The following is a 56,267-nucleotide window of genomic DNA, read 5'->3' on the forward strand; positions in this document are numbered from 1 at the left end:
CCGCAGAACGGCTTCGGTGACGGGTACGGGATTGGCGTAGGGTGCGGCCAGCGTCCGGTCGATGACCGCGTCGATGCCGTTTTCGGGCAGGCCGAGGGCTTTCAGCGACATCTCGGCGCCGAGGCCCTGCGCCAGGCGGAATACGTGCCCGGCCGGGTCCGGGGTGTTCCACGCCGACTCCAGCGCGGCCCTGGCCGTGGGGGCGGCGGGCAGGTTGACCGCGAGGACGTGCGGGAGCACCGCGGTGTGGACCGGCGCGTGCGGCAGGTCGAAGGCGCCGCCGAGGATGTGGCAGAGCTTGTGGTGCAGCGACATTGTGGTGGCGCCCAGCGCCGTTCCGGCGAGCCAGGAGCCGTAGAGCAGGTCCGCGCGCGCGTCGAGGTTCAGCGGGTCCGCGGACACCCGCGGCAGGGCGGCGGCCGTGACGCGCGCCGACTCCTTCGCGACGAGCGCGGTGACCGGCGAACAGTCCGGCGCGTAGAGCGCCTCCGCGACGTGGGCGAGGGCGTTCATCCCGCTGGTCACCGAGAACTCCGGCGGGAGCGAAAGGGTCAGCTCGGGGTCGTAGACGACGAGGACGGGCCGGACCTTCGGGTCGCGGCCGGTGGTTTTCCCGGTCTCGTCGGTGATGCCCCAGATGGGAGTCATTTCCGAGCCCGAGTAGGTCGTCGGCACGGCGGCGACCGGCACCCCGGTCTCCTTGGCGACCGCCTTGGCCAGGCCGACCGCGGAACCCCCGCCGACGGCCACGCAGCTGTCGGCCCCGGCCGCGGCCGCCACGGCTTCGGCGGCGACCGCGGCGGGGACGTGCATCGCCGCGCGGGGATGCAGTTCGGCGCCCGGGGGTGCCAGCTCGGCCGCGAGGTCCGCCTCACCGGGGGCGCACACGACGAGCGGCCGGCGCAGCCCGGCCCGCTCGAGTTCCCCGGGCAGCCGATGCCGGGCCCCGGCGCCGAAGACCACGCGGCCTGGAAGGTTTTCGTGGACGAAGGCGCGGGTCATCGCGGCACCTCCGCGAGGACGACGTCGAACTCGAGGAGCCGGAAGGGGTTCTCCACGCCGAACCGCGCCGCCCGCGCGGGGTCGTCGACGGTCGTGACCGGCCGGACGAGCGTCTCCTTCACCCCGAACACCGTGTCGGAGTCCAGGTACGGGCTGCCCTCGACGAAGACGTGGGTGGTGACCGGGACGTGGCCTTCCGCACCGGCGATGACGTGGATGTGCGCGGGGCGGTTCGGGTGCCGTCCGGTGGCGGCGAGCAGCCTGCCGACCGGGCCGTCGTCCGGGATCGGGTAGTACCGCGGCACGACGGTCCGCAGCCAGAAGCGGCCGGACTCGTCGGTGGTGAACAGCCCGCGCAGGTTGCGTTCGGGCTGCACGCCGGGCTGCTGGACGTCGTAGAAGCCGGCTCCGTTGGCCTGCCACACGTCGACCAGCGCGCCGGGCAGCGGCGTGCCGTCCGAAGAGGACACCCGGCCGGTGAACACGCACGGCTCGCCGTTGTGGTCCAGCGAGATGTCGGCGCCCAGCTCCCGTGGCGGGGAGTCGACCAGGTGGAACGGGCCGAGCACGGTGGTCTCGGTGGCGCCGGCGGGCTTGCGGTGGTTGATCGCGTCGACCAGCATCGACACCCCGAGCACATCGGACAGCAGGACGAACTCCTGCCGGGTCTCGTCGCACATCCGCCCGGTGGCGGTGAGGAAATCGACGGCCCGCTGCCATTCCGCTTCGGTCGGTTCGATGTCCTTGACGAACGCGTGCAGGTGCTCGACCAGGCTGGTGACGATCCGCTTGAGCCGCGGATCGGGGGTGCCGGCGAAACTCGCGGTGACGACCTCGGCCGAGGTCTCTTCGGAGAAGCCGGTCATCGGGCCGCCTCCAGGTTCGTGCGCCAGGCCGGCGCGGCGAGCCCCGCGGAATCGAGGACGGCGGCACCGGCGTCGAACGCCAGCCGGGCCGCTTCGGCGGCCGGGCGCGCGTCGAGGTCGTCGGAGAAGACCTCGACGGAGACCGGCGCGGTGACGCCGTGCTCACGCAATGCCCGCAGGACGCCCGCGGTGTCCCCGGCGCCTCGGCCGGGGAGCAGGCGGCGGTGCCGGGCTTCGTCGGTGAGGTCCGGGCCGGGCTCGGGCCGCACGTCGTTCAGCTGGACCGTCGTGATCACCGATGCCGGTACGTCCGCGAGGTCGGCGGGCCGGGCGCCGGAGCGGAACCAGTGCCACAGGTCGAGCGTGATGCCGCCGTTCGGGCGGTCCGCGGCGGCCACGACCTCGGCCACCTCCGCGATGGTCCGGACGTGGCTGTAGGGCAGGAACTCGAACCCGACCAGGACACCGTGGCGGGCGGCGCGGTCGCAGAAGGCGCCGAAGGGCTCGATCAGGTCCCGCACCGGGTGCGGGAAGAACATCGGGATGTTGAGGTGCCGGAACCCGACGTGGTCGGCCAGCCGCCACATCGCCTCCTCTGCCGGATCCTTCCCGGCGGCCCAGTCCCAGGTGTGCTCCAGCTCGAGGATGCGGACGCCGTGGCGGTCGAGCAGGTCGCGGATGTCCCCGTCGGACAGTCCGGCGTCGAGGTAGTCGGCCAGGCGCAGGCCGATCCCGGTGAAGCCCGCCGCGGCCGCCGAAGCGACGCGGGTGGGCAGGTCGGCGAAACGCAGCGTATTGGCGCTGCAGGTCAAGAACATGTTGTAGCCCTTCAGTGCGGGTCGCCGGCGGTGGCCGAACCGGCCAGCCACCGGTCACCCTCGTCGTACAGCCGCTCGACCGCCGTTCCGGTCAGGCCGGGCAGCCCGTCCTTGACCGTGAACCCGGCTTTGGTCTGCAGGTAGCCGAGGTGGCGGTACCCGGCCGGGAAGCGGCCGAGCAGTTCGGGGTCGAGCACCGGCCGGGCGGCCGGGTCGACCGGGTCGAGCCGGTCCTTCTCGTAGATCGGCTGCCGGCGCACGATCTTCCACTCCCCCTCGTGCCGGGTGCAGAAGTCGTAGAACCGGCCGGTGCAGACGACGTCGACCTCGACACCGTCCACAGTGGCCCGCTGATCGATCCTCATCTTCGTCTGCGCGATCGCCCGGTCGCCGCGGATCTCGGCGGTGTGCCCGCCGAGGAAATGCAGGATGCTGACCCCGCGGTCGAACCCGGCCTTGCTGGCGGCGATGAACTCCTTCGCCGGGCCCTGGAACCAGGTCGCCGTCATCCAGCCGTCGACCGGGTGCCAGACGGTGGCGAAGCGGTCCCAGTCGCCGGAATCGCGCCACAGGGCCCAGTTCTCGACGAGCTCCCGCACCGCGAGACGGTCTTCCATCACGTTCTCCTTGCTGGTCAGGGGATGAACGGCGCGAGCTGTGTCCCGGCCGTGACGTGCAGGACTTCGCCGGTGATGGCGCGGGCGCGGTCGGAGAGCAGGAACGCGACGGCCCCGGCGATGTCGGCGGGCTCGACGAGCCGGCCCAGTGGCGACGCGGCGGCGAACCGGCGGGCGTAGGCTTCGACGAACCCGGCGTCGCCCTTCTCGGCGTTCAACGGGGTCCGCACGAAACTCGGTGCCACCACGTTCACCGTGACCCCGAGCGGGCCGAGTTCCCGGCACGCTTCCCGGGTCAGGCCGACGAGTCCCGCCTTCGACGCGGAGTACGAGCCGGTCGCGCCGCCGCCGAGCCACACCCGCGAGCCGATGGACACCACCCGGCCCCCGCCCTGGCGGCGCCACCGGGGGACGCAGTGCTTGATCAGCAGCGCGGGCCCGGTCAGGTTGACTTCCAGCGTGGCGCGCCAGGTCGCCGGGTCCAGCTCCTCGAGCGAGTGCTGCGGTTCGATTCCGGCGTTGTTGACCAGCGCGTCGATCCGGCCCCAGGTCGCCTCGACCTCGTCGAGCGCGGCGCGGACCGCGGTTTCGTCGGTGACGTCCGCGGTGATGCCGGTGGCGGATTCGCCGAGCCGTCCGGCGGCTTCCCGCGCGCCACGCCGGTCGAGCAGCGCGACGCGGAAGCCGTCGGCCAGCAGGGTCGAGGCGATGGCCTGGCCCAGGCCGCCGGCGCCGCCGGTGACGATCGCGACGGGAGCGCTCACGCCGTCGCCTCCTTCGCGAAGCCGGTGATCGCGCCGGCCAGCGCGGCCGGCATGGACAGCATCGGCGAGTGGCTCGCCGCGAGCTCGCTCCACGAGCCGGTCCGGCTCGCCAGCTTGCGCTGCACGTCCGGGGTGCACGCCCGGTCCGCCGTGCAGACGACGAAGTGCGACGGGACGGCCCGCCAGGCCGCCCGGGACACCACGGTGGTGCGTGTGCTGACGTGTTCGGGGGTCAGCCGCTCGGCCGCGCGGGCCGCGTCGGCGGGGTCGCAGTCGTGGTAGAACGCCGCTCGTGCGGTGTCCGGGTCGATGACGAGGTGGTCGCCGACCTCTCTTATGTCGTCGACGCCCGCCTCGGAACCGGCTTGGGCGTCGTTGACCGATGCGACCGACTCCCCCGGCTCGAGGCAGAACGCGCTGACGAACACCATGGCCCGGACGCCTGGGGCGTCGCCGGCCTCGGTCAGCACCGCCCCGCCGTAGGAGTGGCCGACGAGCACGACGTCGCCCGGCACGTCGGCGAGCACCCGGGTGAGGTGGGCGCAGTGCCCGGCGAAGGTCTCGTCCCCCGGGGCCCGGCCCCGGCCCGGGAACGTGACTGGCACGCACGGGTGGCCGTCCGCTTCGAGGAGGGCTGCGACGCGGTCCCAAGCCCAGCCGCCGTGCCACATCCCCGGCACGAGCACGATCGTCGGTTTCACGCGGCTGTCCTTTCCGGAGTGTGGGTCGTGGTGACCACCCGGGTGCGGTCCCGGAGGCAGTAGGTCAGGCCGATGCCGAGCACGTAGGTACCGGAGATGGCCCAGACCGTGCCGCCGACACCGAGCGGGCCCACGAGCCCGGCCACCGCCGGGCCGAGGAACTGGCTGATGCCCGCGCCGAGGTTGAGGATCGCGACGGCGCCGCCGACGTGCTGGGGCGCCAGCGAAGGCAGGATCGCCGAGAGCGGGACGAACCCGGCGAGCGCGGCACCGTAGACCACGGCGACGCCGAGGATCGCCCAGAAGTTCGGGCCGACGAGGTGCGGCACGTAGTACAGGGCGGGCACGCTGACCGCGCAGGCCAGCCCGCCGCACCACGCCACGGTCCGCACCCGGCCGATCCGGTCGGCGACGTAGCCGAACAGCGCGTTGGCCAGGACGTTGACGAGCAGCATCGTGCCCCACACCGTCTGCCATTCCGCTGTGGACAGTCCGACGTCGCGGACCATGTAGGTGGTCAGGAAGACCACGAAGGCGTAGAAGCCGAGCGTGTTGATCACCCGGACGATCCCGCCGATGCCGACCTTCGGGCGTTCGAAGACGATGGTCACCGCACCGAAGACCGCGCGGAGCCCACCACCGCGCTCGGCCCGGCCGCGGGCCTTGACCAGCAGCGCGACGATGAGCCCGCCCGCGCCGATGAACGCCAGCGACGACGCCAGCGTGGCGAACTCGCCGATCAGCGGGATGACGAGCCCCGCGTAGTAGGAGCCGAGCACGCCCAGCCCCAGCATGGCGAAGAACCAGTACCAGCCGACAGCCTTGCCCAGCACCGCTTGCGGCGTCTCCATCGCCACCCAGACCAGGAAGCCGTAGGAGAACAGCGGATAGCCGAGGCCGCGCACCCCGAAGGTGACCGCCATGAGCCCGAAGTCCCCGCGCGCCAGCGCGAGCAGGAACGCCACCTCGAACAGCACCCAGACCGCGAACCCCGTCAGCATCACGCGCTTGGGGCCGAAGGTCTCCGCCAGCGCGCCCGCCAGCCAGGCCGCCACCGCGACGACGAGCCCGTAGACGCCCCACAGCACGGACACCTGCCCGGAGCCGAAGCCGCGCTCGTCGAGGTAGGGCGAGAGGAAGCCGGACTCGATGCCGTCGCCGACCATGAACAGGGTCAGCGCGGCGAACCCCCAGCGGAGGTGGGGGACGATGCCCTGTCGGGCCCAGAACCCGCTCATCGCGGCAGCCACTCAGTGGCAGTTTGACAGGGGGCACACGATCGTTCTTCGGCACCGGTCAGCACGGCGAGAACCTCCTTGTTCGGGTCGTCCGTGCCACTGATCCTCAGCTCTGAGACCTTAAGAAGCCAGCGCGCGTTGCCACTCAGTGGCAGTCCCGGCTACCCTGGCCTGGTGGCCGGACGGACGAACAACCCCGGGCAATCCGTTTCGCGGCGGTTGCTCTCGGTCTTGGACTGTTTCGACGTCGCCCACCCGGCGCTGTCGCTCACCGAAGTGGCCACGCGCAGCGGCTTGTCCGTGTCCACCGCCCGCCGGCTGATCGGCGAACTCCGGGCGTGGGGTGGTCTGGAACGGCTGGAGGACGGTCGCTACCGGATCGGCATCCGGCTGTGGACGATCGGCTCGCTCGCCCCGCGGCAGCGCGACCTGAGAGAGGCCGCGCTGCCCTACATGCACGACCTCTTCCAGGCGACCCAGGAGAACATCCAGCTGACCGTCCTGGACGGCACGGAAGCGCTCTGCATCGAGAAGATCTCCAGCACCAAGGCGGTCCCCACCTTGACGCACGTGGGTGGGCGGCTGCCGTTGCACGCCACCGGGGTCGGCAAGGCGATCCTGGCCTTCTCCGGCCGGGAGCTGCTCGCCGCCGTCGCGGCGGCCGGCCTGCCCCGGATGACCCCGAACACCATCACCCAGCCCGGCCGGCTCGCCGGGGCGCTGAAGGAGGTGCGGCGGACGGGCGCCGCCTACTCCTACGAGGAAATGACGCTGGGCGCGGCGTCGGTGGCCGCCCCGATCCTGCGGCTGGACGGTGGGGTCCGGGCCGCGCTCGGCATCGTGGCCCATTCGCGCGCCGCAGTCGACCGGCTCGCTCCCGCCGTGCGCACCGCCGCGCTCGGCATCGCGCGCGCGACGAACTGAGGACCCGGCCTCACCACCGGTCCCAGTGCAGCACTTCGTCGACCGGAACCCGGCGTGCGGGCCGGAATTCCGTGCCGATGGTGTGCGCGACCGGGATGAGCGCGCCCTGCATCACCGACTCGTACGGAATGCCCAGCAGCGCGGCCACTTCCCGCTCCACGGCCATGTTCCCGGTGGTCCACACCGTGCCGAGCCCGTGCAGCCGCGCGGCGAGCAGGAAGCTCCACACCGCGGGCAGGAGGGAGCCCCACTTGCCCGCCTGGCGGTCGGCGCCGAGGCCGTCGGTGCGTCCCTCGATGCAGGGCACCACCAATGCGGGCGCCCGGTGCAGATTGTCCCCGAGGTACCGCAGTCCGCTCCAGACCTTCTCCATCGAGCCCGGTTTCGCGTAAGCGCGACGCCGGTCGTCCGCGGACATCGGGTGATCGCCCTGGCCGAGACCGCGGCGCCAGAGCCGGGCCAGTTCGGCGCGGCGCTCCGGATCGGTGACCACGACGAAACTCCAGCCCTGGCTGTTGCGCCCGCTCGGCGCCTGCAAGGCCAGTTCCACGCATCGGCGCAGGACCGCGGGGTCCACCGGCCGGTCGAAGTCCAGCCGGTGCCGGACCGCGCGGGTGGTGGTCAGCAGTTCTTCGGCGGTGAGATCGAGTCGGTCCACGGCACACCTCCCAGGGGTTCAGCGGTCCTCCGGCGCAGACGCGCCGCAGCGACGGCGGCGAGCAGGAAAACGAATGCCTCGTAGCCCATCGCCGCGTCCATCGCTCCTTCGGCGTAGACGACACCGGCCAGGGCCACCCCCACCGTGCCGCCCAGTTGCTGCGCGGTCGGCAGCAGGCCCGACACCGAACTGGCGGCTGGGGGCGGAACCCGGCTCAGCACCAGGGAAAACGCGGACGCGGTGAACAGACCGAACGCGAACCCGCCCGCGCCCAGCACCACCCACAGGACCGGCGCGGGCGCGGCCAGCGCCGGAACGACCAGCAGCGACACCGCGGCGAGGCCGCCCGACGCGGCGGCCAAGGTCGCGGCGCCGAACCGGCGTGCCGCCGCTTCGGCGAGCCGGCTGCCCGGCACGGCACCGATCGCATAGGGCGCCACCGTCATCGCGGTCACCAGCGGATCGCGGTGCAGTGCGCCCTGCAGATGCAGGGAAAGCAGCAAGCTGAACGACGGGATGCCGGCGTTGAACAGCAGCACCGCGGCGATGCCCCAGCGGGTCGTCGCCGCGGTCAGCGCTTCGGGGTGCACGAGGGGGTGCCGGACTCGCCGCTGCGAAACGCCGAAGGCGGCGAGCAGGCCGACGGCCAGCACCGCGCTCAGCCAAGTCCACGCCGGCCAGCCCGCGTCCTGGCCCAGGGTCAGCGGCAGCACGAGCAGCACCAGCCCGGTCAGGGACAACGCGGCGCCGACGGGGTCGACCCGGCCGGTGCCGGCCGGCCCGCGTCCGTCGGGCAGGATCCGGACCGAGGCGAGCGCGGCGAGCCCGACCGGCACCGGCAAGGCCAGCGCGATCCGCCAACCGGCCCCGAACGGGTCGAAGTGCAGCAGGACGCCGCAGCACAGCGGTCCGGCCAGCGCCGCGATGGCCATCGTCGCCCCATACCGGCCCAGCACACCCGCGCGCCGGTCCGCGGGCACCGCGGTCTGGATCAGCGACAGGATCTGGGGCGCGACCACACCGCTGCCCGCGCCCTGCAGCAGCCGGGCGGTCACCAGCGTCCCCATGTCCGGCGCGGCGGCGGCAGCCAGTGACGCGGCGGTGAACACGACCGTGCCGAGCACGAACAACCGCCGGTAGCCGAACCGGTCCCCGAGCCGAGCCGCGGTGATCAGCGCGCACGCGAAGGTCAGCGTGTAACCGGCCAGTGCCAGCTGCCCCGCCCCCGAGCCGGCGGCGAGGTCGTGCCGGATGCGCGGGACGGCCAGCTGCATCACGGTGACGCTCATCAGCTGCACGAACGTCCCCGACAGCAGCACGGCTTGCGCGGCGGGCCTCATGCCTGCTTGGCGATCCGCGCGACGAGCTCCGCGAGCTCGCCGGGCCGGGTCAGGAACGGCGAATGCCCGCCCGGCAACGAGTACACCGAGAACGGGGAGTCCGGCGCCAGCCGGTCCGCCTCGGCGATCATCAGGTCCTGGGTGACCGGAGGCAGGGCGAGGTCGCCGGTCAGCCGGATGTAGCTGCGGGGGACCCGGCCCCACCGCCCGGCGGTCACGGGGAACTCCCCCGCCAGCGACACCAGGGGTTCGTCGGGATGGAGGGTGAGGCGCCAGCCGTGCCGGTCCGCGGGCCAGTCGTTCAGGAACGCCCGCCGGATGACTGCCACCTCGGCGGGATCCGAGGAGAGCGGGTTGATCCGGAACGCGCCGATCACCTCGGGATCGCCGGAGTTGGGCACGCGCACGGCACCGGCGTTCTCCGGCGCGCCGACGTAGTCGAGGAAGCGCGACCGGCCCGCCGGCACGAACGCCGACAGGTAGACGACGTGGTCGGCCAGCCCCGGTTGCCGTTCGAGGGCGGCCGAGACCGGGCCGCCTCCTGCGCTGTGGGCCACGAGGACCACCCGCGCGAACCGGTGGCGTACCTCGACGAGGTCGGCGACCAGCGCGTCCACCAGCGCGCTGGTGGTGAGCCCGGCCAGCGCGGACGGCTCGGTCGCCAGGGCGGGTTGACCGGGCCGCAGGTATCCGGAGGGCATCGGCGCGGTCACGCCGTGGCCGGGCAGGTCGACGGCCACGCCGGCCACGCCGTGGGCGGCCAGCGCCCGCTGGGTCGCGGCCCAGTGCAGCGAAGAGTGCCAGGCACCGTGGACGAAAACACAGGTGGTGGTCTCGTTCATGACGACCTTTCGAAGGGAGGAGGTACAGCTCCACTCCACCGCGCCTCGGCTTCGGTCATCCACTTTCATATCTGGATCACCCACGCTTGATATGTTCTGAGTATGGAGTCGCGACACCTCCGGTACGCCCTGGCCCTCGCCGAGCACCAGCACTTCGGCCGCGCGGCCGCGTCTCTCGGGATCGCCCAGCCGCCGCTGTCCACCCAGATCGCCGCGCTGGAACGCGAAGTCGGCGAGCGGCTGTTCGACCGCACGCCCCGTGGCGTGTTCCCCACCGCCGCGGGCGCCGCGTTCCTCGCCCGGGCCCGGCGGGCACTCGGGGAAATGACGGCCGCGGCGGTCGAAGCGGGCCGCGCGGCGCGCGGCGAAACCGGCAGGCTGCGGATGGGCTTCATCGGCTCGGCCTTGCTGGCGCCGCTGCCCGGAGTACTGGGCCGGTTCCGCCGGAGCCGGCCCGACGTGCGGCTCGACCTGCGCGAGATGAGCAGCCCGGAGGCGGCCGCGGCCCTGGTCGCCGGTGAGCTCGACGTGGCGGTCGGCCGCGGTGCCCCGCGCGGCGCCGGAGTCGAAGGGCTCGTGACCGTCCCGATCGGCGCCGACCACCTGGTCGCCGTCGTCGGGGTCGCGCACCCCTTCGCCGGCCGCGCCGAAATCCGGCTCGAGCAGCTGGCGGCCGAGCACTTGATCATGTCGGCTCCCGAACAGGAGCCGGCGGTGGCCGCTCACCTGCGCAGCCTCTTCGGCCCGGAATCGACGGCGCTCGACGCGGCCACCGTGTCCCGCGACGTCCACACGATCATCGGCTTGGCGGCCTGCGACGTCGGCGTGGGCCTCGGTCCGGCCCGGATGCGGCTGGTCACCCGCAAGGACATCCGGTTCTGCGACGTCGTCCCGCGCGTCCGCCTGCCGGATCTGCAGCTGTCCTTCCGCGCGGCCGACGACTCCCCCGTGCTCGCCGCGTTCCTGGACGTCGTCCGCGCGAACTGCGCCGAAGTCGGCTCCCTCCTCGACGACATCCTCGCCGACCGCCGGAAACGCACCATCACACCGGCTCCCGGTCGCGGCTGACCACGCCGTGGCCGACAACCACGAGTGGACAGCGCCGTCGCTTCAGCGCAGGAGCGCGTGCAGGACACGGGCATTGCTGTCCGGGTCCGGTGCGTTGCCGGTGATGGCCGGGGTGTGGATGAAGGACCCGGTGATGCGCACGGTCGCCTAGGCGGTCGAGGACGTCCTCGGCGGTGAACACCAGCTGGACGGCGTGCCGACAGGCGCGGACTTCGTCCCAGGTGATCGGGGTGGACACGGCCGGGGCGTCGTGGCCGCTCAGCGAGTACGGCGCCATCGTGAGGCCAGTTCGTCCACCTCGAGATCGATGCCGGTGGTCCGGTCGCGCTCCCGGGCCGCGCTGTTGTTTCGCCGGGTTGTTCTGGCTCCAGTCGATGGACACCCCGTTGGCGCGTTGGGCTTGGCCATCACCGCGGTCACCCGATCGGACGTTTCGCGGGCCAAGTGCCGGGCGAGGCGTTTCGCGTAGGCCGAGGGCGCCGCGGGGTCGGTGGTGTCGATGCCGCAATAGAGCTGCATGCTTCACCGGACGACGAACCCATGCTGGCGATCGGCACCGGTAGGGGCACTGCAACGACGCGCTCGACCAAGCGGTCATCACGGTGAGCCTGTCAGCGGTACGGACACGTCCATCCCCGTATTGGCGTCGTCAAGACCTGCCACAGTGATGTCGGGAGTCGTCGGGACGTCACCGAGTGCGACGGAATGACCTTCGGCGCGCGGCCCGTGTCAGAGCGCTCCCTGCGCAGTTACGATCATGCCGTTGACGACGATCTATTCATATGTTTGCTTCCGGCGGTCGACGGCTTCGTTCCGTTCACCTGTCAACGAGCCCTTTGCGGCCCGGCCGGCTGCGCCGGCCCGCGTCGCCGCGTCAATCTGTCAACAGGCGTCGCATGAGCGTGAACTGGCCGGCAATGACGTCGGTGATCACGGCGCTGACCGCGGTTGGTGCGTTGATCTTCACCGCGCTGTCGCTCAATGCCACTCGGGCCCAAGTGGCATTGTCTGAGCAGGGGCAGGTCACCGGTCGTTTCACCACGGCCGTTGAAGAGCTCGACAAGGGCGGCGGCGAGCATCTGCAGGCTCGTCTGGGTGCGCTCTACAGTCTCGAACGGTTAGCCCACGACTCCCCTCGCGATCAGCCGACCATCATCGAGGTCATCTCGGCCTTCGTTCGCACCATCGCACCCCTGCCCAGTACCCGGCAGGGGTCTTGCCCGTGGCCCGGCGCGGATGTGCAGGCGGCGCTCACGATCCTCGGACGCCGTGACGTCAGCCAGGACCACGGCGCGTATATCAACCTGGCCCGAACATGCCTGAGCGGAACCAGTCTTCGTGGAGCGGACCTGGCATACGGCAGCCTTGCCGGGGCGAAAATCGAGGAGGTCGATCTCACGGACGCGAATCTCACTGGAACATCACTACGGGACGCGAGCCTACGGCGTGCCATACTCACAAACGCCAACCTCAGCCATTTGAACGGCGACAACGCCAACTTCTATTGGGCAGCGCTTGACCAAACTGATTTCACTGGGTCAAGCCTGTACGGGGCAGATTTCACTATTAGCTTCGGAACGAGAACAAATTTCAACGATGCGTCCTTGACCAACGCCAAGCATGACCACGCGTCTTTTTATGATACCATCTCCAACCGGGGTACCCAGGACAAATGGTGGTAGGAGTAAACGGGCTCGGCCGCGGCCGTCCGCACGGTATATCCGATGCGGAGCGGCCCACCAGCCCGAACGACGGTCGCAGCACCGGCAGCCGTTTCCGGGGCCAGCACGGCACGCCGACTACCACGCTGGACCTACGTGCGGCCCGTCCCATTCGGAAGCACACCGGCAGCTGCTGGTCCGCAGCTACCTGCACACGTCGTCCCGACGCCGACGAGGCAGTCACGCTCGCTGAGCACGCCATCCCCATCTGGAGAACATCGCCCACGTCCGAACGCTGCGCGGGCAACCTCCGCCACCTGGTCACCGTCCTGGCCCCGTGCCGCGTCCATGCGGCGAGCGCTGCGACGGCGGCGCCACGGCCTTCCAAGGTGGAGCAGGCGCCGGTCCACGATCCTCACTGAGATCGTCACGCCATCGCCGGCCGGCTCGGCGGCGATCCGACGAGCGCAGTACTTCCGCTGCCGACGCGCAGCTGCTCGATCCGGGCCACCACCGCGGCAGAGATGGCGGTCGGCCGGCGGCGCGGGACGCTCGGGTGATCGAGCAGCCGGGCTTCGCCGGAGCCTCCTCGAAGCGCAGAGCCGTCCGACCGCGGCGGCAGCACAGCGGTGCATGACCCGATCGGACGAAAACGACGAAAAGTCCGAGACATTGGGTTCAACGCAGCGATACTCGTCAGATGGGGGTTGGTCTGGAGGCAATCGGTCGCCCGCTGCTGGCCGCGGCGCGCGAAGCGGACACGGCGAGCGAGTTCACCGACGAGGTGGCCCGGCTGATCAGGCCCTGGATACCGCACGATTCGTACCTGGTCAGCGGCCAGGACCCGGTGACCGGCGCGAGTTGCCTGTGGCTGGCCGACCAGCGCTACCTCGCCGAACTCACCGAACGGCTGTACGAAATCGACGTCCCGCTGTACTGGTACGGGCCGTGGTCGGCCGGACGCGCGGCGGCCTCCGCCCCGGTGCGGCTCCTCGACGGTCGGCGCGCACGCGGTTCCGGCGAGCGGACGCACAAGTTGGTGAGCCTACTGGCAGAGGGCGGGCGCGCCCTCGGATCGCTGACCCTGCTCCGCGTGGGCCGCCAGCCGTTCACCACCGCCGACGTGGAACTCGCGGGCGCCCTGTCCGAACCGCTGGCCAAGGCGCTGCGCAGATTCATCGCCGGTGGGACTCTGCGGCCACCCCGCCGCACCGTCGCTCCCGGGGTGGTGACTGTTGGCGCGGACCATGACGTCCTGGGCATCACGCCGACTGCCCGAGAATCACTCCGCGTGCTGCGACCGGATGATCAGGCGGTCGACGACCGGCAGCTGGTGAGCGTCCTGTGGAACACGGTCTATTTGGCCCGCCAGGGTTGCCGTCGCGCGCTGAGCCGGCTTCCCACACCGGACGGTTGGCTCGCGGTGCACGCCGAACCGTACGAACTCAACGGTTCACGCGCGGTGGCGGTGACCGTCGAAGCGGCACAGGGCGAGTTGCTGCTGCCCGTGCTGGCCACGTGGTACCGCGCCTCGCCAGCCGAGCTGGGGGTGGTCCGCCAGGTGATCGCGGGGCTGCCCAGCAAGCAGGTCGCCCGCCGGCTCGAGCTGTCCGTGCACACCGTGCACGACCACCTGCGGTCGGTCTACCGCAAGACCGGGGTGGCCGGGCGGGACGAACTGCTCGCCCGCCTCGGCTGACGACCGTGTACCCGGGCAATTCCCGCCATTGCAGGTCGCGTGACGAAGGTGGGAGGTTCCTATGAAGGGATTCTGGAGCTTCCTGTTACAGGACGACGTAGGCGACCGGGCCGCAGGCAGCGTCGTGTTCCGTGCGGCGTGGATCGAGCCGATGCTCGCCAAGCCCGCCGGCGGCCGGCTCTGGGCGGGCCAACGAGATCAGACTCCACTGTTGTCAGGGTTTGCAGCTGTTGGCCAACCGTGCCGTGCTCGCTGCCAAGAGCGGCACGGACACCGCCACGGTTGACGGAAGATCCGCGCCGACAGTGGAAAGAATCAACATGCCCAGCCGGATTCGAACTCGATGATTTGGCGCGGGAGCGCCGCGTGGTCGAGTCGGCCTGGGGCCCGGTGCCCCCGATCGCTGCCGGTCCGTTTCCCCAGGCCGCTGGTAAAACCCCGAGCGGCTCTTCGGCATCAGCGGCTTCTAGTCGCGTCTCCCTGATCGTTCGGGTTCGGCCAGGGCCGGCTAGTACATCGCTTCCGACTGTCCGTCAGGGTTGCGCCGGCGGTAGGGGCTGCGGGATCTCGCAAACCCACATCAGCACCTGGACGCCGGGGATCAGCAGCGTCGCCCTGGCACCGCCGTCGTCGGCGGTGGCCATGGCCTGCGCGTCACCGTCGACGGGGACGAAGGTGGCCCCGGCGAGGTGGAACGGTCCATAGCCGATTGCCTCCAGGGCAAGCTGGGTGTCGCCGGCCGTCCAATCGGCTGTGATGGCCACATTCTTGACCGCCACGAACCCGATCGGAGTGGCCGGCAGCAGCTGATTGCCGGCGGTCGGGTCGCCCGCGGCGATACTGCGCGGCGGATAGCCGGGCACGGCCCAGCCAGGGCCGCGGAACCACAGTGGATCCAGCCACCCGCGGTGCAGCGTCACGTAGCAGTAGTCCAGCCGCACCCCGATGTCCGTGCTGGTGGACGGAACCGCCTCCAGGTCGTCGGTGGGTGGCAGCACGCCCTTGCCTGCGGGATCGTCGCCGACCTGGATGCCGTTGCCGGGGTCGCCGGAGACCGCGGCGAAGGACATCTCCGGTGGCCTGACGATGATCGGTGGCCCCTCGGGATCCGGGTCACCGCCGCCGGGTTTGCGCGGCTTGACCTTCCACTCCCAGCTCGGCGGCGGGTTCGGCGGAGCCGGCGGCGGAATCACCGGGTCCGGGGTGTGCAGGCTGGACCAGTGCGGCGCGGCCGCGTCCCACCAGGAGACGGGCTCCTGGTCGGTCGGCAGGTAGGTGGTGGCCGCGCCGCCGACCGTGCCGATGCGGCTGTTCTCGACAAGCTTGCGGGCGGCAGAGACCCGCCCCGCGACGAGTGCGGCCTCGTCAGGGGTCAACGCCGACGAAGGGCGAGCCGAGCCGACGATATCGCTGTAGAGAGAGGAGAACTGGTAGCTCGCCGGCCAGAACGCGGCACCGGGCTGGGGGACTTGATCGACGAACAAGGACGCGGCCTGCCGGTTGGCCACCGCATTGCCCTTGCTGAAATCGACCGGGTCCACCGGTTGCCCCGGCGCGGCGAACAGCAAAGTCGTCGCACCGGGGCCGGTGCCCGTCGGCGCCGGCAGCTGGGCGGCGATCGCGTCGTGCAGCGCGGTCGCGAGCAGTGCCGCGATCTCCGCAGAGCCGGGACCGGTCATGGGTCACGCCCCCGCTTGCTTGGGCAGGTCCGGGTCATCCAGCGGCGGGCATGCGGGGACCACTTCGGACAGCCAGGCGACGATCTGCGCGCCCTTGATGCCGACCACCCCATCGGTGAACGTGACGCCGTAGTCGCTGCGATCGTCGTGGCCCTCGGTGTGTTCCGCGGAGGCGCTGAAGTGGCTTTCCTGGTGCGAGCCCCCGCCGCCGAAGGAAATGCAGCCGAACATGCCGGCCACCCCACCGCTGGTCGAGCTGGACGTGAAAAGCGACTGGTCGTCACTCTGGCTGAACAGGTGCTCGAACGTGGCGTAGTCCGTGCTCTGGGTGTCGAGGGTGATCTTCACGTTGCGCACGACGAGGAAGTGCGTCGGGATCGTCGGCAGGAATGACGGCGGGTTCCGGTTGAGCTGCCCGGCCAGCGTGCCGTCGCTGACCGCCTTGGCGCTCTGGCCCTTCGCCCAGTAGTTGCGCATGTAGAACAGGTCGGACACCAGCCATGGCCGGTCGATCCGGCACAGTCCCCACTCCAGCTCGACGGACAGGTTCTTCGAGTCGTTGTGGAACTGCGCCGACTCCCACTGGTCGCTGCGGGTGTGCCCTTCGGTTTCCTCCTTGTGCTCGCCGTGAGAGGCGGTGAAGCCGAACCCGAAGATGCCCACCCCGCCGGTGCCACTGGACGTGGACGAGCTGGCCGACCAGTCTCCTGTGGTGATGGAAAGACCGTGGCTCTCGTAGTGGCTGTGGTAGTCACCCGTGTCGATCTTGAGGTAGTTGAACCCGACGTCGTCGACGTTGTAATCGGCCCACTGACTCGGCGAGACCGCCGAGTACGCCACTTTCGACGGAACGCCGGCCAGTGCGACCTGCCACTGGTCGTACAGCTTGCGGGCCTTGGCGATCATGCCCTGCTCCAGCGGGATGCCCAGCGACTCCAGGGTGGCCAGCGCAGCCTCGATGTCGTCGGCGCCCTCCGTCTTCCACTGGTCGTAGGCGGTGTCCACCTTCTGCTGCAGCGACGCCGAGGTCTGCGGCCACCAGTCGGCCGAGCTCGGGTCGGCCACAGCCTGCGCCTCGGCCTTGGCGTACGCGGCTTTGGCGTCCTGGTACGCCTGCGCGTTGAGCTGGTACTGCTTGTACTTCGGCGTGACGATGTACGTGCCGTTCGGGTCGGTGTTGTACAGCCTCTTGGTGGCGTCGTCGATCGCGGCCTGCTCCGAGGCGCTGCGCGGCGGAGGCGGCGGTGCCTCGAGTGACTGCAGGAGCTGGCCGTAGGCCACTGAGAGCTTCCGACTCTGCGGCCAGCCCTTGTAGGTGCCGTCGTCCGTCGGCATGATCAAAGTGTCGACCAGTTCGCAGGTGTTGAACGCGGTCTGCTGTGCCTGCTTGGCCGAGGGGTCGCCCCCTGGGGGCGGCGTGGTGGGAGGCTTCCCGCCAGGTGCGCCCGGCGGTGTGCCACCGGCCGGAGTCCAGGCGTTGGCGAAGTCACGGGGGTCCACCAGCTGCCCGATGGGCAGCTGGTGGAACACGAAGCCGGTGGTCAGCCCGGATCCGTCGGTTTTGGTCGGGCGGCTCTCCTTGACCTGGCCGATGATGCTGGACAGCATCGCGGCCATCATGGCGGCGGGCTCATTGGCGATGTCAGACATAGTTGTCCCTTCGAAACGTGTGCAGCGGCGATCAATGTGGTGGTGTCAGACCTGGCGCGGAATGCCAGTGCCGAGCGCGGCCCAGCACGCCGCGCCGACGACACCGTCCGCAGTCAGCTCGTTGTCCGTCTGGAAGGCGCGCACGGCGTCGTCGGTGTCGGAGTCGAACGAGTCGGACGACGTGGCGAGATAGTCCAGAGATGACAGTCGTTCTTGGAGGAACGTCACGGCGTCTCCGGTCGCCCCGAGCCGAACGGTGGGCCGGTTGCCGGTGACCGTGTAGCCCATGGTGAAAGGGTCGTAGCCCTGCCCCGCCAGGTAGGCGGCAGTGCGGAACAGCGCCCGGTTCGCCGCGTTACGCGGAACCACCCCGGGGTTGCCGGTCTCGGTGATGCGGCAGGCGGCCGCGGCTGCGTCCCAGTCGTGCGCCCCGCAGGCGGCGCGGAAGGCCGGCCAGCCCGAGGCGAAGGCCGGGCCCAGTGCCCAGGCCATGCTGAGCAGGCCGAGTTGGGCATCCGCCGGCCAATCGTCGTAGTCGGCGAACTCGCTGGTCCGCCGCAACGTGCTCTCGTTCTGCTCGGCCTTCGACAGCACGAGGTCGTCGATCGCCTCGTCGGTGAGCATGAGCTTGGTCAGCGGCGCACAGGCTCGGTAGCCCCGCCGGGCCAGCGTCGGGTCGGACTTGACCGCGTTCCAGTCGGCCGTGATGTCGTCGACCGAGGCGGTCGTCGCGGGGTCGCTCTTGAACACGAACGGCAACGCCAGCGCCAGCGGGAGCGGGTCGACGAGGTTGCCAACGCCGATGGTCACCTTGTCCAGCACATCGACGTAGAGGTAGGGCACTCGCCCTTCGAACTGAGTGGAGAAATCGAGAAACACGTTGCGCACAGTCGGTTGCACGCCATTCACCCCCTCTTGCGGGTCACGGTGGCCTCTCCGCCGTGACCGGCGCGGCGTCGACCGGGGCCCCCTGCTGCCCGGCTCCTCCCACGCCGCTGAAACAACACAGTAGGCCGGTTGGCCGAACCACCCCTATCCCCAGCATTGAGGATGGCGCCGGTCGGTGATCAGTGCTCACAGGGCGGCAGTCCCCTAAGTCGTCGCAGCCAGAGGACGATGGCGGCGCTGGTGAGCTCGGCCTGGTAGTAGGCGGCGCGTTGGGCCCAGCCGGTGGCCGGGTGCTGCTTGCAGACCTCGGCGTCGAAACGTGGAGTCGCTCGCCACGGGAGCCTCTGCCCTGCGCGGGTCATCTGATTGTCCCGTTCCTGGACCTGGCCGGCCCGAAATCGAGGAACTCGTCGTCAGGGCCCGCACCGCGCAGCAAGGTCTCACCTCCCGCGGGATACGACGCCGACGAGGCAGGCCGGCGTGCCACGCCGGCCGCCACACCGCCCTGGGCCCGGCACGGCCGATCACGTCGGTATCTGACGATGATCGGGATCCTCGCCCGCAATAACGTCGAGATCTCCTCGTCCGGGAACGATCCATGCTGTCCGGTCACGCCGGACTAGTACGTGATCCTGAACGGCGTGACCGGGGATCACCCCGAACGGAGCAATCGAGAAGGTCACGGGCTCCGGCGGCGAAGAAGGTCGGCCACGGACGACGTGCGAGTCCGCTTCACCCGGGGTTGACCCGCCTCGCGCCGCCTTGGCAAGCGGCGCGAGGCGGAGCGATCACCCGATCACGGCCCCCAACAGTCCGGGGCGTTGAGCGTGGGGTTCTGCGCGGTCCCGGGCGTGTTGAGGTCGTGGTCGTTGATGTAGCCGACCGAGTTGTTGTTCTCGTCCTGCGCGTAGTACCAGAGCCGGTTCCCGTTCGGCCCGACGGCGTCGCCGTAGTCGTAGCAGTAAGGCCGTCAATGTCGGCTAGGGCCTCCTCAGTGGCCCCCAGTCGCCGTCCCCGCGACCGGAACCGTTCCCCGTGTCGATGGACTGATCGTCGACGAACTTGGAGAACCCTTCCGGGTTGGATCCGAACAAGCCAGGCGCCGGAGCCGGCCCAACTGTGATCTGGTGGTCGCTGAACCTGCCGAATTCCTTCCCCAGCTTCACCTCGACGCGTACAGCGTGGACAGGTAGCGACGAGCCATTGAACACCCTAATGACAAAAGCCCCGGCGTGAAGCGACGAATTCGACGTCCAGGATCCTTCAGCGTCGCGAGAAGCGAGACGGTCGATCCACACGTTCAACTTCGATGCCTGCTCCTGGCGCCGGTCCTCTTCCCGCTCGCGCTGAGCACGGTTTCCACCCCTCCAGCGCCACCCAAACGGCAACCATGGGCGCTGCGATAGAGCCCAGCCCTCCCACCCACTGGCCGGCCGAAGCCCACCAGTCCGTTCCGCGCTCGTAGCCCACGCCGAAAACGACAAGAACCAGCAGGCTAGTGCTCGCCAGAAAGACGGCCAGCATGCCGCCCTGTCCTAGTCTCACCCGACGATTCTCCTCGACGAGTCGATCCGGGGACACCGGCCACGATGAAGCATCCGGGTCAGCGCTGAACACGCACTGTGCGGTGCGACCACCGAGCCACCCGACATCCGCTCATGCCGCTGAGAGCGTGTCCGGCTGGGTACCAATCGCTCTTTGGTACACCCCGGAGGTGGAGCTATGGGACTTGGCAGCCCGCTCGCTACACGTCGTCGATGTGGGAATCGGTCAGCCTTTCCTATGCCATTCAATGCCCAAACCAGCTGTATCGCCGAGCGCTTCGCCGACCACGCTCCATGCCAGCCTCATGTTCCGTGGACCGGCAGGCGCACGCGATGTGTCACGGAGGCGGGCTGCTGCTCTGTCGATGAGCGCGTGGTCGGCGATCATGCGGCCGATGATGAGTGCCTGCGCGGCGCGCACTGACGGTTCGCCGTAAACCGGTCCCCATCGCAGCCCTTCCCGCAGGGGCTCGAGGTCCGGATCCAACAGGACATCCGCCAGCTCCGCCGGGCCGGCCGGGAAACTGGGAACCGGTTCCTCCAGGTCGGCCAGCAGCTCGCCGGGCAAGTCGTCACCGTCCTGGGGCCACGCATAGCAGCCGGCTCCGCGCCGGACCTCCGGAAGGCTGTAGAACAACGAGAGCGGAACGCTCAGGTTCGGCGCGCCGGGGACGTCGACGGCGACGTGGACCGCCAACGCCTTGTCGCCGTCGAGCCATCGTGCGTTGGGGTCCAGCTCGAACGTCATCTCTCGGTGCAGCGTGTCTTCTTTGACCAGACGATTGGCGTCGGGTTTGTAGCCGAGGTCACCCAGCCGGTGTTCGGCCAGCCAGCGGGCGATGCTGCGGGTCGTCCACTCCTTCGGGTTCGCGGCCACGTCGGCTGTGTCCTCTCGTCCTACCTGATGCGCAGGCTACTGTGCCGCCGGAACGTGAAGTGGCCGTGCTGGTTCACCCGATAGGTCCAGCGCCACGACCGCCAGAGGGTTTTTTCCGCGCGCGGCTAACTCGTCGACGCAGTGGTGCAGAACGTCCCGCCCCCGGCCGAGCTCTCCGGCCAGTGCGGTGGACATGCCGTAGTTGTACTGGGCCCACAGCTGGCCGCCGAGGTCGCCCTCGCCGCGGTGCAGAGCGGCCGATTCTTCGAACAGTGTGGCCGCTTCGGGCATGCGGTTGCCGATCAGCGCGTCGTAGCCGCGGACGAGCAGGGTGTAGGCCCGCGCCGACACGTCGTTGGTTGCATCGGCCGCTGCGGTGGCCTCGGCGACCGTCTGCTCGTAGGCCGGCCGGTCGCCGTGGATTTGCGCCAGGAACGCGTAGGTCCACAGGTCGCTGCGCGCGCTCCGGCACATGCGGCGGTGCGGCGTCGAGCAGCTTGCGCAGGTGCAGACGGCCCTCGGCAGTGATCCCGCGGATGAGACAGAGCTTCATGCACTGCGCCGCGATGCGCAATCCGGCGACGGCGTCGTCCGGGTCTTCGGCGCAGAAGCCCAGCACAGCCCGCAGGTTGGCGTGCTCACGGCGCAGCCGGGCGCTCCAGGCCAGTTGGTCGGGTCCGATCCATGAACGACAGTAGCGGCCGGTCAGCTGCAGGCACCAGTCGCGGTGACGTCGGCGTAGCCGCGGCAGCTCGCCTGCGGCGACCAGCTTCTCCTCGCCGAACTGGCGCAACGTCTCCAGCAGCCGGTACCGCACCATCCAGTGTTGCTCGACCCGCAGCAGCACCGACTTGTCCAGCAGCCCGTCGAGGACGTCGAGGACCTCGGCCGGCTCGAGCCCGTCCCCGGCGCAGACTCTTCGGCTGCGCCGAGGTCGAAGTCATGAGCAAACACTGACAGCCGAGCCCACAGCAACTGCTCGGCGGGCGTGCACAGCCGGTAGCTCCAGTCGGTCAGCGCGCGCAGCGTCTCGTGCCGGTTGGGGCCCACCTGCGGACCGCCCGCGGTCAGCAGCGTGAACTGCTCGTCCAGTCGATCGGCGATCTCGCCGGCGGGCAGTACGCGCAGTCGCACCGCGGCCAGCTCGATCGCCAGCGGCAGTCCCTCCAGAGAGCGGCAGAGCCGGACGGCGTCGCCGATGTTGTCCTCGCTGATTTCGACCGGATGCGCGCACACCGCGACCAGGTGTTCACAGTTGTCCAGCACGAGCAGCGTGCGACGGGCCCGCAGGCCCTCGACCAGCACCTCCATCGGCGGCCGCGCCGAGCGGTCCACCAGATCCAGCTCTTCGGCGAAGGTGCCGGCCAGCAGGTCCGGGTCCTGCAGTTCGGCGAGGGAGACGAACACCACGCCATCGGCCCGTGCGGCCGGCATTCGCGCGTTGTGTTACCCCGCGCGCGCCGCCCTGTCACGATCCAGTGAACGGTCCCCGCACTCACGTCACAGACTTTCGCGTCCCGGATGGCGAGACTCGGCCGTGAAGCACACGACGCCGAAGGGACACACGGTGATCACCCAACGAATCGACCCCGTGCCCGATCCGTGGTTCGGCCAGCGCGTGTGGGCGCTGACCGCGGGCCTGCGGCGGCGCGGCCTGGCCGGGACCGGCACGATGCTGGTCGTGACGTGCGAGGCGCACGATGCCGACCGCGCGGTCGCGACTTCGGCCGCCGAGCGGACCGGCCTGCGCGTGACGCAGCTGGACCCGGCCTCCGCAGAACTCGTCACCGCGCTCGAAACCCGGCCCACCGTCGTGCTGGCCTGCCGGGAAGGCAGCGCCCGGGTGGCCGCGACACGGGTGCCGTGCCGCATCTTCGGTGACCATCCGGGGATGGCGTGGTGGCGCCTGCTGGAACTGGCGCACGCGGACGGTGCCGCATGACCTCGGTGCCGGACCTGCAGGCCGTCGAGCACCTCGGCGACCGGGAACTGCGCTCGGCGTTCGGGAGCTTCCCGACCGGCGTGACCGCGTTGTGCGCGCTCGGCGAGAACGGCCCGGACGGAATGGTGGCCAGCGCGTTCACCGCCGCGTCACTGGCGCCTCCGCTGGTGACGGTGTGCGTGCAGCGGACGTCCGCGACATGGCCGCGGTTGCGCCGGCAGCCGCACCTCGGGGTGAGCATCCTCGCGGCCGGGCAGGAGGCGGCGTGCCGCTCGTTGTCGGCCAGGACCGGCGAGCGGTTCGCCGGCGTGGCCTGGGAAGCGGCCGGCTCCGGCGCGGTGTTCGTGACCGGCGCGGTGTCCTGGCTCGACTGCGTCGTGCACGACGAGCTGCCGGCCGGCGACCACGTCATCGTCGTCCTGCGGATCCGGCGGCTCCTGGCGACGCGGGACCGGCTGCCGCTGGTGTTCCACGCGAGCCGGTTCCGCGCCCTGGCCGGATAAGCCCCGGGGTGCCGCGGGCGGCCGCGGCACCCCGGACATGGCGCTCAGGGCGAGCCGCCGGCCCGCACGGCCACCCGGCAGACCTCCACCCGGGCGAGCTTCCGGCCCGAGACGATGTCCTCGTGCGCGCCGGCATAGGTCAGGCCGAAGAAGGTGCGCCCGTCAGCCCCGCCCAGCGCACAGGCCACGGCCCGCCGGCCGGGCACCGGGATCACGTCGAGCACCTCTCCGCCCTCGCCGACCCGGACGAACTCGTCGGTCATGAACGACGAAACCCACACCGCGCCGGACGCGTCGAGGCAGATGCCGTCCGGCGTCCGCTCGCCGAGCGCCGCCCACACTCGGCGGCCGGACAGCGTGCCGTCGGCCGCGCGGGTGAAGGCGGTCAGCCGGTTGCCGAACGTCTCGGCGACGATGAGCGTGCCGCCGTCGGGCGTGATGACCGCGCCGTTCGGGAACTCCAGGCCGTCGGCGACGACCTCGAACCGGCCGCCCGGCCGGACCAGGAACAGTTCGGCGGGCTTGAAGTCGGCGCCGTTCACGATGTCGTACCCGACCGTGCCGACGTAGATGTTCCCGGCCCGGTCGGCCACGGTGTCGTTGAGGTCGTGGGGAACCGTCTCCGACAAGTCGGCGTACTCCGCGACGACGCCGTCCGCCGTCACCGACAGCAGCCGCCGGTCGGCCATGGAAACGACCACCACGGTGCCGTCCGGAAGCACGCTGATCCCCGACGGCCGCTGCGGGAAATCCGCGACCTTGGTGCGCTCGCCCGATTCCGCCAGCGCGTGCACGGCGTGCCCCCACTGGTCCGACAGCCACAGCTGGCCGTCGTGCCAGCGCGGCCCTTCGAGGAACACGAAGTCGTCGGAAAGGGTCTCCAGCCGGTATTCCATATCGCTCCTCACCCGCGAATGCGCATGGCCTCGCCGGACCATTCCCGCTCGCGTAGTTCGTGCTTGCGTACCTTGCCCGTCGACGTCTTCGGCAGTTCGGCGACGATTTCGACCTCGCGCGGCGCCTTGTAGCGGGCGATCCGCTCCCGCACGTGCGCGAGAACGCCGGCCTCCGTGGGGTTTCGCCCCGGCCGCGGGACGACGAACGCCTTCGGCCGCTCGCCCCACCGGTCGTCCGGGACGCCGACCACGGCCACCTCGAGGACGTCGGGGTGCGCGGCGACGGCGTGCTCGACCTCGACGGTCGAGATGTTCTCGCCGCCGGAGATGATCACGTCCTTCGCCCGGTCGCGCAGCTCGACGTAGCCGTCCGGGTGCAGGACGCCCAGGTCGCCGGAGTGGAACCAGCCGCCCGCGAACGCGGCCGCGGTGGCTTCCGGGTCCCGGTGGTACCCGTGCATGACGGTGTTGCCGCGCATCACGATTTCGCCCATCGTCCGCCCGTCGCGGGGGACGTCGCGCATGTCCCGGTCGACGACGCGGATGCCGTCCGACGGCAGCATCCCGACGCCCTGCCGGGCTCGCAGCGCCGCCCGCTCGCCGGCCTCCAGCCCTTCCCACGCCCGCTGGTGGACGTTCACCGCGTACGGGCCGTAGGTTTCGGTGAGCCCGTACACGTGGACGATCGAGAAGCCCATCCGCTCGGCCTCGGCGAGGGTCGTCGGGCTGGGCGGCGCACCCGCCGTCGTGACGACCAGCGGCCGGTCGAGCCGGTGCGCCCGCGGCGCGTTCAGGATCGTCGTCACCACGGTCGGCGCCCCGTTCAGGTGAGTGACGTGGTGCCGGTCGATCAGGTCCCAGACCCGGTCGCCCCGCACCTCGCGCAGGCAGATCTGCGTGCCGCCCGCCGCGGCCAGTGCCCAGGGCGTGCACCAGCCGTTGCAGTGGAACATCGGCAACGTCCACAGGTAGACGCTGTCCGCGTCGAAGGCGGAGTGGAAGATCTGCCCGAAGGAGTTCAGGTACGCGCCGCGATGGGTGTAGATCACGCCCTTGGGCCGGCCGGTCGTGCCGGAGGTGTAGTTGATCGCCAGGGGCGAGCGCTCGGACGTGACCGTCCACGCCAGTTCCCCGTCGTCGCGTGCCGCGCCGGCGAGCAAGTCCTCGAACGCGACCGCACCCGTGACTTCGACGCCGACGCCGGGCTGGGCCGGGTCGGCCGCGACGGCGATCGTGCGGACTGTCTCCAGCGTCCGGGCGACCGGCGCCACGCTGCCGGCGTACTCCGCGTCGAGGACCACCAGGGTGGCGCCCGAATGGTCGAGGATGTACCGGACCTCTTCAGGCGCGAGCCGCGTGTTGATCGCGACCAGCACGGCCCCGGCCAGCGGCACGGCGAACTGCGCGGCGAGCATTTCCGGCACGTTCGGCATCAGATAGGCGACCCGGTCGCCGGGGCGTACGCCGGCCGCCCGCAGCATGCGGGCGCGCTGTTCGACCTTCGCGGCGAATTCCCGGTAGGTCCAAACGTCTTCGCCGTACACGACAGCCGGTTTGCCGGGGTGGACGTTCGCTGACCGGTGCAGGAACGAAAGCGGCGTCAACGGGCTGATCGAGGTTTCCACGTCCGATTCCCTTCAGTTCCCGGCGATCCGCAAGACGACCTTGCCCACCGGCTGCCCCGCCACCCGCTCCTGTGCGGCGGCCACCCGATCCAGCGGATAGGCGAGCACCGGCAACGCGGACAGGGCGCCGGCCGCCAGCGCCGCGGAGGTCCAGCGGACCGCGTCGGACAGCTGACCGGCCGACAGTCCGTACAGGAGGACGAAGGCGAGCGTGATGTTCGCCTGCATGAATTCGCCGACCGGCAAGGAAAGCTGCCCCGCCGCGGCGTAGGTGGCGATCGTGCCGCCGGGCCGGAGGACGGCCATGTCGAGGGCCAGGTTCGCGCCGAAGGCGACCTCGACCACGCGGTCGACCGGACCGGCGAAGTCACGGATGCGCTCGGCGACGTCCCCGTCGGTGTAGCGGACGACCAGGTCGGCGCCCGCCCGTTCCGCGAGCGTGCGCTTGTCGTCGGAACTCACCGTCGCCACCACGCGGGCGCCGGCGTGCTTGGCCAGCTCGATCGCGTAGTGCCCGACCGCTCCGGCGCCGCCGGCGACGAGGACCGTCCGCCCTTTGACCGCGTCCGGGTCGCCACCGAGGCAGTGCGCGGCGGTGAGCGCGGGCACGCCCAGACAGGCGCCCAGGTCGTCGGACGCGTGGCCGGGCAACGGAACCACCCGCGCGGCGGGCACGATCGCGTACTCGGCCGCGGTGCCGTACCGGTTGCCGAACGCTGCCAGGTACAGCCACACCCGTTGCCCCGCCGTGAGCCCCGTGACGCCGCTGCCCACCGCGTCCACCACGCCGGCGCCGTCGTGGTGCGGGACCTGGAACCCGTCCGGCATCCGGCCGGTGAGCCCGGCGCGCGTCTTCCAGTCCGTGGGGTTGATCCCCGAGGTGACCATCCGGACCCGGACCTCGCCCGGTCCCGGCTCCGGTCGCTCCAGCTTGACGACCTCGAGGACCTCGTCGGCGGGGCCGGGACGGCGGTAGACCGCCGCCTTCATCGCTTCCCCTGCCGCGAGGTCACGACCGGCGCGACTGCACCAGTTCGTGGTAGTGCCGGATCGCCCGGTCCAGGTCGAAGCGTGGCCGCCATCCCAACTCCTCCTCCAATCGAGCGCCGTCCAGCGCCATGTAGTACGGATCCGGCATGGACATCGGGTCCGTGCCGGGTCCCACCTCGAGTGCCGCGCCGGGGATGACCCGCCGGATCGCGGCCGCGAACTCGCGCATCGACACCGGGCGCCCGGCGGCCACGTTGTACGCCGGGTGGCGAAGCGGTTCCGGGGCCAGCGCGACGGTCGTGATGGCGTCCGCGACGTCCAGGACGTAGATGATGTCGTCCCGCTCGTCCCCACCGTGGTCCACCGTGAACGGCCGGCCCGAAGCCGGCAGCTCGATCATCGAGCTGTAGGTGTTGATCGGGCCGGCGTGCCGCTGCAGCCTGCCCGGCCCGAAGATCGTGGCGAAGCGGAGGCTGACGCAATCGAGGCCGTGGTTGCGGCCGTACCACGCCATTACGTTCTCCGCGGCCAGCTTCGAGATGCCGTACATGCCGGTCGGGTGCAGCTCGCTGTCCTCCGCGACCGGCGCGTAGCCGGGAAAACCGCGCTCCCCGGTGGCCGGTGCGTACACCGCCTTCGAGCTCGTGTAGACCACTCGCCGCACGCCCGCGGCCACCGCCGCCGCGCAGACCGACGCCGTGCCACCGACGTTCACCGAAATCGCCCGGTGCGGATCGCGCTCGCAGTCGACGAACGCCGCGAGGTGGATGATGCAGTCCGGCCTGAGCCGCGTCACCGTTTCGGCCAGCTGCCCGGGATCGCCGACGTCGCCGACCACGAACTCGACGTCGGCCACGACGTCCGCGATCAGCGTGGTGTCGGCCCGGTTTTCGAAGACCGCGGTCTCGTGGCCCCGGCCGACGAGGTCCCGGACCACCCACGAACCGTTGACACCCGACCCACCGGTCACCAGTACACGCATCCGGGCTCCTACTGTCGTGTCTCGTCCGCCGCGAGGCGGCGGAACGACGGGACCATGGGCGCGTAGGCCGACATCCCGCCGTCGACGACCAGCACGTGCCCGTTGACGAAAGCCGACTCCGGCGAGGCCAGGAAGAGAGCGGCCAGCGCGACGTCGTCCGGCCTGCCGAGCCGGGGCGCGGACACGTGGTCGAGCATCACCTCGGTCTGCCGCGCGGAATACATCTTTTCGGTGGCGGGCGACACGATGTGCCCGGGCGCGATGACGTTGCAGCGGACGCCTTGCTTGCCGTACTCGGTGGCCAGCGTCTTGGACAGGCCGATCACCCCCGCCTTCGCGGTCGCGTAAGCCGGGCGGCCTTCCAGGGAAAGCCACGCGGCGAGCGACGTCGCGTTGGTGATGCTGCCTCCACCGGCGCGGATCATGTGCGGCAGCGCGTGCTTCGAGGTGAGCACACAGCCCATCAGGTCCACGCCGAGCTGCCTCGACCACACCGACGGGTCGGCATCGGCGACGAAGACGTCCCGGCCGACCAGGCTTCGTTCCGACGCGTAGTTCTGCAGCACGTCGAGACCGCCGAAGCTGGCCACGGCGAACTCGACCAGGTCGGCGACCTGCGCCTCATCCGAGACGTCCGCCGCGAACGGCTCGCCCACCCCGCCGTCCTCGCGAATGCGCTCCGCTGTCTGTGCTGCCTTCGTCTCGTCGATGTCGGCGACGACCACCTTCGCGCCTTCGCGCGCGAAAAGTTCGGCTGTCACCGCCCCGATTCCCGAACCGGCACCCGTCACCAGCGCCGAGCGCCCGGTCAGCCGGCCCGTAGCCGTTCCCATGCTCACTCCCTCCGATCCGACGTTCCGGCGGACCGGACCCGGCCCACGCACGTGATCACGACCACCAGCGTCACCGCCCCGCCGGCCATCGCGTACCAGGCCGGGGAAACCTTGTTCCCCGACAGTTCGATCAGCAGCGTCGCGACGAACGGCGCGGTGCCGGCGAAGAGCGCGGACCCGAAGCCGTAGGCGATCCCGAACCCGGAAACGCGCACCCGGGTGGGAAACAGCTCGGCGAACAGCACCGGGATGGCGCCACCGAACGCGGCGACGGGGATCCACAGGATCAGCTGCCCGAGCAGCGCCGCACCGAACCCCTTCAGCCCGATGACGAGCAGGGCGGGGACCGGCAGGAGCACCGTGAGGACGCACGCGAAGACGAGGATCGCCTTCCGGCTGTAGCGGTCGGACAGGTACCCGAACGCGAGCACGAGGAAGATCCCGACCGTGGTGGCGATGACCACGGTACCGAGCGCCTGCGCCGCGGGCAGGCCGACGACGCTGCGGATGTAGGTCAGCACGAAGGCCTGGACCGTCGACGACGCGATGTTGAAGCCGACGCAGATCCCGATCACGGTCAGGAAGCCCGGCCAGTGGTCCTTGAACAGGGCGCGCAGCGGGCTCTTCGCGCGGGCGCCGTCCGCCTTGAGCTCTTCGAACTCCGGCGACTCCGCGATGCGGTACCGCAGGTAGAGACCGATGGCCAGCAACGGGAAGCCCAGCAGGAACGGCACCCGCCAGCCCCAGGCCTCCAGCGTGGCGGGCGGCATCGACACCGTCAGGAGCAGGACCACGACGGTGCCGAGCACGCTGCCCAATGTGGACGAGAAGAACGCGAACGCTCCGTAACGGCCGCGGCGGTCGCGGGGCGCGTGCTCGACGAGGAAACTGGCCGAGGTCCCGAACTCGCCGCCCACGGAAAGGCCCTGCAGCAGCCGGGCGACGCACAGCAGCAGCGGTGCGGTGATCCCCGCGGCCGGGTAGGTCGGCATGACGCCGATGAGCACCGTCGTCAGTCCCATGATCAGCACCGCGATCGCGAGCGGGACCTTGCGTCCCCGCCGGTCCGCGAGCCGCCCGAAAACGATGGCGCCGACCGGCCGCATGACGAAACCGACGCCGAAGAGGGCGAACGTCGAGAGCACGGCGGCGATCGGGTCGCCGGGCGGGAAGAAGAGCTTCGAGATGACCGGGGTCAAGGACGCGAAGATCGCGAAGTCGTAGAACTCGAGCGCGTTGCCCGTCCCGGCGGCGACGATGGACCGCCGCGCGAGACGTCTGCCGTGCGGGCTTCCCGGTGCCGCCGGCAGCGGGCTTTCCGCGTCCAGGGAGGATGGTTGAGACATCGTTGTCCCTCCGATCATCTCGGTGTGCTGGGGGAATCAGACCGCGACGCGGTCCGTCACGCGGTCGAGCGCCGGCACGACGTCCTCGGCGAACCGCCGGATCCCGCGAGCCGTCTCGTCGTGGTCCAGGTGGCCCGCCTGGCCCATCAGGAGCAGGTGCCCGAAGCCGCCCACGTGCTCGTGGAACCGTTCGATCTGCGCCGCGACGCTGCTCGGGCTGCCCGCGAACAGGAGGCCGCGGTCGATGAGATCACGCACCGACAGGGAGGTCAGATCGGGGATCGGCGACGAGGCCGGCGCGCCGGAGCCGGAAGCCGCGCCACCACGAAGGCCGGCGGCGCGCACCGGGTACGGCATGTACCCGGGCGGGTAGGTGAACTCCTGCGTCACCTTGTTGCTGTGCAGGTACCACAGCAGTTTCCGCGCGCCTTCGAAACCCTCCTCGTCGGTTTTCCCGGTGTAGACCAGCGCGGCGTACCCGAACCGTTCGTCGCCCGGCTGTGGCTTGCCGGTTTCGGCGCACCGGTCGCGGTAGGCCTGGAAGACCTTCCGCGTCCCCTCGAACCCGGACAGGAACGTCCCGAGCCGGTAGCCGTGGTCGGCGATCCGCGGCACGCTGGCCGGGTTCACGGCGGTGACCCACACCGGCGGGCTGGGCTGCTGGTACGGCCGCGGCCAGATGTTCACCTGGCGGTGGTGGAAGAACTCGCCCTCCCAGTTGAACGGCCCGTCGTGCGTGGTCCAGGCCCGGGTGATCAGCTCGATCGCCTCCCACATGCGCTCGGTCATCCGGACCGGCTTGGCGTTGGTCGCGGCGACCTCGTACTGCACGCCGCGGACGAACCCGACGTCGAGGCGGCCGTGGCTGAGCAGGTCGACCAGGGCCATCTCTTCGGCGATGCGGACCGGGTCGGGCCGGTTCGCGACCGGGTTCCCGAGGATGAGGATCCGCGCCCGGCTGGTGACCCGCGCCAGCACGCCGGCGACCACGGGCGCCGCGGAGTTCATGCACGTGGCGGTCGAGTGGTGTTCGTTGACCATCACGTTCAACCCGCATTCGTCCGCGATCTCCCATTCGCGGATGTAGCGGTCCCACAGCCCGGCTGCGCGGCCGGGATCGATGACGCCGTTCGGCAGGGTGACGCGGACCGAGGCGTACGTCTCCGGGTCCGGCAGGTCGGGGTACGCACACTCGCTGAAGTGCCAGAACTGCATTTCCGAACGCTTCCTTCCTGTGTCCTTCGCCTCAGGCGGCGAGATCGGCGATCAGCTTCGCGACCGCGTCCGGGCACTCGACCTGGGCGCGGTGCCCGGCCCGGTCGATCTGCGCGAACCGCGCCCGCGGAATCCGCTCGGCGATGCCGCAGCCGTAGCCGGGGCTGACGATGCCGTCCCGGCCGCCCCAGATGACCGACGTCGGCACCGCGATGCCCTCGATCGCGCGGGCCAGCCCGGGGTTGTGCAGGTAGGGCTCCCACCCGTAGGTCGCGAGCGCTTCTTCGTTGCGCGCCACTTCGAAGACGTCTTCCTCCGGTGCCTTCCCGAGGTCGCCGAGCCGGTACCGCGCGTCGGCGTAGAGGTAGCGCTCGAGCTCCGCCCGGGGGGTCGCGAAGACGTCGGCGATCTCCCGCTCGAGCGGACCGCCGAATTTGACGCCCACCGAGCCGACGAGCGCCAGCCGGGAGATCCGCGCGCCGCCGCGCACCGCCATCTCCAGGGCCACCCAGCCGCCGAACTGGAGGCCGACGAGCGTGACGTCGGTGTGCCCGGACCGGTCGAGCCAGCCGAGGTACAGCGCGGCGAGGTCGCCGACCGATGTGCACCAGTCCGGCCGGGGCGACCGGCCGAAGCCGGGGTGGCTGGGCGCCACGACGGCGAAATCCTCGGCCAGGGCCTCGATGAACGCGGCGTCCTCCGCGGCCCGCTCGGCTCCGGGCAGAACCAGGGCGAGCCGGTGGCCGTCGCCGGCGAAGCGGGTGTCGAGGTGGACACCGGGGCCGAACTCGACGCCGCTGACGGCGTCCACGAGGTCGAGCGTCTGCACAATGCCTCCAACAGGTCGCGGCGGGTGTTCCTCCGGTGGCCGGCCCCGCTGGCCGGCTCCGTCGCGTCCGGTACGAGGAGTCTGCGCGCTCGCGGTGCCGAAGACTGTGACTTGGGTCCGGCGGCTCATCGGGCGAGTCCGCGCAGCTCGGCGCGGGCGAGCGCGGTCTTGTGGACCTCGTCGGGGCCGTCGGCGAACCGCAGCGCGCGGGCGAGCGCGGAGCCGTAGGCCAGCGGGAAGTCCTGGGACAGGCCGGCGGCACCGTGCACCTGGATCGCCTTGTCGACGATCCACCCGACGGTGCGCGGGGTGGCGATCTTGATGGCCTGGATCTCCGTGTGCGCGGCCTTGTTGCCCCGCGTGTCCATGAGCCACGCCGCCTTGAGCGTGAGCAGGCGCAGCTGCTCGATCCTGACGCGGGATTCGGCGATCCAGTCGCGCACGACCCCCTGTTCGGCCAGGGGTTTGCCGAACGCGACCCGCTCGCGGGCCCGTGCGCACAGCAGTTCGAGCGCGCGTTCGGCCACCCCGATCGCGCGCATGCAGTGGTGGATGCGGCCCGGCCCGAGCCGGGCCTGGGCGATGGCGAAGCCGTCCCCTTCGCCGCCGATCAGGTTGGCGGTCGGCACCCGGACGTCGTCGAAACGCAGTTCGGCGTGGCCGCCGTGCTCGTGGTCGTCGTAGCCGAAGACCCGCATGGCGCGGACCACGTGGAGGCCCGGGGTGTCCCGCGGCACCAGGATCATGGACTGCCGGTGGTGCCGGTCCGCGTCCGGGTCGGTCTCGCCCATGACGACGATGACCGCGGCGTTCGGGTTCATCGCCCCGGTGATCCACCACTTGCGGCCGTTGAGCACGTAGTGGTCCCCGTCGCGCTCGATGCGCGTGGCGATGTTGGTGGCGTCGGAGGACGCGACACCGGGTTCGGTCATCGCGAACGCCGAGCGGATCTCCCCGGCCAGCAGCGGCCGGAGCCACCGCTCCCGCTGCGCCCGGGTGCCGAACTGCGCCAGCAGTTCCATGTTGCCGGTGTCGGGTGCCGCGCAGTTCAGCGCGGCCGGCGCCAGCTGCGGGCTGCGGCCGGTGAGCTCCGCCAGCGGCGCGTACTGCTGGTTGGTCAGGCCGGCGCCGTGCTCCCCCGGCAGGAACAGGTTCCACAGCCCGCGCTCGCGTGCCGCCGCGCGCAGCTCGGCCAGGACGGGCACCGAGTCCCACGCCCACCGATCGCGCAGCTCGGCCAGCTGCCGTTCGAACACCGGCTCCGCCGGGTGGACGTGGTCGCGCAGGAATTCGGCCAGCCGGGCACGCAGGTCCTCGGTCCGGGCGTCGTGAGCGAAGTCCATCAGCGATCCTCCTTGACGGCGGTCAGCCCGATCTCCAGCAACGGCTCGGCCAGCGCGCCCATCCGGCCGGCCCCGGCGCCCGCGGCCTGCCCGTGCCGGTGGCGGTGCCGGACGCCGTCGGCGATCGCCGCGAGCTTGTACGCGGCGAGACCGAGGTGGAACCCGAAGTGCCGGGGGTCGCGGCCGCCGCGTGCGCGATACCGGCTGAGCACCTCGTCCTCGGTGAGGTGTCCCGGCGCCGAAGCGGCGTCGGAGACGACATCGCCGCCGGTGACCCCGCTCAGCCGCTGGTAGGCGATCAGCAGGGCGAGGTCGGCCAGCGGATCGCCGAGGGTCGCCATCTCCCAGTCGATGACCGCCGCCGGGCGGCCGGCGGCGTCGATCAGCACGTTGTCGAGGCGGTAGTCCCCGTGCACGATGCCCGGCGCGGACTGCTCGGGCACGTTCGACGCCAAGAGGACGCGCAGCTCGTCCGCCGCCGGCAGGGCACGGTCGCGCGTCGCTTCCAGCCGGTCGCTCCAGCGCCGCACCTGCCGGTGCAGGAAACCGTCCGCGCGGCCGAAGTCCGCCAGTCCCACCTCGGCCGGATCGACGGCGTGCAACGCGACGAGGGTGTCGACGAGGTGCTCCGAGATCGCGCGGACCCGCTCCGGACCGAGCCGGGCCAGCTCCGCCGCGCCGCGGAACGGCGTCCCGTCGACCTTTTCCATGAGGTAGAAGGGCGCGCCGAGCACGGAGTCGTCCGTGCACAGCGCGTAGGTCGCCGGAACCGGCACGCCGGTGCCCGCGAGGGCCGACATCACCCGGTGTTCGCGGCGCACGTCGTGCGCGGCGGCCGGCACGTGCCCGACCGGTGGCCGGCGCAGCACCCAGCGGCGTTCGCCGTCGCCGATCTCGTAGGTCAGGTTCGACCGGCCGCCGGCGATCAGGCGAGCCGACAACGTCCGCCCCGCCGCCTCGGGCAGCACCGCCGGCAGCCAGTCCGCCAGCCGGCGCAGGTCCAGGCCCGGCGGGTCCGCGGGGCCCATCAGGCCTCCCCCGCGGGGCCGGCCGCGGCCTCGATGTGCCGTTGCAGCTTGTTCATCCCGTCGAGCCACCGATCGGTGTCCGTGGCGCGCTGCCGGTAGAACCCCGCCACCCGCGGATGCGGCAAGATCAGGAAACGGTCGTCGTGCAGTGCCTGCCAGGTCGCCTCCGCCACTTCTTCGGGCGCGACGGCGTCGGCGGCCAGGACGTCGCGCAGCGGCCCGGCCGAGGCGAGCATGCCGGTCCGCACGCCCTGCGGGCAGACCGCCTGGACGACGATCCCGCGATGCCGGTAGGTGGCCGACAGCCACTCGGCGAACGCGACCGCGCCGTGCTTGGTCACCGAGTACGGCGCCGTGCCGAGCGCGGTCAGCAGTCCCGCGGCGGAGGCGGTGACCACGAACCGGCCGCCGCCGCGAGCCAGCCACCCCGGCAGCAGCGCGCGGGCGGCCCGCACGTGCGCCATCGTGTTGACCTCCCAGCTCGCCGCCCACTCCGCGTCGGTCGCGTCGAGGCCGCCGCCGCGCACGACACCGGCGTTCGCGAACCAGGCGTCGATCTGCCCGAGGTGCTCCCGCGCGGCCGACACGAGCGCGCGAACGCCGGCGGCGGAGGCGGCGTCGCCCGGGACGGCACGGGCGCCGATCTCTTCGGCCACGGCCGCCGTCGCGGCCGGGTCCAGGTCGTTCACCACGACACGGGCTCCCCCGGCCGCGAGGCGCGCCGCGAGCGCCTTGCCGATCCCGCCCGCCGCGCCGGTGACGACGACACCCCGGCCCGCGACCGTCATCGGGCCGCCCCGCCCAGGGTGACCCCGCCGTCGACCACCAGCAGTTCGCCGGTGATCAGAGCGGCGTCCCCGGAAAGCAGGAACGCGACCGCGCTGCCGATGTCCTCGGGCTCGCCCAGGCGCTTGAGCGGGTACGCCGCGGCCACCTGCTCCTCACGGCCCTCGTACAGCGCCGCGGAGAACCGCGTCTTCACCACCGCGGGGGCGACCGCGTTGACCCGGATCCGCGGGCCGAGCTCCACCGCGAGCAGCTTGGTGATCGCGACGAGCATGGCCTTGCTGGCGCCGTAGAACCCGACACCCGGTTCGGGCTTGATCGCCGAGTGCGACGCGACGTTGACGACCGCGCCGCCGTGCTCGCGCAGCCAGGCGTGGTGGGCCCGCTGCACCCAGGACAGCGCCGCGAGGCAGTTGACTTCGACGATCTTGCGCGCCAGCACGAGGTCCAGCTCGACCATCGGGCCGTACCACGGGTTGATGCCCGCGTTGTTGACCAGCATGTCGAGGCCGCCGAACCGTTCGACGGCCAGCCGGACCGTCTCGTCCTGGTGCCCGGTGTCGTCGGCCTTCCCGGCGACACCGAGCGCGACCTCGGGGCCGCCGAGCCGCGCCACGGCCTCGTCGAGTTCGGCCTTCCGGCGGGCGGTGATCACCACGCGCGCACCGGCCGCGACCAGCCGCTCGGCGATCGCCAGCCCGATCCCGCGGCTGGCACCGGTCACGACGGCGGTCCGGCCGTCGAAGCTGTTGCTCATTCCGTGTCTGCCTTTCGTCCGGCTCGGCCCCAGTCGACGTGCGCGCGGACCCGGCGGCCATCGGCGCTGAGCCAGCCGTGTGCCTCGGCGTGCCCGAGCATCGCCGCGAACCGGTCGTGCCAGCCGGCGTCGCGGTCGCCGGCCGCCGCCCGCAACCAGGCGACGTCGAGCCAGGCGTGCGCACCGGCCACCTCGCCCGCGCCGGCGGCGCGCAGGGTCCGCGACAGCGTTTCCCAGCCGGGCGCGCTCGCCTCGGCCCGGACGGACAAGGAGCCGAAGTCGTCGGCGGCGCGCAGCCGCGGCGTCCCGGAGTCGGCGATGTGGACCAGCATGGTGCGAAGTCTGCGGCCCGGACGGCGGCCAAGACTGTGACCTGGATCCGGGCATCTCGCCGCCGAGGCGCCGGACCTGGGTCACAGACGGGCTCGCCGCCGGTTGGCGACGATGAGCCGGATCGCCGGCCCCACCGCCCAGGAGGAGCAGACATGACGACGTGTCCCCCGGTCGTGACATCCGACGGCGTCCGCCTGCACGTGACCGACACCGGGACCGGAAGCGCGGTGCTCTTCCTGCACGAATACGCGGGCGACCACCGAAGCTGGTCCCGTCAGGTCGCCGGGCTCCGGGACGAGCACCGGTGCATCGCCTACGCCGCGCGGGGCTACCTGCCGTCCGACGTCCCGACGGACCCGTCGGCCTACTCGTGGCAGCGGGCCGTCGACGACGCGATCGCCGTGCTCGACGCGCGGGGCGTCGAATCCGCCCACGTCATCGGCCTGTCGATGGGCGCGTACACGGCGCTTCAGCTCGGTCTGCGGCATCCGGCCCGGGTACAGTCGGTCATGGCTGTCAGCGTCGGATCGGGTTCGGACCCGGCGACCCGCGCCGCCCATCTCGAGGAGATCGGCGTGGTGTCGGACCGGCTCCGCACCCACGGAGCCGCCTTCGTCGGGCGCAAGGCCGCCGAAGGGCCGAGCCGGATCCAGCTCAAGATCCGCAACGAGCCGGCGTGGCGCGAGTTCGTCGACCAGTTCGCCGAGCACTCCGCGGAAGGGCTGGCGCTCACCATCCGCGAAGTCCAGGGTCGCCGGCCACCGCTGCACGACCTGGTGGGTGACCTGGAGGAGTTCTCCCGTCCCCTCCTCGTCGTCATCGGCGACGAGGACGACGCCTGCCTGTCGACCGGGCTGCTGCTGAAGCGAACCGTGCGCTCGTGCGGGCTGCAGGTCCTCCCCCACAGCGGGCACGTCCCGAACCTCGAGGATCCCGGGCAGTTCAACGCCATCGCCCGCCGGTTCCTGCAGTGCGCCGAATCAGGCACCTGGCCCGAACGGGACCCGAGGTCGCGGTGCACCGCGCAGTTCGGCCTCGACCGGCCGGACTCCGCCGCGTGACCGCGACCAGGAGAGGAGGCGAGCATGGATTCACCAGCGCCGGGCATCCCGGCCGCCGCGTTGGCGGCGTGGTCGAAGAGCTTTCTTTCCGGCCAGGACCCGGAAATCCGGGACACGCTGCTGCAGGGCAGCCGGGTCGTGTCGTACCCCGCCGGTGCGCTCATCTGCCGGGGCGACCCGGGCGACTACCGGGTCGCCCTCGTCCACCACGGCCGGGTGCGCGCCAAGGTGACCGCCTGGGACGGCCGTGAGGTCACCACCCGGTACCTGACCGCCGGCCACATCACCGCCGTGCCGGCGATGCTCACCGACGGCGCGCCGTCGTCGCTGGAAGCGGTGACCCCGTGCGAGGTGTCCCTGTTGAACCCGGACACGTTCCGGCGCCTCATGCGCACCAAGGCCGAGCTCTGCTACCAGGTCGCCGTCTACCTGGCGGAGTCCACCTATGAATCCGTGGCCTACCTCGAAGACAACCTCTTCGGGTCGGTCCAGCAGCGGTTGAGCAGGCACCTGCTGGAGATGGCCACCCCGACCGTGAACGGGCTGCTCGTCCAGACCGACCAGACCGAGCTCGCCAGGGCCATCGGATCGGTGCGGGAGGTGGTCGCGCGTGCGCTCAAGAAACTCAGCGACACCGGCGCCATCCGCCGCTCCCGGCGCCAGATCTGGATCGAAGACCCGAAGCTGCTGCGGTCGTTCGCCTCGACGGACCTGCGGAGCCGTTGAGCCGCGACCATTCCCGCGGCCGTCCGGAAGTGAGGACCTTTGCGCAAGTACCGGATAGACACCGAGCTGGTGCGGTCGGCGGCGGCACTGCCGCGCATCGATCGCACCGACGTCGCGGCGGCCCGGCGGACCATGGCGGACCGCGTCGCGGATCGCCCGGACGGCTCCGCCGACGACGGCGTGACCACGGAGGACTGCTGGTGCGCCGGCGCCGACGGACGGCCCGTCGCCCTGCGCGTCTACCGCCCGGAACGCCGCACGAGGCGGGGCGCGATCTACCACGTGCACGGCGGCGGCTTCATCCTGGGCGACCTGCGGATGAGCCACCACCGGAACGTGGAGATCGCGCGTGAGACCGGCGCCGTCGTGGTGTCGGTGAACTACCGGCTGGCGCCCGAGTGGCCGTTCCCGGTACCCGCCGAGGACGTCTACAGTGGACTGGCCTGGCTGCACGAGCGGGCCGCCGAGCTGGCGATCGACCCGTCACTGGTGATCGTGCACGGCGTCAGCGCCGGTGGTGCGCTCGCCGCTTCGGCGGCCCTTCTGGCTCGCGACCGGAACGGGCCGCCGATCCGGTTGCTGTTCCTCGCGTCCCCGGTCCTGGACGACCGGCTCACGACCGACAGCGGCCGCCGGTTCACCGACACCCCGGCCCTGACCCGGCGTGACGTCGAGGTGTGCTGGTCGGCGTATCTGGGCCGGCTCGACCGGGGGACCGGCGCGGTCCCGGCCTACGCCGCGCCGGCCCGGGCCGCCGACCTGAGGGACCTGCCGCCGGCGTACGTCTCCGTCGCGGAGTTCGATCCCCTGCGTGACGAGGCGATCGAGCACGCGCAGGCACTCCTGGCGGCAGGGGTTTCGGTCGAGCTGCACCTGTTTCCCGGCACCTACCACGGGTCCGCGGCCGTCCGCGACGCGGCGGTCAGCCGGCGCCAGCTGACGGAGGAGATCGCCGTGCTGAAGACCGCTTTGGAGCCGTCCCGTGCCTGATGCGAACACGCACTTCCTCAGCGGCACCCGGGTCCTGGACATCACCGGGGCGCTGGCGGGCCCGTACTGCACGACGATCCTGTCCGACCTCGGCGCCGAGGTCATCAAGGTGGAGCCGGTGTCGGGCGACCCGCTCCGGCGCCGGCTGGTCGGGCCGCGGCGGCGTCCGCTCCCGTTCGACCTGATCCACCGCAACAAGCGCAGCCTCGCGGTCGACATCAAGACCGAGCGGGGCCGGGACATCGTCAAGGCGCTGGCGACGCGCTCGGACGTCCTGGTGGAGAACTTCCGGGTCGGCGCGCTCGCCCGCCAGGGCCTGTCCTACGACGACCTCAAAGGCGACTGCCCGGACCTGGTGTACTGCTCGATCTCCGGCTTCGGGCAGTTCGGGCCGTTGCGGGACGCGAAGGGCATCGACCTGGTCGCCCAGGCCTACGGCGGGCTGCTGAGCGTCACGGGCAGCACCGACGGGACGCTGGCGAAGGCCGGCTACCCGATCGGTGACCTCGGTACCGGGATGTGGGGCGCGATCGGGGTGCTGGCGGCGCTGCTGCGGGCTCGTGCCGGGCTCGGCGGATCCCACATCGACGTCTCGCTCGCGGACACGATCGCCGGGTGGTCGTTGTGGGAGGTGGCCGACGCCGTCGGGACCGGGGACGCGCCGGAGCCGCTGGGCACCGCGCACCGGCTCGTGGCCCCGTACGAAGCCTTCACCTGCGGCGACGACGCCGTGCTCGTGATCGGTGTCACCGAGCGGTCCTGGCCGGCTTTCTGCGCCGTGCTGGACATCGACCTGTCCGGCGACGACCGCTTCGACGGCGAGTACGCGCGATTCGTGCACCGCGCGGAACTCGCCGAGCTCCTCCAAGCGCGGTTCCGGACGGCGCCGCGAGACGTGTGGATCGAGCGGCTGCGCACGGCGGGGGTGCCGTGCGGACCGGTCAACACCGTGCCGCAGATGCTGGACGACGCCCAGTACGCCGCCCGCGGGATGTTTCCGGACGACGCCGGGCGGTTCGGGCACGACCGCATCGTGAACACTCCCCTCATCGCCGACGGCGCTCCCCGTGCCCGGCGGAAGGCCCCCGCGCTCGGCGAGGACACCGTCGCCCTGCTGACGGAACTGGGCCTCGGCGACCGGGAGATCCAGGCGATGGCGCGGGACAGGGTGGTCGGGCGATGACCGAGCAGCTGCGGCTGGACGTCGTGGACCGCGTCGCCCGGCTCACCATCGACCGGCCCGGCAAGCGCAACGCCATGTCGGGGGCGATGTGGGCGGCGCTGCTCCGGCACGTCAGGTGGGTGGAAACGACGCCCGGCATCACCGCGGTCGTCCTGCGCGGGGCCGGTGGGTCCTTTTCCGCGGGCGGTGACCTGGCGGAGCTGGGCGAACCGGATCCGGCGCTGGTCCGGCGCTACCGGGAGCTCGCCGAGGAGGCCGTGGTGGCGCTGATGGACCTGGCGGCACCGAAGTTCGCGGAAATCGACGGCCCGTGCTTCGGCGCTGGCTGCAGCCTCGCGTTGGCCTGCGACGTGCGGGTCTGTGCACCGGCCGCCCGGTTCGGCGTTCCGGCGTTGCGCAACGGCCTCACCTACGAGCCGGTCTTCGTGCGAAGGCTCGTCCGGATCGTAGGTCCCGGCCCCGCCGGACTGTTGCTCTACGGAGGCGAACGGTGGACCGGCCACGAGGCCGCCGCACGCGGCCTGGCCGACAAGTGCGTCGACGACACCGCATCGGCGGTCGAGCGGCTCCTGGCCGGGTTGCGCGGCGCGGATGCCGCCGCCGTCGCTTCGATGACCTCGTCCCTCAGGGCATCCTGACTTCCGAAAGGCCGGCCCATGGATCTGAACCTCGACGGTGCCCGCGCGATCGTGACCGGCGGCTCACGCGGAATCGGGCTCGCCGTGGCCCGCGGCCTCCTGGCGGAGGGCGCGAAGGTGGCCCTCGCCGCCCGCGGCGAACAGCGGCTCGCCGCCGCGGCGGAAACCCTCCGCGGCGACGTGCTCACGATCCCCGCCGACACCACCGACGACGCGTCCGTGCGCGCCATGGCCGACCAGGTCGTGCGCGCGTGGGGCGGCGTCGATGTGCTGGTGAACGCCGCCGCACAGCCGTCCTTCGCGTCCGCTCCCGCGGCGCTCGCCGATCTGGCGGAGGGCGACGTGCAGGCGGACTTCGACACGAAGGTGCTGGGCTACCTCCGGTGCGCCCGTGCGGTCGCACCGCACATGGCGGCGCAGGGCTGGGGCCGGATCGTCAACGTCTCCGGCCTCAACGCCCGCCGCACGGGCTCGCTGTCCGGCACGATCCGCAACGTCGCGGTCGCCGCGCTGACCGCCAACCTCGCCGACGAGCTCGGCCCGCACGGCATCGGCGTCACGGTGGTGCATCCCGGCCTGGTGGAGACCGAGCGCACGGCCGGGCTGGTCGCCGCCCGGGCACGAGAAACCGGGTCCACGCCGGAGCGGGTCCGCGCGGACCTGGCCGCGACGACAAGCCTGCGCCGCCTGATCACGGCTGCCGAAGTGGCGGACGTGATCGTGTTCCTCAGTTCCCGCCGCGCAACGGCCATCGTCGGCGACGCGGTGAGCGTGGCCGGCGGCCACCGCGGCGTGGTGCACTACTGACGCGCAGTCCCGTCGCCGCGGCCGGTCAGGCTTCTTCGAGCAGAATTCCGCCGGCCGACGCCGACCTGAATGAAATTGTTTCGGCTCGGGGCAGGCGCCCTCCCCCAGCGACCTGGCCCCGAGCCGGGAACCCAGTGACCGCGGGAGGTCGAGCGGATCAGGGTCCCCAGAAGAGTCCACTGTGGTCACTCCCTGTGGACCACCGCGGATCTCCTTCTCGAACCAGAGCCCCAGAAACGATAATTCGCCACAATTGTGGCGACTTTTGATATAACTTTGAGTATCGAGTCCTGCACGAGATGCAGTAACCGCCGGCGACCTCCCCATCCGCGCGACCGCGGCAGGGCACAGCCGCCGACCAGTGCAGCAGACCCGCAGTCCGGGGCAAGCCCGCCGTCTACAAGGGACGCCCGCGGAATTCGGCCGGGGGCTTGCCCCGGACCTGCGGGACCCGCTGGCGAAGTCCGCGTCCACCGCCCACCCCGCGGGCGTGGCCACCGAGGAGGACTCCGTGCTCAAGTCACCCCCGCAGCTGCGCCGACGCGGCGAACGACGCGACGGAACTGCTGCGGCTCGCGGCCGCGTGGCCGGTCGGCACCGTCGTCGAACGCCGCGGCGACGAGATCCGCGTCCGGCGCTTCCCGAGCGAGACCTGAACTCCCCGAGCACGTGAATCCACACCTCTGCCGAAGGAGTTTCATGTCCGCGTCCGCCGATGTCCGCCGCGCTCGCGCGTTCCTCCAGTGCGCGATCGAACCCACCAGCCCGGTTCTTCACCGTTACGTCACCGACGTCGGGCCGGTCGAGGCCGCCCACCGGCTGGCCGAACGCACCGCACCCACCGACGTGCTCGGCGTAGCCCGGCCCAGCGTGAGCTGGACACGCGCCGACGCAGGCCTGCAAGCCGCAGCCCGGCTCGGTGCCCGGTTCGTCATCCCCGAAGACGACGAATGGCCGACCGACGTCTTCGGCAGCCTGAGCACCCTCACCACCGACGACGACACCCTCGGCGGGCCGCCGCTGGGCCTGTGGATCCAGGGCGAGCCGCGGCTGGACGAGCTGGCGTCCACGAGGTCGGTCACGATCGTCGGAGCACGGACCGCCACCGAGTACGGCGAGCACCACGCCGCAGAATTCGCCTACACGCTCGCATCGCGGAATGTGACGGTGTTCAGCGGCGCCGCCTACGGCATCGGCGGCGCGGCCCACCGCGGAGCCCTCGCGACCGACCGCCCGGCCGCCACCGTCGCCGTCATGCCGTGCGGTCTCGACGGTACCTACCCGGCCGGACACGTCGGCCTGCTCCAGCGGATCGCCACCGCCGGTGCGATCGTGTCCGATACCCGCCCGGTGTCCCACCTGCCCGCCATCGATTTCTGCAGCGCCACCGGCTGTTGGCCGCGTTCACCCGCGCGACGGTCGTGATCGAGGCCCGCCGGCGCAGCGGCGCCCGCCATGCCGCGCGCGTGGCCGCCGAACTCGCCCGGCAGGTCCTCGCCGTTCCGGGTCCGGTGTCCTCGGCAGCCGCCGCCGGCTGCCGCCAGCTGATCCAAGACGGCACCGCCCGCCTGGTCACCTCCGCCGACGACGTCCTCGCCGCGATCGACACTGCCGACTCCGCGGACACAGAACCGGAGGCGGGCGTCCCGGCGCGTGCGGCCGACGGACGCTAGCGCACGCCCCGACGGCGGCCCGGACCTGACGCCGACCTGGTGACACCGAGCGGCAACGCGGGCCGCCGTCGGACGCGCGCTCGGGGCGGTGGCGGCTCACACCTTCGTGGGCCGCCACCGCCTCCCACGGCCTACACGCCGGGAGGCCGATCCGAGGAGCGCCGACCGTGACCGTGTACCTGACCCCCGGCGAACTGATCGATCCCTGCCCGGCACCTGCACCGACAGTCTGCATGTCGTCACCCTGCCGGCCCCTGCCCGACGCCCCGGGGACGGCTCGTCTCGCCCACCGGCACGGCGTTCCCCGCCACCCGGGTGCAGGACATGAGTACCCGCGAGATCGCCGAACGCCTGCAGGCCGCCCTACCTGCCGACCACGACACCGACCTGGCCGTCGTCGTGATCGCCGAAAACCACGCTCGGCAGCGGCTGCCGCTGCGGGCCGCGATCGCCGCGCTCGAGACCGACCTGCAGCCCGCCGGGCACACCGTCATCGGCCGCTACTGGGCCCCGCACACCCGCCCCCGGCGCCCCCTGACGCGACTACCGCCGCCCTCCACCCACCTCGGCACCGTCATCGCCCCACGGACCGACCTCGACTACGCAGCCCCGGTCCAGCTGGGCGGCGACGCGCCGACACCGACTTGGGGCCTGCCCTTCACCGACACCGGCGAGACCCTGCCAGCCAGCATTGGGCCGCTTCGCCCGCCGAGTCGTGTCGCACATGGTTCGTCGCGTCGACGAGGCCCACCGAGTCGTCGCCCACGCCACCACCCAGGCCGGCCACGGCGAATTCGTCGATGACGTCGCGGCCTTCGCTGTCACGACTGCGCTGGCCGACAACGCCGTCTACGGGCCGATTCTCCTGCCGCCGACCTCGACCCGCAACGGGTCGAGCAGCTGTGGATGGCTCTCTACCGCGGCAGCACCGAGCCGGCGGCTCGTGCTCGGCTGGCCACCTTGATCGCGGCCAGCGCCCTCCGCCGCGGCGACCACCACCTCACCGCCTGCGCCCTCGCCCACGCCCACGGAGCGCCAGGCGCCGCGACCGTCGGATTGCTGTTCCAGCACCACGCCGGCGCCGAGGTCGTCGAACAGCAGCTGGACGAGACCGCCGGCAGGGTCGGCGCCGCGCGCTGCTAGCCGACGCCGACACGCAACCCGGCCACGGTGTCCTACGCATCGCTACATCCTCCGCGACGCTGCGACCCTGCCTCTCAAGGAGGGCGACGACGGCCCGCCGGTTTGACTGACACCCGTCGGGGGCGGCTTCGAGAGGGCAACCGACGAGGAGTCGCGATGGCCGGGCCGACCCGTTGGCACGTGATCCCGAGGACCGCCCTGCTGTGCTGGCTGAGCTGCCGTCGCGGTGCTCTCGAGGGGACCGGCACCAGCCGTCACGGCGTCGCGAAGACGCTGCCGGAGCGGAACCGGGTGACGTCGTCGCGGCCGTCGAACCAGGAAGAAGAATCTGAGCCGAACGCAACGCCCCAGGGCGTCGTATACCCGGAACTGCGGCCGTCGCGCCCGGCAACGCGCGCACCCCGGTCTCGGCATCGCTCGACCTCTTCGCGCTTCGCATTCGTGCAAGACGTGGCGGCCCGCTGTTCTTACCATCCAGAAGAGTGGACCGATTCCGCCCAGGGCCGATTCGCCGAGTGCTATTGTCTCTCGCCGCAAACGGGATGGCCGCCGTCATGGTCGCCACCGGCGTGGCAGATCCGGTGCGGAGAGGCGAGTACTGGCTCGCGCAGCTTCATCTGGAGCAGGCCTGGCAGTACAGCGAAGGCGCCGGGGTCGTCGTCGGGGTGATCGATACCGGCGTGAACAGTGATCACCCCGATCTTGCCGGCGCTGTCCTGCCCGGCCGCGCATTTCCGGACTTGGGCAGCGGTACTCACGACGACTGGGGGCACGGCACGACGGTCGCCGTCCTCATCGCGGGACGCGGGCACGGACAATCCGCCGGAACACTCGGCGTCGCACCGAAGACCGTGATACTTCCGGCAAAACTCGCCGGCGGCGCGCAAAGCGCCGACGACGCAATCCACTGGGTGGTCGACCACGGAGCCAAGGTGGTGAACCTGTCTCTGGGCGGAGACGCACGGACCGACAGTGAGCAGGCATACGACGACGGCCTGCGCTACGCAGCAGAACACGACGTCGTCGTGGTGGCGGCGGCCGGCAATCGTCCGCACGACGCCGCGGTGGTCAGTCCGGCCAACCGGCCCGGCGTGATCGCGGTGTCCGCCGTGGACGCTTCAGGCACGTTCCGGGACGACATCAGCGTCCAGGGCCCCGAGGTCGCCCTGGCAGCCCCCGGCGCCGACATCACCACGCTCGCCGACACTCCGCAGGGCAGGGTGCCGCGCCAGGAGAACGGCACCAGCTTCGCCGCGGCCATCGTGTCGGGGACAGTTGCCCTGCTGCGGGCGAAGTACCCGCAGCTCGACGCGACGGCCGTGACCCGCCGGCTCACCAGCACGGCACGTCGTCCGGCCGGAGGCGGCCGGGACAGCAGATACGGCTTCGGCGTCGTCGATCCCCTGGCTGCCCTGACCACCGATCCGGAACCGCCGGCCTCTCCGCGTACCGGCTGGTCACCGTGGTGGCCGGCGGGCGGAGCCGTGGTGATCGGGGGCGGCGTGCTCTGCTGGTGGACCAGTTCCAGGTCGCGGCGGGCTACCCGCGGCAAGCGATGACGCATAGGAGGGCGACTACCCACGCTGACAGCCGCCCTCCCGTCATGACACGGCGCTAGATACCGAAGTCACGCAGCGTTCTGTTCACAACGCCCGCGTAGGTCGCGGCTCCCTCGATCTTCGGGTGGAAGGACTGCGCCGACGGCTTACGGAGGTCCGGATCGTCACCCGGGGTTTTGTCGGTAACGATCCCGTGGATCAGTTCCGGACTGCCACACACGGACTTGCCGTAGAAGTCGCCGGTAGGGTCGGCGAACTTGATCTGAACGCCGGAAGACGAAACATGCTGCACGGCCACGTTGAGTTGCTCGTTCAGCTTGTCTGCCATCGAGTTGAGCCACGGCGCCTCACCACCGTCACCCACGATCCCCGGAATGCAATAGCCATCTCCCGACAACAGTCTCGGATATCCGACGAGCACGATTTTCGCGCTCGGGGCCTTGCTGTGAATTTCGGCAAGCACCTTCTCCACTGAAGGCCGGACAACGTTCTCGATGAGCACCGGCTCCACGTCTTCCAGCCGACCGGAGTCACCATCCAAAGTGCTACCCTGACACCCCACGAGCTCAATACACTGTTCGATGACGTCAGTGAACCTGGCGTCATTCCCGCCGATCGAGAGCGTCACCAGTGTCGTGTCTACATCGATCCAACCAGAATCCAGTTGCGACACCTCACCGTAGCCCCCTGACGCCGGGTTGTTCGGCTCGCTTGACAACATGTTGGCGACTCGCGCGCCCGAACACGCGACCTGTCGGTAGTCCACATCGGGGTCCAAATTATCCGCTCGCCAGCCGACGCCGACATCCGAATCGTGCAACGTCATCACACGCGACCACGCCTTCGTCGACCGATGACAGGCGTCTCGCCAGAAACTGTCGGGCTTTCCGGCATTCGCGCCATCGATGTCGGTTTCGGGAAGGTAGTCGGTCCCGCCGGTCGCAGAGGCACCTTCACCCGAAGAGTACGAGTCCCCCATCGAAACGATGATGTTGGCAGGCTTGTGCTGCTCCGGCGCGATCGCCACCGCATCCCACGCGACGTCCTCCACGTTCCGACCGTCGGCCGTGAGGTTGTCCAGGATCACCTTCGGGCTTCCAGAGAACGGGAAAGTACCCAGCGAGACCCATTTGTTGGCTTGGATGCGTTGCGGCAGGACCCGGGATCGTGTCTGGCCGTTGCCTAGGTCGATCAGGTACTTCGCCTGCCTGGTCTGCGCACCGTTGTCCGGAATGTGGACGAACAGCCGGTGCCAGCCGGTGACCTGCTGGCTGAACGCCCAAGTGCCGGTGATCTTCAGTTTGTTCCCGACCGTGTCATCCCTGTTGGTGTGCGAGAACCAGAAGTGGGCGCCGAACCCGCCGCCTTCCTGGTGCAGGTCGATCTTGGACGCTTCGTTGCCCGCACTGTCCGTCCCGAACGTCATGCTGAACGTGCCGGCATTGTTCGGTTTGAAGCACTCCGTAGTGCTCACCGGTGGCACGTCGTCGGCGACGTCGTCGACAACGATGCTGCCCTGCGGGAGTTCACTCACGCCGCAATGTGGCGGATAGCTAGTACCGTCGCCCGGTTCGGCTTGGTAGTCGGGATAGTCGTAGCGGATGTACTCGTTACCGCACGTGTAGGAGCAGTCCGGCTTCCACGTCGACGAGTCGTGCCACCAGCACTTCAGGTCATAGTAGGTGCCGTTCTTGTGAGAACACGGCCCGGCGGGCTCGCCGCGGACATCGCCATTGCCCGCGCTGTCGCCCGGGTAATCGGGAACATACGACTGGCCCCAATAACACTGATTGGCGGCACTGCAGAACTGCTGCGGCGGGGGCTGTACCGCCCGCTTGTTCTGCGTCGCGGTGCCGGGGTTGGTGGAGCCGGACGAGTCCGGAGTGCCGTTCCACCACGCCGCCCGGAACATCGGGACCTGCGCGATCGGAGACTCGACGGCGGACGGCGGGTTCGCCCCGAAACCCATCACCTTCTCCGGATAGCCCCACTGCTGCGGGTGGGCGAAGTCGGCCGGGTCCGTACCGAATGCCTCGCGGTCCGGCGGGTAGTGGGGGTTCGCCGGGTTGTTGCCCCAGCCCAGGCCGTACGCGCCCGCAGAGCCGTCCTCGCCGGGTTGGTGATATCCCGAGTTGTACGCCCAGACAGCGTAGAACCAGTTCTCAGGCTTGGCGGGGTCGTTGTTGTTCAACGTGATGCCGGCGTCCTGGACCTCGTTCCACTTCTTCTCCAGCAGCTGCAGACCGGCCGCTACGTTCGCCGCATAGTCGGTCGCGACCGCTTTCTGCATGGTCCACGGCAAGGCCGTCTCGTTGAGCTTCTCGTGACCCGCCAGACGCATCCCGTCGGTCAGCTGCGAGACACCGTAACCGCAGTCCGCGTTCTCGAAGTGGATGTCCCAGCCGTCGAATGACGAGGTGCCGTAGTAGTTACCGACCAGCGGGTTCCCGGTCTCGCCCGGCAGCACGTGCCGGCTGGCCTGCCACAGGTTCGACTCCTGCCCGAGGATGCCGAGCAGGACCTGCGCGGGCACCTGGCCGTTGGCCGTGTTGTGCAGGGCGACCGGCGGGAACATGTCCTGTGGCGAGTAGCCCGGGAGGCCGTTCGACTTCCAGTTCGCCGGCCTGCTCCAGTACAGGTGGTTCTTGACGGCCATGTCGGCAGCCCACTCCACCTGCTTGGGCTTCGGCTGGTACACCTGGGTTTTCGGGTCGTTGCGCGGTACCGAACAGGACCTGCCCGGGTCATCGGGTTGCGAACGCGGCGTGAGGGCATCGCCCGGATCGACAGTGAACTGCATCGTGGTGCCGGTCTTGGTGCTCTTCGCGGTCAGGTCGAGGCGCTTGGCGTTCGGGTCCGCCGGGGTGAACGCACCTTGCGGATCCACGTATTCGACCTTGGTGACCACTGCCTCGCCGAGGGTCGACACCGCGCTCTGTGCGGGCGCCTCGACCCGGCCGACCATCGCCGGCAGGCTCGACACCCGGCCCGGCCGGCCGGTGACGAACACCTTGTTGCCCGCGCCAGAGCTGAGTCCCACCTCACTCGGCTTGCCGGCCGCAAGAGTCGTGGTCGCGGCCTTGCGGACGCTGACTGACGCGGCTCGCCGGACCCGCACGGTGGCCGGATCCCGGTCGCGGTCCATGAACACCACGCCGCCGGCGCTGTCGGCCGACAGCCGGAACGGGACGCCGGCGGTGTCGGCGAGCACGGTTCGACGGCCGCCGGGCTCGACGTGCACGACCGCGTCCTTGTCGGCCGCGACGATGCCGTCCTTGGTCGGCACCGCGGAGGTCAGCTGGCCGGGCACCTCGATGCGCTTGCCGAGTGCACCGGTTTCGGCGTCGAGCGTCAGCAGGCCGGTCTTGCCGAGGTCTTCGTCGGCGGCCTGGGTGAGCACGGCGTTCTCGCCGTTCCCGCACCCCGGGTTGAAGTACGCGAGACTGGTCCGCACCGGCAGTTTGCGCACCACACCCGAGGTGAGGTCGACGACGGCGGTGAACCCGCCGCGGTCGAAAAGCGCCTGTTGGTTGGTGAACGCCCGTGGCGCATACACCACGACGACCCGTTTGCCGGACGCGGTCAGGCAGGCGTTGCCGATCCACTGCTCGGTGTCGATGCCGTCTTCTGACAGCGTGGCCGCGGTACGCCATTGGTATCCGGTCGACGCTTCCGCGACGAGGACGTGGAAGCCGGTCGCGTCGCTGCTCGTGGTCCACATCCGGTCGCCGGACTGCTGCCAGCCTTTGCCGAGTGTCTGGTCACGGTGGGCCGGCTCGACTGATGACGGGTGTCGCGGTGGCGGCGGTTTGGCGGCGGTGGTGCCCGGCTGGTGCCTGCCGTCAGGGTCGGCGGGCGCGGCGAATGCCGACGGTACCGCTGTCGAGGTGATGGTCACGCCGGTCAGTACGCACAGGGCAAATCTTGCCCAGAATCTCATCTCATTTCCCCTTTGCCCTTCCTGCGGAACGTACTGACGTTAGTTCCGGGCGCTCCAAATTCTCTCCAACAGCGGTCCAGGGGCTTGAAGTGAATTCGGAGGCGTCGCTCATAGGGTGCGAAGGTCACTGCCGGGCGAAAGGAATCTTCATGAAAACGTTCAGGCGCTTGCTGACTGTCGTCGCGGCCTCTGCGGTCATCGGCGGTGGTTTCGTCGTCAGCCCCGCCATTGCGGAGGCCGCCGAGTCCGACTGCGCCGGGGGTGTCAACGGATTCGTGGACATCTCGGACTACCTCTCCGGCACCGTTGTGCGCAGCAAGCGAGTCAGCGACTACGACACCCCGGCCTGGCGGCCGGTCGAGCTCACCGTGCAGCATGGCAATGTCGGCGACCGGGACCGGGGCTGGGCCAAGATCGAGGGCTGGACCGAGCCCTACATCGACGAGGTGTGGATGGACGTCACCTTCGATGGCGGCCAGAGCTGGCTGCAGTGCGGGCCGTTCCGGAAAATGACCGCCGAGAACGAACCGGTCACCACCGCCGCCTACCCGACCAGCCCCGACCCGAACATCCGGTTCCGGGGGTGCGCCTCGATCGGCACGAACGGCGTGGAGTGCACCGACTGGTGGTGAGCGAGCCCCGAGGGTCGCTACCGCGTGCACGGTTGCGGCGTGGCGACGGCGGCCAGTGCGGTGCCCGGGAAACGCAGAACTGCGCACTCGCTCCGGCTGCCGTCGGCCGTGGCAGTGTTTCGCTCCGCCAGGTCCGCGGCGTAGGCACGCAACAGTTCATGCAGGCGGTAACAGCCGGCGCCGGCGTGTTTCAGCAGACTCGCCGCGGCCAAGCGCTCGAGACCGCTTCGTACATCAGCCGCTGCGCCGTCGGTCAACGCCGCGACCTGCGGGCCGCCGACATCTGGCGACGGCAGCTGTCCAAGCCGGCGGAATAGCTCCTGGTCCTCCGGCCGCAGAGCAGCGTACGAGGAGTCGAAGGCCGCCCGCATCGCCGCTCGGTCGTCGTCGGCCACGGCGAGGGTGTCGAGCCGCGACGAACCGGTCAGCTCGGCCAGGTAGGCGGCGATGTCCGGGTTGGGCCGGGCGCACACTTGCGCGGCGGCAATCCGCAGGGCGAGTGGCCAGTGCCCACAGCGATCCGCCAGCCGTGCCGCGGCGGCGGGATCGGCGTTCACGGCCCTGGTCCCCACCACGCCGCGAAGTAACTGAAGGGACTCGGCCGCGGGCAGGGGCTCCAAAGTCAGGACTGTCGCTTCCTCGCGGGCGGCCAGTCCGCGCAGGCTGTGCCTGCTGGTGACGATGATGGCGCAGGAGGCGCTGCCGGGCAGCAGAGGACGAACTTGATCAGCATGTGCGGCGTCGTCCACTACGACGAGGATTCGGCGATCGGCCACGAGCGATCGGTACAGCAACGCTCGTTCATCGGCGGAGCCGGGGATGCGCGACGGCGCGACACCCAGCGATCCCAGCAGCCAGGACAGTGCCTCCGCGGTGTCCAGTGGCTGTCCGGGGCCGTAGCCGCGCAGGTCCACGAACAGCTGACCGTCAGGGAACTGCTGCCGTATCAGGTGCGCCACCCGCACGGCCAGGGCGGTCTTGCCGATTCCCGGTGGGCCGGCGATGACCACGGGCGCCAGGCCGTCCGCATGCAGCCGTCGGATGGTCCGGGCGATCTCGCTCGCCCGGCCGGTGAAGGCCGGAGCGTCGGCAGGCAACTGCCGGGGCAGCACCGCGACGTTGGCGGCAGAGCGCGTCTCGGCGAGCAGGCGCACGTCATCCTCCAGGATCTCCTGGTACGTCTGCCGCAGCTCCGCGCCAGGGCCGACACCCAGCTCGTTGGCCAGCAAGTCGCGGACCCGGCTGAAGGCCGCCATGGCGTCGGCGCGTCGGTTCGCCCGATGCAACGCGACCATCAACGATCGCCAGAACCGTTCCCGGAACGGGTGATCAGCCACCAGGTGCTGCAGTTCCGGGATGAGCGCCTCGTGCTCGCCCCCTGCGAGGTCCGCGGTGACACGAAGCTCGATGGCGGTGAGCCGCAGCTCGTCCAGCCGGTGGGCCTCGGCGAGCAAACGTCCGGCACCGAGGCCGCCGAAGGCGGCCCCACGCCACAGTGACAGTCCGCCACGCAGGCCGGCTGCGGCCCGCCGGTGCTCACCCGCATCGAGGGCGGCTCGCGCAGCGACGACAGTATCCGCGAACTCGTGCTGGTCGATCTCCACGTCGTCGACCGAGATCCGGTATCCGGATCCCTGGCGGGTCAGCACATCGCCCGCCCCGGCGGCGGCCAGCGCAACTCGGATGGCGGAGACATAGGTCTGCACCATGGCGCGGGCCGAGCCGGCGGGGTGATCTCCCCAGACGGCATCCACCAGGTGGTCCATCTCGACCGAGCGGCCGGGAGTAGTCAGCAAGGCGGCCAGGAGCGCCTGCGGCTTGGGGCCGCCGATCCTGACCGGGCGACCTCCGGCCACCACTTCGACCGGGCCGAGAAGGTGGAACCTTACCCGGTCGGCGAGGTGCCTCAAGGGTGGCCCGTTGACCAGCTTGGCCGGTCTCGGCGGCGATGACGTCGAGTCGGTTGCGGCAGCCATCGCTCAGCCGATGCGCGTGTCAGCCCAACGGGGGCCGACCTCGTGGCCGACGAAGGTGCCGACGCTCGCGCTGAACACCCAGTTCTGCAGGTCACCACCATCGGTGATGTCCACGAAGTCGTCGGCGTCCACTCCGGCGGTGGCGCGCGCTGTCGTTTTCACTCTGCTCTCCTTGCCCCCTCGTCGGCCGATGGTGGTCATGCGCCTAGCACCGAACGGCAGGCGGCCATCAGGATGCCCTCGGTGCTGTCCGGGCTGGCCGGTTGTGTGCCGGGCGGCGAGGAGCGCAGCGGCGCGGGCCAGTCGTAGGCGATCATGCTGGTGCCCACGCCGGCGATGTACTCGTCTCCGTCCCACCAGGTGTTCCAGCCTGCTTCGTACCCGTTGTTGCGGTCGAGCCCGGCCCACGAGACCTCGTCGGATGGCACGTAGCAATTGACCTCGTTGGCGTAGGCCATCACCCACAGCGGAGACACGCCGAGCCGGTGCAACCCGATGTCGTAGCCGCTGAGCACCTCGTTGCCCAGCGCCAGGATGGTCAGGCCGCCCAGTTTCCAGCACTGGATCGGCATCGGCACCGAGGTGGGCACGCTACCGGCGTCGATCTGCCCGATGATCAGCTCGGCGTGCCGCCGGGCTGCCGCGTCCACCGCGTTGTCGGTCGTCGGGCTGATGTTGTCCACCCGGTACTGGTACCTCGCCCGCAGCTGGGCCCGGGCGGCCGGGTCGCTGGTGTCGACCGTCATCGGCAGCTGGATCTCCGTCAGGGTCGTGCCGATCGGGCCGGCCACCGGCTGGAAGGTACCGCGCTGCACCACGTCGAGCACCGCATTGGCCAGCTTGGATCCGTTGCCGGCGACGGCGGAGTCGCTGCCCAGGGTCGCCGGGTTGAGGTCACCGGCGGTGCCCTGGAAGAACAAGGCAGGCACCCCGAGTGCGCGTTCCACAGCCTCCGACGCGTATCCGCAATGGTCACTGTCGTAGACGGTGTCGTTGCCCCGGCACACCGGATGACAGGCGTGACCGAACAACACGGCGAAGGGGTTTCCGTTGTCGATCCTTCTGGCCAGCAGGACCGGGACGGTGGGCAGCAGGTACGGCAGGCCGTCCCGGTTGGTGGCGATGTCCGCCTGTCCTTCCGCGTAGTGCAGGCTCACCGCAGTCGCGGCCGCGGCCCTGGTGCGGCGCACCAGATCGACCAGTGCATCGACGTACAGGTCGGTGTAGTCCGCGACCACCTGGGCGTCGGCCGGGGCGAGGTCGAGCAGCACTCCGGGGTCGGGCCGATCACCGACCAGCGGCCCGGAGTGCGTGTGGCTGGCGGCCAGCAGGAAGTCGGAGCTGGAGTCGACGAGCCCGGCTTCCAGGACACCGCTGCGGATACGCTGGTGGACGCTGCGCGGAATGCTGACGACATCGACCCGCAGCAGGATGTTGGGGACGCCGTTGTCGTAGATCACCGCGCAATGCGCGCGCAGCTTTCTCGCCACGACGTGGGCGGCATTGCCACGGGGCACCCAACCGTAGCCGCCCATCCAGGGATTCGTCTGTGGAGTGACATCCAAGGTGCCCACGCTCATGGCCATCGCCGCGGCGGGCTGGGCCTGCGCCGGTTCCGCCGTGGTCATCACCGCGGTGAGAGCCACCATGCCCCGGAGCACCGTCCGCCGATCGATTCGATTCACGCTCTGGACCGTAATGTCGCTCAGCGGACGAGTCTTGCACGAATACGAACCTGCGGAAGCAGGCGTACTACTGCTACGACGCGAGACCGCTCTGTCCTGGCCCTGTCCCGGAAGAAAGCGTGTTCCCGACCCGGGTTCGCAGGATCGCCCGCAGTCCGGTGGGTGTGGTCCGGGCCAGCGACCGGACGTCCCGGGTGAAGTGCGCTTGGTCGGAATACCCGCACTCATGAGCGATCCGTGCCATGGGCACAGTGGCGTCCCGGACCAACCACGTGACCGCGTGCTCGAACCGGAGGATCCGGGCCGCCAGCTTCGGGGACAGCCCAACCTGCCGGAGGAACCGCTGCTCCAGCTGCCGCGTGGTGATACCGGATTCGGCGGCGAGCGCGGCGATCGGGAGCCGGCCGCGAGTGTCCGCCAGCCGGCTCCATGACCGGACCACCGTGTCCCCCTCGGGTAGCCGCGAGCCCAACGCGGTGAGGAGGAACTCATCGACCAGCGCGAACCGCCCGCTCCAGCCGGACGTTTCGGCAAGCTGCTCGGCTATCGAGGCCACGACCGTCCCGGGCAGGAGATCACCGAGATCGGCCCGGACGTTCGACAGCTCCGCCAGGCCGATGCCGAGCAGCGCGTGCGCGGCCGGCGGAGTCAACCCGACCGCGACACCGCCGTGCCGGCCCCATTGGTCGAACTCCACGACCCGGTCGTGAAGGCCACTGACCGGGACCACCAGACCCCGGCGAACCGGCCCACCACCCGGCGGACGTCGTGCCGGGGACTCCCAATCGAACAGGATCGTCACCACCCCACGCGGGAACAGCCGGCGCCGGACCGGCGCGCGGGCCACCGTCCGGTAGCCGACGTATCCGGCGACACCGTGCCGCAGCGCCGGATGCGGCACGCCACGCACGATTTCCCCGGCACCTGTTTCCGTAACATAGCGTTCGACCGCAAGGTCCCACCCGCCCCGCATCATCTGCTCCCCCATCGCAGACCTCATCGTCCCGTCCGGAGACGGGCTCGATCGTCAGTTCTTCCGCCTCACCGGTCGGTCGCTCGAGTCATGCGGCTTCCCCCCCCGTTCGGGTACTGCTCGAAGAAGACGTTGCGCGCCACGGGACGGCGGCCGGGGTGCGGGACCGGGCCGGCCGGGTAGCCGATCGTCACCAGCACCGCGATCGCCAGGTCGTCGCGGTCGCCGAGGCCGACCACCTTCTTGACCTTGGCCGGGTCCCAGCCGTTCATCGGCGCGCTCGCCAGGCCCATGCTCGCCGCGGCGAGCATGACGTACGTGGCCGAGATCATCGCGTTCTTGACCGCGTTCTCCCGCAGCAGGCCCCGCTCGGCCAGATGATGGAACTCGGCCCGGGAATCGAACATCGCCGCGAACTCCGCGTTCCAGGCACCGGCGTCCGCCGCCCGCTCCGCGACGTCGGCGTGGTCCTCCCGCCACGCTTCGGGCTCGGCGACGAAGACCAGGCACACCGGAGCCTCCGCCGGCTGCGGCTGGCCACCGGCCGCCCACGACAGGCCCTCCCGGCCCGTTTCGCCGGTGACGACGACGATCGAGCGATCCTGCATGTTCCAGGCACTCGGCGCCTCGACGGCCAGCTCGAGCAGCTCCTCCAGCAGCGCCGCCGGCACGGGATCCGGACGGTAGTGGCGGACCGTGCGCCGGGCACGAATCGCGTCGGGCACCGAAAGACGTTGTGAATTCATGGATCTCACTATCGGAGAGTGACGCTCGAACGGGAAGTAGGCACTTTCTGGTGCGCTACGCTCCCAGCGTCATCCGCACCGCGCGCCCGCACACCGCTACAGTCACCCGATCAGGTGGTAAGCAGAAGTGCCTACTTGCTTAACCGGCGGTTAGGAACACTGACGATCGGCATCCAGTGGCTGCGCGTGCTCCGGAACCCGCCCCGGCACACAGCTCCGCTACACGGAACTGCGGCGCCCGATAGAAGGCATTTCGCAGAAGATGCTGACGCAGACGCTGCGGCAGCTGGA

The 56,267-nt window shown here is 70.8% G+C and carries 56 protein-coding genes and 2 pseudogenes (2 of these 58 running past the window's edge); 20 read left to right on the forward strand and 38 right to left on the reverse strand.

The window, feature by feature from the left end:
* The 7 genes in view from BT341_RS31830 to BT341_RS31860 are tightly spaced (at most 17 nt apart) and all read right to left on the reverse strand, a layout consistent with a single transcriptional unit that may run on beyond the window.
* Nucleotides 1–1,002: the 5' portion of a maleylacetate reductase gene (locus BT341_RS31830; RefSeq protein WP_072479775.1), read on the reverse strand. Its footprint begins 51 nt before the window's first position; 1,002 of the gene's 1,053 nt are visible here — the first part of the coding sequence; its start codon is at nt 1,000–1,002; the stop codon falls past the left edge of the window.
* A complete protein-coding gene (locus tag BT341_RS31835) occupies nt 999–1,868 on the reverse strand; it encodes an intradiol ring-cleavage dioxygenase (RefSeq protein WP_072479776.1) in 870 nt (289 codons plus the stop codon). Before BT341_RS31835 ends, BT341_RS31830 begins: the two co-directional genes overlap by 4 nt.
* Entirely contained in the window at nt 1,865–2,686 is an 822-nt protein-coding gene (locus tag BT341_RS31840) for a sugar phosphate isomerase/epimerase family protein (RefSeq protein WP_143168696.1), read from the reverse strand. The genes BT341_RS31835 and BT341_RS31840 overlap by 4 nt, the downstream gene beginning before the upstream one ends.
* 11 nt (nt 2,687–2,697) lie before the next feature.
* Nucleotides 2,698–3,303, reverse strand: coding sequence for a nuclear transport factor 2 family protein (locus BT341_RS31845; protein ID WP_072479778.1), 606 nt, complete (start codon nt 3,301–3,303; stop codon nt 2,698–2,700).
* A gap of 17 nt (nt 3,304–3,320) precedes the next feature.
* Nucleotides 3,321–4,067 carry an SDR family NAD(P)-dependent oxidoreductase gene (locus BT341_RS31850; protein WP_072479779.1) on the reverse strand — a complete coding sequence of 249 codons (747 nt, stop codon included), beginning with the start codon at nt 4,065–4,067 and terminating at the stop codon, nt 3,321–3,323.
* On the reverse strand, nt 4,064–4,768 hold the full coding sequence (locus BT341_RS31855) for an alpha/beta fold hydrolase (protein ID WP_084743060.1): 705 nt from the start codon (nt 4,766–4,768) through the stop codon (nt 4,064–4,066). Before BT341_RS31855 ends, BT341_RS31850 begins: the two co-directional genes overlap by 4 nt.
* Nucleotides 4,765–6,018, reverse strand: coding sequence for an MFS transporter (locus BT341_RS31860; protein ID WP_143168697.1), 1,254 nt, complete (start codon nt 6,016–6,018; stop codon nt 4,765–4,767). Before BT341_RS31860 ends, BT341_RS31855 begins: the two co-directional genes overlap by 4 nt.
* A gap of 162 nt (nt 6,019–6,180) precedes the next feature.
* On the opposite strand from BT341_RS31860, the gene BT341_RS31865 reads away from it, so the two are divergent.
* Entirely contained in the window at nt 6,181–6,930 is a 750-nt protein-coding gene (locus BT341_RS31865) for an IclR family transcriptional regulator (RefSeq protein WP_072479781.1), read from the forward strand.
* A 10-nt stretch (nt 6,931–6,940) separates the two neighbouring features.
* Here the strand turns inward: BT341_RS31865 and BT341_RS31870 are convergent, their stop codons facing one another.
* From BT341_RS31870 to BT341_RS31880, 3 genes are read right to left on the reverse strand one after another with little or no spacing between them, the layout of a single operon-like run.
* A complete protein-coding gene (locus tag BT341_RS31870; RefSeq protein WP_072479782.1) occupies nt 6,941–7,588 on the reverse strand; it encodes a nitroreductase family protein in 648 nt (215 codons plus the stop codon).
* Nucleotides 7,552–8,928: an MFS transporter gene (locus tag BT341_RS31875; protein ID WP_072479783.1), complete on the reverse strand. Its 1,377-nt coding sequence runs from the start codon at nt 8,926–8,928 to the stop codon at nt 7,552–7,554. The genes BT341_RS31870 and BT341_RS31875 overlap by 37 nt, the downstream gene beginning before the upstream one ends.
* Nucleotides 8,925–9,770 (reverse strand): alpha/beta hydrolase, encoded by an 846-nt coding sequence (locus tag BT341_RS31880; protein WP_072479784.1) that lies wholly within the window; start codon nt 9,768–9,770, stop codon nt 8,925–8,927. Before BT341_RS31880 ends, BT341_RS31875 begins: the two co-directional genes overlap by 4 nt.
* Before the next feature lie 102 nt (nt 9,771–9,872).
* Here BT341_RS31880 and BT341_RS31885 point away from each other — a divergent pair, with 102 nt between their 5' ends.
* A complete protein-coding gene (locus tag BT341_RS31885) occupies nt 9,873–10,838 on the forward strand; it encodes a LysR family transcriptional regulator (protein ID WP_072479785.1) in 966 nt (321 codons plus the stop codon).
* On the opposite strand, the gene ligD is transcribed toward BT341_RS31885, so the two are convergent.
* Nucleotides 10,813–11,115 (reverse strand): non-homologous end-joining DNA ligase LigD, encoded by a 303-nt coding sequence (gene ligD, locus BT341_RS47700; protein ID WP_342750233.1) that lies wholly within the window; start codon nt 11,113–11,115, stop codon nt 10,813–10,815. The genes BT341_RS31885 and ligD overlap by 26 nt on opposite strands.
* Complete coding sequence (locus BT341_RS44600; protein ID WP_342750274.1) at nt 11,097–11,357, reverse strand: hypothetical protein; 261 nt, start codon at nt 11,355–11,357, stop codon at nt 11,097–11,099. The genes ligD and BT341_RS44600 overlap by 19 nt, the downstream gene beginning before the upstream one ends.
* A 377-nt stretch (nt 11,358–11,734) precedes the next feature.
* Between BT341_RS44600 and BT341_RS31890 the strand changes: the two genes are divergently transcribed.
* Nucleotides 11,735–12,520 (forward strand): pentapeptide repeat-containing protein, encoded by a 786-nt coding sequence (locus BT341_RS31890; protein ID WP_177328945.1) that lies wholly within the window; start codon nt 11,735–11,737, stop codon nt 12,518–12,520.
* A 679-nt stretch (nt 12,521–13,199) separates the two neighbouring features.
* Nucleotides 13,200–14,198 carry a helix-turn-helix transcriptional regulator gene (locus BT341_RS31895; RefSeq protein WP_072479787.1) on the forward strand — a complete coding sequence of 333 codons (999 nt, stop codon included), beginning with the start codon at nt 13,200–13,202 and terminating at the stop codon, nt 14,196–14,198.
* A 533-nt stretch (nt 14,199–14,731) separates the two neighbouring features.
* On the opposite strand, the gene BT341_RS31900 is transcribed toward BT341_RS31895, so the two are convergent.
* The 6 genes from BT341_RS31900 to BT341_RS31920 all read right to left on the reverse strand — a co-directional run bounded on the left by BT341_RS31900 (nt 14,732) and on the right by BT341_RS31920 (nt 21,310).
* Nucleotides 14,732–15,877 (reverse strand): hypothetical protein, encoded by a 1,146-nt coding sequence (locus BT341_RS31900; RefSeq protein WP_072479788.1) that lies wholly within the window; start codon nt 15,875–15,877, stop codon nt 14,732–14,734.
* A gap of 3 nt (nt 15,878–15,880) precedes the next feature.
* A complete protein-coding gene (locus BT341_RS31905; protein ID WP_072479789.1) occupies nt 15,881–17,527 on the reverse strand; it encodes a hypothetical protein in 1,647 nt (548 codons plus the stop codon).
* Nucleotides 17,528–17,572: 45 nt separating this feature from the next.
* Nucleotides 17,573–18,436 (reverse strand): peptidoglycan-binding domain-containing protein, encoded by an 864-nt coding sequence (locus tag BT341_RS46035; protein ID WP_218177788.1) that lies wholly within the window; start codon nt 18,434–18,436, stop codon nt 17,573–17,575.
* A 158-nt stretch (nt 18,437–18,594) separates the two neighbouring features.
* Entirely contained in the window at nt 18,595–18,777 is a 183-nt protein-coding gene (locus tag BT341_RS44610) for a hypothetical protein (RefSeq protein WP_143168698.1), read from the reverse strand.
* A gap of 1,408 nt (nt 18,778–20,185) precedes the next feature.
* Nucleotides 20,186–20,836 (reverse strand): hypothetical protein, encoded by a 651-nt coding sequence (locus BT341_RS31915; RefSeq protein ID WP_072479790.1) that lies wholly within the window; start codon nt 20,834–20,836, stop codon nt 20,186–20,188.
* Between the two features lie 36 nt (nt 20,837–20,872).
* Nucleotides 20,873–21,310 carry a hypothetical protein gene (locus tag BT341_RS31920; protein WP_072479791.1) on the reverse strand — a complete coding sequence of 146 codons (438 nt, stop codon included), beginning with the start codon at nt 21,308–21,310 and terminating at the stop codon, nt 20,873–20,875.
* Nucleotides 21,311–21,341: 31 nt separating this feature from the next.
* Here BT341_RS31920 and BT341_RS31925 point away from each other — a divergent pair, with 31 nt between their 5' ends.
* A complete protein-coding gene (locus BT341_RS31925) occupies nt 21,342–21,524 on the forward strand; it encodes a hypothetical protein (RefSeq protein WP_143168699.1) in 183 nt (60 codons plus the stop codon).
* A gap of 17 nt (nt 21,525–21,541) precedes the next feature.
* Here BT341_RS31925 and BT341_RS31930 read toward each other — a convergent pair whose 3' ends face one another.
* A complete protein-coding gene (locus BT341_RS31930) occupies nt 21,542–22,270 on the reverse strand; it encodes a hypothetical protein (RefSeq protein WP_072479793.1) in 729 nt (242 codons plus the stop codon).
* A 133-nt stretch (nt 22,271–22,403) separates the two neighbouring features.
* Here BT341_RS31930 and BT341_RS31935 point away from each other — a divergent pair, with 133 nt between their 5' ends.
* Nucleotides 22,404–22,778 carry a hypothetical protein gene (locus BT341_RS31935; protein ID WP_143168700.1) on the forward strand — a complete coding sequence of 125 codons (375 nt, stop codon included), beginning with the start codon at nt 22,404–22,406 and terminating at the stop codon, nt 22,776–22,778.
* Nucleotides 22,775–23,281, forward strand: coding sequence for a flavin reductase family protein (locus BT341_RS31940; protein WP_072479795.1), 507 nt, complete (start codon nt 22,775–22,777; stop codon nt 23,279–23,281). The genes BT341_RS31935 and BT341_RS31940 overlap by 4 nt, the downstream gene beginning before the upstream one ends.
* Before the next feature lie 44 nt (nt 23,282–23,325).
* Here BT341_RS31940 and BT341_RS31945 read toward each other — a convergent pair whose 3' ends face one another.
* The 13 genes from BT341_RS31945 to BT341_RS45620 form a co-directional block, all read right to left on the reverse strand.
* Nucleotides 23,326–24,177, reverse strand: coding sequence for an SMP-30/gluconolactonase/LRE family protein (locus BT341_RS31945; RefSeq protein ID WP_072479796.1), 852 nt, complete (start codon nt 24,175–24,177; stop codon nt 23,326–23,328).
* Between the two features lie 8 nt (nt 24,178–24,185).
* The gene (locus BT341_RS31950; RefSeq protein WP_072479797.1) at nt 24,186–25,802 is read right to left on the reverse strand and encodes a long-chain-fatty-acid--CoA ligase; all 1,617 of its coding nucleotides are present in this window, start codon (nt 25,800–25,802) and stop codon (nt 24,186–24,188) included.
* Nucleotides 25,803–25,814: 12 nt separating this feature from the next.
* Nucleotides 25,815–26,792, reverse strand: a complete 978-nt coding sequence (locus BT341_RS31955) for an NADPH:quinone reductase (protein WP_072479798.1) — start codon at nt 26,790–26,792, stop codon at nt 25,815–25,817.
* 19 nt (nt 26,793–26,811) lie between these two features.
* Nucleotides 26,812–27,774 (reverse strand): NAD-dependent epimerase/dehydratase family protein, encoded by a 963-nt coding sequence (locus BT341_RS31960; RefSeq protein ID WP_072479799.1) that lies wholly within the window; start codon nt 27,772–27,774, stop codon nt 26,812–26,814.
* A gap of 8 nt (nt 27,775–27,782) precedes the next feature.
* Nucleotides 27,783–28,607, reverse strand: coding sequence for an SDR family NAD(P)-dependent oxidoreductase (locus BT341_RS31965; RefSeq protein WP_072479800.1), 825 nt, complete (start codon nt 28,605–28,607; stop codon nt 27,783–27,785).
* Between the two features lie 2 nt (nt 28,608–28,609).
* Nucleotides 28,610–29,953, reverse strand: a complete 1,344-nt coding sequence (locus BT341_RS31970) for an MFS transporter (protein ID WP_084743064.1) — start codon at nt 29,951–29,953, stop codon at nt 28,610–28,612.
* 36 nt (nt 29,954–29,989) lie between these two features.
* The gene (locus BT341_RS31975; protein ID WP_072479801.1) at nt 29,990–31,168 is read right to left on the reverse strand and encodes an LLM class flavin-dependent oxidoreductase; all 1,179 of its coding nucleotides are present in this window, start codon (nt 31,166–31,168) and stop codon (nt 29,990–29,992) included.
* A 31-nt stretch (nt 31,169–31,199) separates the two neighbouring features.
* The gene (locus BT341_RS31980) at nt 31,200–31,997 is read right to left on the reverse strand and encodes an alpha/beta fold hydrolase (protein WP_072479802.1); all 798 of its coding nucleotides are present in this window, start codon (nt 31,995–31,997) and stop codon (nt 31,200–31,202) included.
* A 125-nt stretch (nt 31,998–32,122) separates the two neighbouring features.
* Nucleotides 32,123–33,340 (reverse strand): acyl-CoA dehydrogenase family protein, encoded by a 1,218-nt coding sequence (locus tag BT341_RS31985; protein ID WP_072479803.1) that lies wholly within the window; start codon nt 33,338–33,340, stop codon nt 32,123–32,125.
* Nucleotides 33,340–34,368, reverse strand: coding sequence for a phosphotransferase family protein (locus BT341_RS31990; RefSeq protein ID WP_072479804.1), 1,029 nt, complete (start codon nt 34,366–34,368; stop codon nt 33,340–33,342). Before BT341_RS31990 ends, BT341_RS31985 begins: the two co-directional genes overlap by 1 nt.
* Nucleotides 34,368–35,156: an SDR family oxidoreductase gene (locus tag BT341_RS31995; protein WP_072479805.1), complete on the reverse strand. Its 789-nt coding sequence runs from the start codon at nt 35,154–35,156 to the stop codon at nt 34,368–34,370. Before BT341_RS31995 ends, BT341_RS31990 begins: the two co-directional genes overlap by 1 nt.
* Nucleotides 35,153–35,911, reverse strand: a complete 759-nt coding sequence (locus BT341_RS32000) for an SDR family oxidoreductase (protein ID WP_072479806.1) — start codon at nt 35,909–35,911, stop codon at nt 35,153–35,155. Before BT341_RS32000 ends, BT341_RS31995 begins: the two co-directional genes overlap by 4 nt.
* Nucleotides 35,908–36,243 (reverse strand): hypothetical protein, encoded by a 336-nt coding sequence (locus BT341_RS45620; protein ID WP_072479807.1) that lies wholly within the window; start codon nt 36,241–36,243, stop codon nt 35,908–35,910. Before BT341_RS45620 ends, BT341_RS32000 begins: the two co-directional genes overlap by 4 nt.
* Nucleotides 36,244–36,396: 153 nt before the next feature.
* Between BT341_RS45620 and BT341_RS32010 the strand changes: the two genes are divergently transcribed.
* The 11 genes and pseudogenes from BT341_RS32010 (at nt 36,397) to BT341_RS32055 (ending at nt 46,024) form a co-directional block, all read left to right on the forward strand.
* Nucleotides 36,397–37,305, forward strand: coding sequence for an alpha/beta fold hydrolase (locus BT341_RS32010; protein ID WP_072479808.1), 909 nt, complete (start codon nt 36,397–36,399; stop codon nt 37,303–37,305).
* Nucleotides 37,306–37,329: 24 nt separating this feature from the next.
* Nucleotides 37,330–38,031 carry a Crp/Fnr family transcriptional regulator gene (locus BT341_RS32015; RefSeq protein ID WP_072479809.1) on the forward strand — a complete coding sequence of 234 codons (702 nt, stop codon included), beginning with the start codon at nt 37,330–37,332 and terminating at the stop codon, nt 38,029–38,031.
* Between the two features lie 39 nt (nt 38,032–38,070).
* Nucleotides 38,071–39,021, forward strand: coding sequence for an alpha/beta hydrolase (locus BT341_RS32020; RefSeq protein WP_245805181.1), 951 nt, complete (start codon nt 38,071–38,073; stop codon nt 39,019–39,021).
* Nucleotides 39,014–40,204, forward strand: coding sequence for a CaiB/BaiF CoA transferase family protein (locus BT341_RS32025; RefSeq protein WP_072479810.1), 1,191 nt, complete (start codon nt 39,014–39,016; stop codon nt 40,202–40,204). The genes BT341_RS32020 and BT341_RS32025 overlap by 8 nt, the downstream gene beginning before the upstream one ends.
* Entirely contained in the window at nt 40,201–40,842 is a 642-nt protein-coding gene (locus BT341_RS32030) for an enoyl-CoA hydratase/isomerase family protein (protein ID WP_072479811.1), read from the forward strand. The genes BT341_RS32025 and BT341_RS32030 overlap by 4 nt, the downstream gene beginning before the upstream one ends.
* 18 nt (nt 40,843–40,860) lie before the next feature.
* Nucleotides 40,861–41,649 carry an SDR family NAD(P)-dependent oxidoreductase gene (locus tag BT341_RS32035; RefSeq protein WP_072479812.1) on the forward strand — a complete coding sequence of 263 codons (789 nt, stop codon included), beginning with the start codon at nt 40,861–40,863 and terminating at the stop codon, nt 41,647–41,649.
* Between the two features lie 431 nt (nt 41,650–42,080).
* On the forward strand, nt 42,081–42,305 hold the full coding sequence (locus BT341_RS47965; RefSeq protein WP_425426410.1) for a DUF7715 family protein: 225 nt from the start codon (nt 42,081–42,083) through the stop codon (nt 42,303–42,305).
* A 43-nt stretch (nt 42,306–42,348) separates the two neighbouring features.
* Nucleotides 42,349–43,322 (forward strand): annotated as a pseudogene (gene dprA, locus BT341_RS32040) (DNA-processing protein DprA).
* A gap of 324 nt (nt 43,323–43,646) precedes the next feature.
* Entirely contained in the window at nt 43,647–44,126 is a 480-nt protein-coding gene (locus tag BT341_RS44620; RefSeq protein WP_143168701.1) for a hypothetical protein, read from the forward strand.
* 102 nt (nt 44,127–44,228) lie between these two features.
* The gene (locus tag BT341_RS32050) at nt 44,229–44,465 is read left to right on the forward strand and encodes a hypothetical protein (RefSeq protein WP_072479815.1); all 237 of its coding nucleotides are present in this window, start codon (nt 44,229–44,231) and stop codon (nt 44,463–44,465) included.
* A gap of 542 nt (nt 44,466–45,007) precedes the next feature.
* Nucleotides 45,008–46,024 (forward strand): S8 family serine peptidase, encoded by a 1,017-nt coding sequence (locus tag BT341_RS32055; protein ID WP_072479816.1) that lies wholly within the window; start codon nt 45,008–45,010, stop codon nt 46,022–46,024.
* A gap of 55 nt (nt 46,025–46,079) precedes the next feature.
* Here the strand turns inward: BT341_RS32055 and BT341_RS32060 are convergent, their stop codons facing one another.
* Nucleotides 46,080–49,922: a GDSL-type esterase/lipase family protein gene (locus BT341_RS32060; protein ID WP_177328948.1), complete on the reverse strand. Its 3,843-nt coding sequence runs from the start codon at nt 49,920–49,922 to the stop codon at nt 46,080–46,082.
* Between the two features lie 191 nt (nt 49,923–50,113).
* On the opposite strand from BT341_RS32060, the gene BT341_RS32065 reads away from it, so the two are divergent.
* The gene (locus tag BT341_RS32065; RefSeq protein ID WP_072479818.1) at nt 50,114–50,596 is read left to right on the forward strand and encodes a hypothetical protein; all 483 of its coding nucleotides are present in this window, start codon (nt 50,114–50,116) and stop codon (nt 50,594–50,596) included.
* A gap of 17 nt (nt 50,597–50,613) precedes the next feature.
* Here BT341_RS32065 and BT341_RS32070 read toward each other — a convergent pair whose 3' ends face one another.
* The 5 genes from BT341_RS32070 to BT341_RS32085 all read right to left on the reverse strand — a co-directional run bounded on the left by BT341_RS32070 (nt 50,614) and on the right by BT341_RS32085 (nt 55,976).
* The gene (locus tag BT341_RS32070; RefSeq protein WP_084743065.1) at nt 50,614–52,572 is read right to left on the reverse strand and encodes an AfsR/SARP family transcriptional regulator; all 1,959 of its coding nucleotides are present in this window, start codon (nt 52,570–52,572) and stop codon (nt 50,614–50,616) included.
* Nucleotides 52,573–52,575: 3 nt separating this feature from the next.
* A complete protein-coding gene (locus BT341_RS45625) occupies nt 52,576–52,734 on the reverse strand; it encodes a hypothetical protein (RefSeq protein WP_177328949.1) in 159 nt (52 codons plus the stop codon).
* Between the two features lie 35 nt (nt 52,735–52,769).
* On the reverse strand, nt 52,770–54,257 hold the full coding sequence (locus BT341_RS32075; RefSeq protein WP_143168702.1) for a hypothetical protein: 1,488 nt from the start codon (nt 54,255–54,257) through the stop codon (nt 52,770–52,772).
* Between the two features lie 73 nt (nt 54,258–54,330).
* Nucleotides 54,331–55,158 (reverse strand): AraC family transcriptional regulator, encoded by an 828-nt coding sequence (locus tag BT341_RS32080; RefSeq protein WP_177328950.1) that lies wholly within the window; start codon nt 55,156–55,158, stop codon nt 54,331–54,333.
* 140 nt (nt 55,159–55,298) lie between these two features.
* On the reverse strand, nt 55,299–55,976 hold the full coding sequence (locus BT341_RS32085) for a nitroreductase family protein (RefSeq protein WP_072479822.1): 678 nt from the start codon (nt 55,974–55,976) through the stop codon (nt 55,299–55,301).
* A 262-nt stretch (nt 55,977–56,238) separates the two neighbouring features.
* Here BT341_RS32085 and BT341_RS47970 point away from each other — a divergent pair.
* Nucleotides 56,239–56,267, forward strand: a pseudogene (locus BT341_RS47970) (winged helix-turn-helix transcriptional regulator) (its annotated part continues 40 nt past the right edge of the window); the annotation flags it as partial.

Origin of the sequence: Amycolatopsis australiensis (assembly GCF_900119165.1) — a bacterium.
Lineage (GTDB): Bacteria > Actinomycetota > Actinomycetes > Mycobacteriales > Pseudonocardiaceae > Amycolatopsis > Amycolatopsis australiensis.

Bases quoted from the DNA above. Each gene is read 5' to 3' on its own strand.
- BT341_RS31835 (WP_072479776.1), bottom strand. From the start codon at position 1,868: ATGACCGGCTTCTCCGAAGAGACCTCGGCCGAGGTCGTCACCGCGAGT.
- BT341_RS31840 (WP_143168696.1), bottom strand. From the start codon at position 2,686: ATGTTCTTGACCTGCAGCGCCAATACGCTGCGTTTCGCCGACCTGCCC.
- BT341_RS31845 (WP_072479778.1), bottom strand. From the start codon at position 3,303: ATGGAAGACCGTCTCGCGGTGCGGGAGCTCGTCGAGAACTGGGCCCTG.
- BT341_RS31875 (WP_072479783.1), bottom strand. From the start codon at position 8,928: ATGAGGCCCGCCGCGCAAGCCGTGCTGCTGTCGGGGACGTTCGTGCAG.
- BT341_RS31880 (WP_072479784.1), bottom strand. From the start codon at position 9,770: ATGAACGAGACCACCACCTGTGTTTTCGTCCACGGTGCCTGGCACTCT.
- BT341_RS31885 (WP_072479785.1), top strand. From the start codon at position 9,873: ATGGAGTCGCGACACCTCCGGTACGCCCTGGCCCTCGCCGAGCACCAG.
- ligD (WP_342750233.1), bottom strand. From the start codon at position 11,115: ATGGCGCCGTACTCGCTGAGCGGCCACGACGCCCCGGCCGTGTCCACC.
- BT341_RS44600 (WP_342750274.1), bottom strand. From the start codon at position 11,357: ATGCAGCTCTATTGCGGCATCGACACCACCGACCCCGCGGCGCCCTCG.
- BT341_RS31890 (WP_177328945.1), top strand. From the start codon at position 11,735: ATGAGCGTGAACTGGCCGGCAATGACGTCGGTGATCACGGCGCTGACC.
- BT341_RS31895 (WP_072479787.1), top strand. From the start codon at position 13,200: ATGGGGGTTGGTCTGGAGGCAATCGGTCGCCCGCTGCTGGCCGCGGCG.
- BT341_RS31900 (WP_072479788.1), bottom strand. From the start codon at position 15,877: ATGACCGGTCCCGGCTCTGCGGAGATCGCGGCACTGCTCGCGACCGCG.
- BT341_RS31905 (WP_072479789.1), bottom strand. From the start codon at position 17,527: ATGTCTGACATCGCCAATGAGCCCGCCGCCATGATGGCCGCGATGCTG.
- BT341_RS44610 (WP_143168698.1), bottom strand. From the start codon at position 18,777: ATGACCCGCGCAGGGCAGAGGCTCCCGTGGCGAGCGACTCCACGTTTC.
- BT341_RS31920 (WP_072479791.1), bottom strand. From the start codon at position 21,310: ATGTGCCGGAGCGCGCGCAGCGACCTGTGGACCTACGCGTTCCTGGCG.
- BT341_RS31930 (WP_072479793.1), bottom strand. From the start codon at position 22,270: ATGCCGGCCGCACGGGCCGATGGCGTGGTGTTCGTCTCCCTCGCCGAA.
- BT341_RS31940 (WP_072479795.1), top strand. From the start codon at position 22,775: ATGACCTCGGTGCCGGACCTGCAGGCCGTCGAGCACCTCGGCGACCGG.
- BT341_RS31945 (WP_072479796.1), bottom strand. From the start codon at position 24,177: ATGGAATACCGGCTGGAGACCCTTTCCGACGACTTCGTGTTCCTCGAA.
- BT341_RS31955 (WP_072479798.1), bottom strand. From the start codon at position 26,792: ATGAAGGCGGCGGTCTACCGCCGTCCCGGCCCCGCCGACGAGGTCCTC.
- BT341_RS31960 (WP_072479799.1), bottom strand. From the start codon at position 27,774: ATGCGTGTACTGGTGACCGGTGGGTCGGGTGTCAACGGTTCGTGGGTG.
- BT341_RS31965 (WP_072479800.1), bottom strand. From the start codon at position 28,607: ATGGGAACGGCTACGGGCCGGCTGACCGGGCGCTCGGCGCTGGTGACG.
- BT341_RS31970 (WP_084743064.1), bottom strand. From the start codon at position 29,953: ATGTCTCAACCATCCTCCCTGGACGCGGAAAGCCCGCTGCCGGCGGCA.
- BT341_RS31975 (WP_072479801.1), bottom strand. From the start codon at position 31,168: ATGCAGTTCTGGCACTTCAGCGAGTGTGCGTACCCCGACCTGCCGGAC.
- BT341_RS31985 (WP_072479803.1), bottom strand. From the start codon at position 33,340: ATGGACTTCGCTCACGACGCCCGGACCGAGGACCTGCGTGCCCGGCTG.
- BT341_RS31990 (WP_072479804.1), bottom strand. From the start codon at position 34,368: ATGGGCCCCGCGGACCCGCCGGGCCTGGACCTGCGCCGGCTGGCGGAC.
- BT341_RS31995 (WP_072479805.1), bottom strand. From the start codon at position 35,156: ATGACGGTCGCGGGCCGGGGTGTCGTCGTCACCGGCGCGGCGGGCGGG.
- BT341_RS32000 (WP_072479806.1), bottom strand. From the start codon at position 35,911: ATGAGCAACAGCTTCGACGGCCGGACCGCCGTCGTGACCGGTGCCAGC.
- BT341_RS45620 (WP_072479807.1), bottom strand. From the start codon at position 36,243: ATGCTGGTCCACATCGCCGACTCCGGGACGCCGCGGCTGCGCGCCGCC.
- BT341_RS32010 (WP_072479808.1), top strand. From the start codon at position 36,397: ATGACGACGTGTCCCCCGGTCGTGACATCCGACGGCGTCCGCCTGCAC.
- BT341_RS32015 (WP_072479809.1), top strand. From the start codon at position 37,330: ATGGATTCACCAGCGCCGGGCATCCCGGCCGCCGCGTTGGCGGCGTGG.
- BT341_RS32030 (WP_072479811.1), top strand. From the start codon at position 40,201: ATGACCGAGCAGCTGCGGCTGGACGTCGTGGACCGCGTCGCCCGGCTC.
- BT341_RS32035 (WP_072479812.1), top strand. From the start codon at position 40,861: ATGGATCTGAACCTCGACGGTGCCCGCGCGATCGTGACCGGCGGCTCA.
- BT341_RS44620 (WP_143168701.1), top strand. From the start codon at position 43,647: ATGAGTACCCGCGAGATCGCCGAACGCCTGCAGGCCGCCCTACCTGCC.
- BT341_RS32050 (WP_072479815.1), top strand. From the start codon at position 44,229: ATGGCTCTCTACCGCGGCAGCACCGAGCCGGCGGCTCGTGCTCGGCTG.
- BT341_RS32055 (WP_072479816.1), top strand. From the start codon at position 45,008: ATGGCCGCCGTCATGGTCGCCACCGGCGTGGCAGATCCGGTGCGGAGA.
- BT341_RS32065 (WP_072479818.1), top strand. From the start codon at position 50,114: ATGAAAACGTTCAGGCGCTTGCTGACTGTCGTCGCGGCCTCTGCGGTC.
- BT341_RS32070 (WP_084743065.1), bottom strand. From the start codon at position 52,572: ATGGCTGCCGCAACCGACTCGACGTCATCGCCGCCGAGACCGGCCAAG.
- BT341_RS32085 (WP_072479822.1), bottom strand. From the start codon at position 55,976: ATGAATTCACAACGTCTTTCGGTGCCCGACGCGATTCGTGCCCGGCGC.